The following is a 55,274-nucleotide window of genomic DNA, read 5'->3' as shown; positions in this document are numbered from 1 at the left end:
GCTCAGCCGATCCTTGAGCGCCAGCTTCTTCTTCTTCATGCGTTGCACCTGCAGAGGATCGCAACCGGTGGCGATCATCGCATTGATGGCCGCGTCGAAATCGGCATGTTCCTGTTTCAAACGTGCAAACTCGAGACGAATCTCGGCCTGTTCCTGTTCCGACATATCCACCGTTCTGCTGGCTCCGGCGCCCATGCGCGCCTGATGGGCGGGGTCCGCCAGCCTTCGCCAGCGGCGCGCACGCATTATCACATTTCACGACGCGGTGGAATGCTACCACATGCCATTCGACAAGGCGAAGCAATGGTGGCACACTGTCATTTGGCCGTCACGCGGGCGTCCGCGGTGGACGTCGTGCGTCGGTCGCTGGCAGGAATATGAAAGGGAGAACCATTCATGTCTCTAGCGTCCCATCTTGAAGAGCTTCAACGGAAACACAGCGACATCGAACGTGAGATCGATGACGCGCTGCTGCATCCGTCGGTGGACGATCTCGAAATCGTGTGCCTCAAGCGACGCAAGCTGGCCATTAAGGACGAAATGGAAAAACTGAGGGGCAGACCCTCGACTCACTAAATCAGTCCCCAATAGGCGCAAATGCTCCCGGCGGCGCGCAGCCGCCGGCCAGGGACCTTTTAAGTATCTCGCCAGGCATTGCTTGGGGGATCGTGGTTTCACCCTGATCTTTCTCGTTAGCTGCCGCGTCGTGAGTGCCGGAATCCGTTTGTGCGCGTCGATTTGACGGGCCGCGCTTGAGCTTGCCATTGACAAGGCTGTGTTGCTCCTCCACCTCATGCCCGGACGCATTTCTCATGAGGCGACCGGCATGACCGGGTATTTTTCCTCCCCATTTCCGCGCCGGCAGTCGGTTGGCGTCGACGTCGGCGGCGTGATCGTCGGCGGTTCCGCGCCTGTCGTCGTGCAGTCGATGACCAATACCGACACGGCTGATATCGACCAGACGGTGGCCCAGGTTGCGGCACTTCATCGCGCCGGCTCGGAGATTGTGCGGATCACCGTCGACCGCGACGAAAGTGCCGCCGCGGTGCCGAAAATCCGCGAACGGCTGGAGCGGCTGGGCGTCAATGTGCCACTGGTCGGCGACTTCCACTACATCGGCCACAAGCTGCTGGCCGATCATCCGGCCTGTGCCGAGGCGCTGGCAAAATATCGCATCAACCCTGGCAATGTCGGCTTCAAGGACAAGAAAGACAAACAGTTCGCCGAGATCGTCGAAACGGCGATCCGCTACGACAAGCCGGTTCGCATTGGCGTCAACTGGGGGTCTCTCGACCAGGAACTGTTGACCCGACTGATGGACGAGAACCAGGAAAAGGGCTCGCCGCTGACGGCGAACCAGGTCATGCGCGAGGCGATCGTGCAGTCGGCAATCCTGTCGGCGGAACTTGCCGAGGAAATCGGGCTTGGCCGAGAGAAGATCATCCTGTCAGCCAAAGTCAGCGGCGTGCAGGATCTGATTGCCGTCTACACCATGCTTGCCACCCGTTCCGATCATGCGCTGCATCTCGGGCTTACCGAGGCCGGCATGGGGTCGAAGGGCATCGTCGCTTCATCAGCGGCCATGGGCATCCTGCTGCAGCAGGGCATCGGCGACACGATCCGCATTTCGCTGACGCCGGAACCCGGCGGCGATCGCACCCGTGAGGTGCAGGTGTCGCAGGAACTTCTGCAGACCATGGGGTTCCGCCAGTTCGTGCCGATCGTGGCGGCTTGCCCCGGCTGCGGTCGCACCACGTCGACCGTCTTCCAGGAGCTCGCGCAGTCGATCCAGGAGGACCTGCGCAAGAACATGCCGATCTGGCGCGAGAAGTATCCTGGCGTCGAGGAACTGAAGGTTGCCGTGATGGGCTGCATCGTCAATGGCCCTGGCGAATCCAAACATGCCGATATCGGCATTTCGCTGCCGGGCACCGGCGAGACGCCGAGCGCGCCGGTGTTCGTCGACGGACGCAAGGCAGCGACCTTGCGCGGACCCAATATCGCCGCCGATTTCGAGAAAATGGTCGCTGACTATATCGAACAACGGTTCGGCGGGCACGGCCAGGCGGCGGCAGAATAGCAGCGATGCGGCGTGCTGCCGGTCTTGCCTTGCTTGTTCTGCTCGCACTGCCGGCGGTGTCGCCGGCAAAGGCTGATCCTCCTCATACGCATTCGGCCCAGAAGCGCCTGATCGGACGCGTTTGCGACCTGATCGAAGTGCATGCGACCGAACAGGGGCTGCCGAAGGATTTCTTCGCACGGCTGATCTGGAAGGAAAGCCGTTTCGATCCAAACGCGGTCAGCCCCGTGGGCGCTGAAGGCATTGCCCAATTCATGCCGGGCACCGCAAAGATGCGCGGCCTTGTCAATTCTTTCGACATCGAGCAGGCGATACCCGCTTCCGCCAGATATCTGTCGGAGCTCAAATCCGGATTCGGCAATCTCGGGCTGGCCGCCGCGGCCTACAACGCCGGTGAAAACCGGGTGGCGCGCTGGCTGGCTTCCGGAGGGTTCCTGCCGCTGGAAACGGAAGAGTATGTGCTCGACGTCATGGGCGAGCCGGCCGACAAGTTCTCAGACAAGACCTATGCCGGGGTGGTGCTGCCCCTTGACGCCAGGCAGCGGAATTTCTCGATCGCCTGCCGGCGGTTGCCGGTGAGCAAGGCAACGACGGTGCCGATGGCCGCGGTGCATGTGAAACCATGGGGCGTGCAGGTGGCGGGCAATTTCCGACGTTCCGCCGCCGTGCGGCAATGGCAAAGGGTGCAGGCGCGGTTTCCGGCCGTGCTTGCCGATGTCGAACCCGTCGTCAGCCGCGTGCGGACCCCGATGGGGCGACGGGGCGTCTATGCCGTGCGCATCGGCGCCGACGATCGCAAGGCGGCGAACGCGATCTGCGACAAACTGCACAGCGTCGGCGGCGCCTGCATCGTGCTGAGGAACAGATAAGTTGAGCAAGGAACCTCCCGCTGAAGATCCGCTCGTAATCGTACCGGTACCGGCTCTTGTGGCGGTGTTGCTCGCCATGGAGGAGAAGAAGGGTTCACCACTGACACAGGCAGAGGTGTTGCGTATTCGCGATGACGCTCATTCCATTGTGATGCCTGCCTCAATTGTTCGTGAACTTGCGGCGGAACGAGGCTACACCGATATTGATCCCGAAAATGCTTGGGAAGAGTGGGGTCAGTTCCGCAGCGGGCTCCAATCATAACCGAACGCTGCCTCCCGAGGACGCTCCTTTTCCCCGATTGGTTTTGCCGATATTCACGTCTTTCCAGTTGGCTACCTGAACCAAGTGGCCGTGTCAGGCGGTCTTGGCCACCGTTTCGCTGAGCCATGTGCCGATCTTGGCGCCGAGCCGATCCGGCGAGACCGGCTTGGCCAGGTAGTCATCCATGCCGGCTTCGATGCACTTGTCGCGATCGCCCTTCAAGGCATGTGCGGTTACGCCGATAATCGGCGTGCGGGTGCCGTTGGCCGCTTCGATCTGGCGGATGGCGCGTGTTGCTTCGTAGCCGTTCAGTTCCGGCATCGAGACATCCATCAGGATCAGCTTGGGATTGAGCGTCTTGTACATCTCCACGGCGGTGCGCCCGTTGGCAGCGATGCGATAGTTCAAGCCCAGTCCGTTCAGGATCTGCCCGAAGACCATCTGGTTCACCTCATTGTCCTCGGCGATCAGGATATCGAGCGGACGGGCGGGATTGGCGATGGCTTCCGGCTTGGGCGCCGGAGCGGGCGTACCACGAATGACCGTGAAAGCCGGTTGCGCGGGTGCCGTGGCATGCACCGGCTCGCGCACGAAATGCGCTCTGCCGGCCTGATTGCGAGCCTTCTGGATGACGGAAATGACGTTTCCAAGCAGCACGGCCGAACGCGACGGCTTGGTGAGGTGCGCGGCGATGCCGAAGTCGAGGATGAGCTTGGCGAAGTCGATCTGGTCGACCGAGGTCAGCAGGATGACGGGAATGGAGGACAGCCGGCTGTCCGCCGCTATCGCCCTGGCAACGTCGGCGCCGTTCATGCCGGGCATCTGGTAGTCGAGGATGACGCAATCCACTGATGCGCCGAGCTGATGGGCACGATCGAGGAACGCAAGGCCGACCGCGCCGCTTTCCGCTGCCGCACAATCAAAACTCCAGCTGCGCAACTGCTCCAGCAGGATCTCGCGGTTGACCGGATTGTCATCGATGACGAGCACACGCGCGCCAGTGACGTCGACAGGCACGATGTCTTCATTGCCGGTCGCTTCGTGAGCCGGAAGTGGTACTGCGAACCAAAACACCGAGCCGCGGCCGATTTCACTTTCGACGCCGATCTGGCCGCCCATCAGATCGACCAGCCGGGCGGCGATGGCCAAGCCCAGCCCGGTACCTTCGTGGCGCCGGGTCGAAGAGGAATCCACCTGGGCGAATTTCTCGAACACGTTCTGCAGCTTGTCGGCCGGGATGCCGATTCCGGTATCCTCGACGCGGACCTTCATCTGAACGTGACCGTCCACGACTTCACCCGAAACGTCGACCAGCACATGGCCCTTCTCGGTGAACTTCACCGCATTGCCGAGCAGGTTGGTGATGATCTGACGGAAGCGACCGACGTCGCCGACGACATGATGCGGCAGGCGTGGATCGACCCGCACGATGAGTTCCAGGTTCTTCTCGGCGACCCGCGCCGAAACCAGCGTGGCGACATCTTCGACCGCCTCGGCGAGGCGGAAGGGTGCCGGGTCCAGCGTCAGCTGGCCGGCATTGATCTTGGAGAAGTCGAGAATGTCATTGATGATGGTGAGCAACGCGTTGCCGGACTTCACGATGACATCGGTGAAGGTTTTCTGGCGCGGATTGAGTTCGGTCTTGGCGAGCAGTTCGGCCATGCCGAGCACGCCATTCATCGGCGTGCGGATCTCATGGCTCATATTGGCCAGGAATTCCGATTTGGCGCGGTCGGCGGCCTCGGCCTTGAACAGCGATTCCGCCGTTTCCGTGAAAGCGCGGCGGATCGCCTTTTCCATCGGGCGGAAGATCCAGACGGCAACGGCGAGCAGCGCGGCGCAGAGCGACAGGCTCACCCACAGCAAAAGCCGATCGCTGCGTGCTTCCGCCATGCGGCGTTCGACGTCCATCGCGGTTCTGGCACGCGCCAGCATGGGTTGGGCGAACAGGTCGTTCTGGTTACGGATCTCGCGGTAGTTCCAATCTGTTGCGCGCGTCGCTGCGATCATCAGGTCGAAGTTGCGCAGGATATCGCGGGCCGACCACAGCAGGTAACCGTTGACGGAGGCCGCGTTCAATTCGTCTTGCGTCGGTTTGGAAAGTTTCGGCGCGATGGCGGCAAGCTCGGCATTGAGCGATTCCATGCCTGCCTTGAGGCGCTGCGCATGGTCCTTGGCGGATTTGGCCAGCTCGAGACGTGTGCCCGGGCTCCAGGTGCTGACGGCTGTTTCGGCAAAACCGGTGGCGTTGTTGAGATCTCGAGCGAAGGTGACGATGTGGCCACTCAGCGCATCGATTTCGGCGCGATAGGAACCGGCGCGGTTCAGCGCGAAGATGGTGCCGGTAACGGCAACCGCCAGTATCAGCAGGCCGGAAAGATAACGAATCCGGATCGACCGGATGAAGGACGAATATTCAGGCATGCGTAACCCCAACCCATACGCATTTTAACGGCCGGGATTACGCTCTATTACCATTAAGATTTCGTTCCGGGGCTAGAGCGTTTCCGTTTTTCACGGAAACGCGGAAACGCTCTAAATTTGTCTTCGCCGCATTTTTGTAACGCCAAGTGATTCCACTTGGCTACAAAATGCTCCAAGCGCTTTCAGTTGTTGCGGTTCGCGATGAACGCTGCGGCTGCCTTCAGCATCGAAGCCTGTGCGCCAAAAGGCTCAAGCAACGCGTGGGCCTGTTCGACAAGTCCCTTCAGCTGTTTGCGTGCCCAGGCCTCGCCGTGCAGGGCAACCAGCGTCCCCTTTCCTGCAGCGGCATCCTTGCCGGTCGCCTTGCCCATCGTTCCGGCATCGGCGGTCAGGTCGAGCAGATCGTCGGCAAGCTGAAAGGCGAGGCCGATAGCCGAACCGAATTCCGCCAATCGTTCGCGGTCGGCCGTGGAGGCCCCGGTCAGGATCGCACCTGCCTCGCAGGCGAAGCGGATGAGGGCGCCTGTTTTCATGGCCTGCAGGCGGATGATACCAGCTTCGTCCGGCGTGGATTTCTCCGCCTCGATATCGAGCATCTGGCCTCCGACCATGCCACCGGTTCCGGCGGCGCGCGCCAGCGCCAGCACAAGAGCGGCGCGGCGATCGGCAGGCAGGCCAAGCGCTTCGTCAGCCAGGGTGTCGAAGGCAAGCGTCAACAGCGCATCGCCGGCCAGGATCGCGGTGGCGTCGTCGAAAGCCTTGTGGACGGTCGGTTGACCACGGCGCAGGTCGTCATCGTCCATGGCTGGCAGATCATCGTGGATAAGCGAATAGCAGTGGACGCATTCGAGTGCGGTGGCCGTCGTCAGCGCCGGCGCCTCGTCATGGCCGGGCGCCAGGAGCGCCGCACTTTCCAGCACGAGAAAGGGGCGCAGGCGTTTGCCGCCATTCAGCACACCATGGCGCATCGCGGCGATCAGGCGCTGGGGGCGAACGATCTCTCCCGACAGCGGCTTGCCGTCGAGCAGCGCGCGCAGGCGTGCCTCGACCTGTTCGGCGCGCACGAGCAGTGCTGCCTCGAATGGAATATCGGTGTCCATAACCATGGCGGCGAGCGGTAGCCGACAGTCAGACGTTGCGCAAGAAGCCAAGCGCCTTTATGCGGGAGAGAGCTGTGACAGGATTGGGCGGGTGGCAGAGCCGATCATCGATCACGAGACCGAAGGGTTGGACATGGCGTCGCGACCGAGGGGCAGACGCGGTGATTACCAGCGCTGGCTTCGGCGAGCGTTGCGTATTGCCGTCGTGCTGGCCATCATTCCGGCCGTGCTGACTTTCCTCTACATGCCTTCCTTTGTGCATCCGGTCTCAACGCTGATGCTGAAGGACCTCGTGACATTCTCCGGCTACGACCGGCGCTGGGTGTCGATCGACGATGTGGCGCCTGTGCTCGCCAATTCCGTGATCATGTCGGAGGACGGCCAATTCTGTTTCCACAGGGGTGTCGACCTCGGCGAACTCAAGGGCGTTGTCGATGATGCCATGGCGGGCGAGATGACGCGGGGCGCTTCCACCATCACCATGCAGACCGTGAAGAACCTGTTCTTGTGGTCGCGGCCGCTGGGCACAGTGCGCAAGGTGATCGAACTGCCGCTTGCGGTCTATTTCGATGCATTGATGTCGAAACGGCGCATCATGGAAATCTACCTCAACATCGCGGAATGGGGTCCCGGCATCTATGGTATCGAGGCGGCCGCACGTTATCATTTCGGCGTTTCCGCCAAAAATCTGTCGCGTCGGCAGGCTGCCTTGCTGGCGGTCGCCCTACCCAATCCGATCACGCGCGATCCCGGCAAGCCCGGGCCAGGCCTGAGACGACTCGCCTCACTGATCGAACGCCGGGCGTCTCGCTCGGGCGCATATGTCGGGTGTCTCGATTAAGGTGATTTCGAAGAATCATCGCACTGGTCCTGGACCAGGGTCTCGCCTGGCGGATGGTTGGCTTTCGGCAGGTCGCTGCGGTGGTTCTTCGAAATCACCTGAGCCGGTTCAAAAAAAGTCGCGGCAACACTGGCCAAAAGGCGATCAGCCGTGTATAGGCACGCCACTTTCTTCTAGAACTCGGCTGTACGCGGCCCTTTCACGAGGGCGTTGCGGGCCATTGACCGATCGAATGGAGCATATCCATGGCTGTGCCGAAACGAAAAACCTCTCCGTCCAAGCGCGGCATGCGCCGTTCTGCTGACGCTCTGAAGACCCCGACTTACGTCGAGGACAAGAATTCCGGCGAAATGCGCCGCCCGCACCACGTTGACCTGAAGACCGGCATGTATCGCGGCCGCCAGGTCCTGGAGCCGAAGGAAAGCTAAGCAGCTCTCCTTCTACGGGACGAATAAAAAGACCGGCCGCTGGCCGGTCTTTTTGTGTTTGCGCAGCAGCCTACGTGTTCAACCGGCGTCCGCGGTCAGGCCGGCAGTTTCGATACCGGCGATGGCGGCAGTCTCGTCATTGTCGGAGGTGTCGCCCGAGATACCGACGGCACCGATTACGGTGCCAGCGCCGTCGCGGATCAGAACGCCGCCAACCACCGGCAGGATTTTACCGCCCGACAGATCGGAAACGCCAGCCGTCAAATGCGGCCGTTCCCTGGCAATCGCCTCGACGCGACGGCCACCCATGCCGACCGCGAGTGCCGCATAGGCTTTGCCCGAAGACATCTGCGGGCGCAGGAAAGAAGCGCCATCCTGGCGCTGGAAGGCGACGAGATGGCCGCCTGCGTCGAGAACGGACACGCCGAGCGGTTTCAAGCCCAGGGCCACTGCCTTGGCGAAGGCGCCGGCAATGATCTGGTTGGCCTTGTCGATCGGAAAACTGGTCATGATAAAGGCTCCTGCGGTCAACGGAATGCTCGGCACGACGATCGCCGATCCCCGCGATCTTCCGGTCCGAGGATTTTACGGGCAAGCCGCCATCCGCTTGAAACTGCTTCGCGTGGTTTCGCCGTCGCAGTTGACCAGTCGAACTCAGGAAGCCTTGCGCGCCTGCGCGTCAACGACGGCCTGGTAAGCCGCCCGCAGTCTGGCGCGCACCGTGGTTTCGGCGGGTTTGGGTGCGCCGGTGCCGAGATGTTCGAACCGTAGCTCGTCCATGAAATCCTGCCACAGCGACGGACCGCCTTCCTCGAGAAGCTTGGCGCGGATGGACAATTCTTCCGTGACAGGCAGCCAGACGCGGCCCCAGGCACCAAGCTGCGTCATGATCGGCACCAGGGTGATCGACATTTCAGTCAGGCTGTAGATCGCCTTCTGTTTGTGACTCGGATCGTCGGCCTTGGTCAGCATGCCGAGTTCGACCAGCCGCTTCAGCCGATCGGCCAGGATGTTGGAGGCGATGCCTTCCATCGAATGGTTCAGCAATTCACGAAAATGTCGCCTGCCGCCGAAGATCATGTCGCGCAGGATGATCAGGCTCCAGCGATCGCCGAAAACCTCCAGCGAAAGATTGATCGGGCAGCCGGAACGGCGATCGAGTGTCATGAACGCATCCCTCAGAAAAACCAGTTGCATTATAGGATCGGTTTTATTATGGTTCAACCAATTGCAAAATGCAATCAGTTGGAGGGTGCCATGCAGTCAGAGATTGTTCGTCCGGACGGAGCCCGGCTCGCAACGCAAACATTTGGTGAGGCACGCAATCCGTCCGTGCTGCTGATCATGGGGGCCATGGCCTCGATGCTGTGGTGGCCCGACGATTTCTGCCGGGCTCTCGCGGAAAGGGGGCTGCATGTGGTCCGTTACGACAATCGCGACACCGGGCTCTCCACCAAATACGAACCGGGAAAACCTGGTTACACTTCCGCCGATCTGGTGGACGACGCCGTCGCTGTGCTCGATGGCCATGCCATCGCCCGGGCGCACGTCGTCGGCATGTCGATGGGTGGCATGCTCGCGCAGATGCTGGCGTTGCGGTATCCGGCGCGCGTTGCGTCCCTTTCCGTGATCAGTACCTCGCCCATAGGCGTCGATACATCGACGCTTCCGGGGATGACACCTGCCTATCAGGAACACGCGGCAAAGGGGGGCGATGTCGACTGGTCGAACAGGGCTCAGGTGATCGAGTTCATGATCGAGGACAGCCGCATGCTGGCAAGCACGGCTCATGCATTCGACGCCACACGGCTGCGTGACTTCGTCAGTCACGACTATGATCGGGCAGGGGGCCTGGCGAGCGCCTCCAATCATTTCATGGTGATGGATGGTGTCGCGAGCGAAAGCATCCGCGATCTCTCGGTGCCGCTTCTGACCATACACGGTACGACGGACCCGATCTTTCCAGTCGAGCACGGCCGGGCTCTTGCCGCAGCCGCGCCGGGTGGCCGGTTGGTCGAGGTGACCGGTGGCGGGCATGAGTTGCATCGCAACGACTGGCCGATCATGATCGATGCCATCGCAGCGCACGTACGAGCAGCGTAGAAGTCTGAAGCAAAAGGCTTGTGAGAACTGCGGTTGGGCGATTGCCGGCCGCAAACTTCTTGGATTGCCTTATATTAGCTAGTCTTCACTCTTCCCAGAACTGGTCGAGCCATAGGTTCAATCTGAAGAACCCGCCATTGGAAACGGCGTAGACCCGCTTCGTGCCCTCAGGCCTCGCGCTGACCAGGCCGGCCTCGAGCAAAACCTTGAGATGCTGGGAAACCGCGGGCCTGGAAACAGGTAGGCCCGAGGCCAATTCGTTGACTGTTTTGGGACCTCGTCTCAATTCTTCCAGAAGATAACGCCGGTTCGGATCAGCAATGGCGACGAAAGCATCGGAAAGCATCATGCCCCATTTGTGAGGCAAGTTGCAGTAAATCTCAACAGGAAACGTTTAGGTTGTTTCAGGTTTCGTGCGAGGGTCCAATCGCACCGCTTCCGGCGTCACCGCACGTTCCGCCGGCTGGGTCTTGAAGGCCTCGCGCGCCTCGACCGGAACCGGAGCCCGGCGACTGATGCGCAGTGCCGTATAGCCGGCAAGCGCCACGTGCGCGAAGGCCGTTGCCAGGAAAAGCCCTTCCGGTCGGATCCAGTCCATCAGGGCTGCCGCGAGCAGCGGCCCGATCATCGTGCCGAAACCGTAGAGCAGCAGCAGACCACCGGAAACCTTGACGAATTCCTCGGGAGAAGCGTGGTCGTTGGCGTGGGCGACGGCGATCGAATAGAGTGTGTAGGCGAAGGCGCCATAGGCCGCGGCGAAGGTGATCACCAGCGTGCCGTCGCGGAATTCGAACAGGAACATGACGAGCGCGCAAAGCGTTGCACCGACGGCAGCCGCGGCCAGTACATAGCGACGGTCGGTGCGGTCCGAAATACGTCCGGCGGGAATCTGCATGGCAGCGCCCGCCACCACGACAAGGCTCATCATCAGTGCGATCTGGGCTGTCGAAATGCCGATCCGTGCGCCGTAGACCGCGCCGAGCGTACCCCAGGCACCGTTGGCGACGCCGATCAGCACGCAGGCCACCGCCGATACGGGCGAGTTGGAATAGAGGCCTTTCAGATCGAGCTTCACATCCTGCAGCGGCTTGGGGTGCGACGCGCTGGAGACAGCGGTCGGTATCAGTGAAAGGCAGAAGAAGATGCCGGTGATCATGAACAGCGAGGCGGATTTCACGTCGCCGCCGGCAACGATCATCTGTCCGCCCATGATCGAGGCGTAGGTGACCATCATGTAGAGGCCAAAGACGGTGCCACGGTTTTCGTTCGTGGCCTTTTCGTTCAGCCAGCTTTCGATGACCATGAAGGCGCCGGCCATGGTGAAACCGGTGAAGGCTCGCAGTGCGATCCAGGTGTATTCGTCGATCAGAAGACCGGTGAGCAACGCGATGATCGCGCCCACAGAGGCAAAGGTGCTGAAGGCGCGCACATGGCCGGCGCGGCGCACAAGGCGCGGGGCGAAGAAGCAGCCGGCAACGAATCCGCCCGCCCAGGCCGTGCCCATCAAGCCAAGCGATGTGGTCGAAAAACCTTCCACCTGGCCGCGCAGCGGCAGCAACAGGCCGTGCAGTCCGGAAGCCGCGAGCAGGAACGCCGTGCCGCGTAGCAGGGAGAGGATCGGTCGGTAGGCTGCGAACATCAGGTCGGTCCAGTGCGCGAATCAGGCAGAGCCAGTGGAGACGATGTTTTCAGGCATTTCGGCGGCATGTTGCCGCCGTTGCGACGATCAGCGGCGAAACAACGCCTCGGCGGCGGACTTCGTGACGCCTTTCTGCTGAAGCTCAGCTTCCAGTCGTGTGATCTCGGCGCGTAGAAGGTCAATGCGCTCCGTGAGTTCGCCGACAGAAAGCAGGGCCAGATCCTGCCCGACCTCATGTTTGGGGGCCTTCTTTACGGGCTCGTCGTCGAAGATCGCCATCGTCGCTCCTTCGTTCTTTTTGCGGTTTGCCTGACCCGCCTATCCGCATACATAGGAAAAGCATACATGGGGCAGGGGGTAAAATCATCCCGCCGCACGAGCCGAGCAGATTGGTAGGGAACATGGTGAACGGACAGAAAATCCCGGCGAAGATGACAGCGGTGGCGATATCGACTCCCGGCGGCCCGATGGTGCTCAAGCCGGAAAAGCGCGATGTGCCGATGCCCGAAGCCGGCGAGATCCTGATCCGGGTTCACGCTGCCGGCGTGAACCGGCCAGACGTGATGCAGCGCAAGGGCGCTTATCCGCCGCCGCCGGGTGCCTCGGATCTGCCAGGACTGGAAGTGGCCGGCGAGGTTGCCGCACTGGGCGAAGGCGCCGTGCGCTGGCGTATCGGCGACCAGGTCTGCGCGCTGACGCCCGGCGGAGGCTACGCCGAATATGTCAGGGTACACGCGTCCAATGCGCTGCCCTTGCCTGCGGGCTTCACCTATACTGAAGCTGCCGCTGTGCCGGAAACCTACTTCACGGTCTGGCACAATGTGTTCGAACGCGGTGCTCTGAAGGCTGGCGAGACATTGCTCATTCATGGCGGCTCGTCCGGTATCGGCACTACCGCCATCCAGCTCGCCTCCGCGCTGGGCGCCTATGTGATCGCGACTGCCGGCAGTGCCGATAAATGCGATGCCTGCCTCAAACTCGGCGCTGATCGCGCGGTGAACTACCGCGAGGAGGATTACGTCAAGGCAGTCAAGGACGCGACGGGTGGCAAAGGCGCCGATGTCATCCTCGACATGGTCGGTGGCGACTACATCGGACGCAACTACGACGCCGCGGCCGTCGAAGGCCGCATCGTGCAGATCGCGACGCAGGCCGGCGCGGTCGCATCGGCCGACTTTTCCAAGCTGATGGTCAAGCGGCTTGTTCACACCGGCTCGACGCTCAGGCCACGCACCATCGAATTCAAAGGTACCGTCGCAGCAGCGCTGGAAACGCAAGTCTGGCCGTTGCTGGCTTCCCGGCGCGTGGCGCCGGTGATGGACATGATCTTTCCGCTCAAGGAAGCCTGGCGTGCGCATGAGCGCATGGAAGAAGGCGACAACATCGGCAAGATCGTGCTCGACGTCGGATAACAGCGACAAGGCCGGCCAGGCCCGATCTGGCAACGCCGGCAAGAATGCCTATGCGGCCCGCGGTACAACCCGGTAAGCACAGCGGCGGGCGCCGGCCAGGATATGGTCCAGTCGCTCGATATCGGCATCCGGACCGATGATATCCTGGAAGACCGCGAGTTCCGAACGGCAGAAATTCTGGCAGGCGGCGGCGGCGGCGCAGATCGGGCAATGGTTCTCGATCAGCATGAATGCGCCGTCTTCCTCGCGCCATTCGGCCATGTAGCCTTCACGCGAGCGGATTTCGGCGAGTTTCGACACGCGCTCCTTCAGACTGGCGATGCCATCCATCTCGCGTCGATAGCTCGCCAGCGTCTCGCTTTCGCGGGCCTCGATCAGTTTTTCGAGGCCGGCAGGTCCGAACGTGCTTTGTACCGCGCGCAGCAGTTGCACCGTCAATTCAGCATGTGCATCGGGGAAACGGGCATTGCCGGCCTCGGTCAGCTGCCACAATTGGACTGGCCGGCCGACGCCGCGCGTTTCGGCGTGCGCTTCGACAAGACCTTCGGCTGCCAGCTTGGCAAGCTGCTGGCGCGCGTTTTCTCCAGTCGTGCCCAGGGCCGCACCAAAATCCGAGGCCGTCTGCGGTCCCCGTGTCTTGAGCAGTGTCAGCAGGCGGTCGGCTGCCGAGCGTGGGGTACGCGATTTATCCAAGTTCTCGCTTGACATATTCGGGATGTGCTCAATATTTACCCAAGTCTTATCTTTGAAAATAGTCAACGATGGCGGCCTGCGCAAGCTTGCGTCGTCCGAGGATCCTCCCATGTCCCAAGAACACGAAACCGGCTGGGGTGCTTTGCTCTCCGGCTCGAATGCCGTCGCCTCGCTGGCACTCGCTGGCGGCGTGGCGCTTCATGCCATCAATGTCTATGTCGCCACCACCATCCTGCCCTCAGTGGTCAAGGATATCGGCGGTATCGACTATTATGCCTGGAACACGACGATCTTCGTCGCGACTTCCATCCTGGGCTCCGCCCTTTCGGCCAAATTGCTCGGCGTGGCGGGACCGCGTGGCGCCTATCTGGTGGCCGCCCTTGTCTTTGCCGCCGGCACGCTGTTGTGCGGTTTCGCGCCCTCCATGCCGGCGTTGCTCGCCGGTCGTGCGGTGCAAGGGTTCGGTGGCGGATTTCTGTTCGCGCTTTCCTACGCCATGATCCGCATCGTCTTCCCTGAAGCGCTATGGCCGCGTGCGATGGGGCTGATATCGGGCATGTGGGGCGTAGCCACCCTGGTTGGCCCGGCCATCGGTGGTGTCTTTGCCGAATATGGCGTCTGGCGGGCGGCATTCTGGTCGCTGGCGCCGATCGCCATCCTGTTTGCCATACTGGCGGTCGTCGTTCTGCCGGCGCAAAGCCCTGACAGGAATGAACGCACGACAGTGCCGATCCTGCAACTGGCACTGCTGCTGGGTGCGGTGCTCGCGGTGTCGGCCGGCAGCGTGTCGCCCGATCCCGCCTACAATCTCTATGGGCTTGGCGCGGCCATCGTGCTGATCGCGCTGTTGATCGCTGTCGAGAGCCGTGCCCGCAACCGGCTGCTGCCCCGCGGGTCGTTCCGGCCCTCGACGGCGCTTGGCGCGCTTTTCGCCACCATGGCTCTGCTCGGCGTCACGGTGACCGGTTCGGAAATCTTCATCCCGTTGTTCCTTCAGGTGCTCTATGAACAGACGCCGCTGATCGCCGGCTATCTCGCCGCCATCATGTCGGCCGGCTGGACGCTGGGCTCGATCTGGAGTTCAGGCGCCGAGGGCAAGGGCATCGACCGGGCCATCTTCGCTGCGCCCCTGTTCAGCTTCATTGGTATGGCGGCACTCGCCGGACTCTTTCCGCTGGGCAGTGGGCATGACTGGCTGTTGCTGGCCCCGATCTGCGTGGCCTTCGCGGCCATCGGCCTGGGTGTCGGTATCGCCTGGCCGCATATCCTGACGCGCATCTTCAAGGCGGCGCCCGAGGATGAACAGGACATCACATCGGCTTCCATCTCGACCGTCACGCTGTTTGCAACCGCATTCGGAGCGGCACTGGCCGGCATGGTCGCCAACCTCGGTGGCCTGCTCGACCCAGGCGGGATCGCAGGTACGGCCAGTGCATCGCGCTGGTTGTTCGGCCTGTTCGCGCTGGCGCCGCTGACCTGTTTCATCACGGTCCGGCAGGTGGCGCGGACTTGCCCCGTGAAAAGCGATCCCGCAGCGGCCGTGGCGGAACCAGGAGCGGCCTGAGTTGGTCACGACTGAGCTGGTTAACGCCCGGGCCGGCAACGGTTCGGGCGTTTTCCTTTTGGTAATGTTGCAATGCAGCAAAGCATTGCTGCCATGCAAAAGCGTCTGTTCAACAAATGAGCAGGAATGCCTATTTGAGCGTCATACAGATGATTGTGAAACTTAGGAGGGACAGATGAACCTGATCCGCAGCTACAAGAATTGGCGCCGTTACACCCAGACCGTTCGCGAACTGAGCCGTCTCAACAACCGCGAACTGGACGATCTCGGCATCAGCCGCTCTGACATCGAAAAGGTCGCTCGCGCGGCTATCTAAGCAGAGCCGACGCCTGGCGCGGTTTATCTGCGCCGCCGGTTCCGAGCCCGCTGGACCCTGTCCGGCGGGTTTTGTTTTGGGACGAGCCTTCTGGCTCCCACTCCAACAAAAATGGCCACGGCATCGCTGCCGTGGCCATTTTCTTGCTCGGGCGGGAGGTCACCCGGGGCAGGGAGTTCAAGCGGCGCACCGTTTTGTGGAAACGGCGACCGCTCTATCTCTTGGTTTGCCGCCATTCCGGACGGCAAACCGGCAAGCATCTTCCTGGAACTGCTCAGTTCGTCTTGACGCTGTTGCCGAGGTTCAGGAACAGGGTCTCACCGGAGGAGTCGTCGACGCCGTCATTGTCGGTGACGACATAGGCGTTGCCCTGCTTGTCGATGGTGAAGCCTTCGACCTTGTCGACGACATAGCCGTTGGTGGCCGACTTCAGATCGGGCAGCAGGTCACGCACCAGTGTCTTTTCGACCACCGGCAGTTCACCACCGAGTTTCGCCGGCTTGAAGCCGTCGAGCGCCACGCTGTAGATGCGTTTCACCCTGGCTTCCGAACCGATCAGGTTGTCACGCTCGATGACATAGAACTTGCCGTCATGGGCTGTGATCTCCGACAGGCCCATCCAGCCCTTTTCGGCCTTCTCCAACGGATAGCGCACGGCGGACCATTCCTTGGTCTTCGGCTTGTAGGCGAGCAGCTTTACCTGGCCCTTGGGATCGTCCTTCCACTCGCGCTGGACGGCTGCGACCAGGGTGAGGTCGTCGCCCTCGCCTATGGTTGTGATGCCTTCGAGACCGAAGCGCGTCTCGTTGGGCAACAGTTCCGCCGGGAAGGGGATCTCCTGCTTGATCTCGCCCTTTTCGTCGACGCGGTAGATGGCGTGCGGCACCAGCTTTTCGCTATTGCCCTCCGAAGCCAGCCAGAAACCACCCTTGCCGTCCGGCGTGATGCCTTCGAGATCGAGCTTCTGGGCCGGGTTGCCGTTGCGGGTGACGACGATCTTGCCGGTGATCTTCGCCGGCGCCTGGGTGGCGTCGATCATGTAGATCGCGGGCTGATTGCCGTAGGCCGAATCCGAAATCGCGTAGAGCTTGCCTGCGGCTTCCGGATCCGCGGCAAGACCGGACAGCGCCCCCCAGCCGAGCGGCGCGCCCTTGTCGGTGAGGCCGGCCGTGATCATCGGATAGGCAGGCTTGCCTTCGGCGCGTTCGAAAACCATGACATGCGAGCGGGCGAGGCCGTCTTCGCCGAGGTCGGTTTCATTGGCCGTCACGAAGAGGTTGCGCGCCGGGATGGCGAGCAGGCCTTCAGGGCCGATGCCGGAAGGCAGGGCCTGCAGGAACTTCGGCTCGGCGCCGGTGTCCTGATAGACGCCGACGAGAGAGGCGCGCTCGGCGCCGACGAACAGCAGCTTGCTGTCGCCATAGGTGCCGACTTCGACGCCTTCCGGCTCGATGCCCTTCTTGTTGCGATGCTCCGGATAGTGGCCGAGATTGGCGGCTTCGTATTCGAAGCTCGTGCCGGATTCGTAGAGCACCTCACCCTTCTTCGAGAAGATGGTGAAGCCGCGCGAACCGCCCTTCCAGTCGCCTTCATTGGCGGTGACAAGGCGATCGTTGTCGAGCCACTTGACCGCGTCGGGCTCACGCTTCTGGTTCTCCAGCTTGCCGGAGAAGTTGAACGCGCCATCTTTCTTGGTGTCGATGTTTTCCAGCGTGACCGCGCCTGCCGAGAAATGCGACACGACCTTGGCGGTCTTCGCATCGATGATGGCGATGTGGTTGTTTTCCTGCAGCGTCAGCGCGATCTCGCCAGCCTCGTTGAAGGCGACGAATTCCGGCTCGGCATCTTCGGGCGCGATTTCGGACAGGCCGGTGACGTCCACGGTCTTGATGCCAGCGCAATCTGGCACGCCGGCGGCGATCGGCACTATCTTGAGGTTGCCGGACGGCAGCTGCGGCAGGGCGCCCTCGTTGATTTCCTCGTCGCGTTCATTTTCGATGGCGACAGCCAGGAATTTGCCATCCTTGCTCAGCGCCACGGAATCGGGCTGGCCGCCGAGATCGCAGCTCGCCTCGATCTTCTTGGAGACGATGTCGATGACGGTCAGGTTGCCCGAGGGTTCGGTCTTGGTCTTCGACGTGTTCACGCCGGCCAGCACCTTGCCGCCGGCGACGGTGACGGAAGTGGGCTCGCCGTCGATCTTGACAAGGCCACCGGCCTTCGGTGCCTTCGGATCGGTGATGTCGACAAAGCCGACCGCGCCATAAGGGCTGTCGGAATAGACCAGCGTGTTGCCGTCTTCGCTGGTCGTGATGATTTCAGCCGAGGTCTTCGCTTTCTTGTCGGCATCGGCGGGCAGGTTCTCGGCAACGGCAAAAGTGGCAATGCGGTTGAAAACCTGGTCGGCATGTGCGGGCAGGGCGGCTGAAGCGGCAAGCGTCGCGGTCAGTGCCAGAAGGATGGAAGAGCGGGGCATCGTTGATCTCTCGCAGAGCATGGGAACCATCCTCCCATGAGCGAGCCACATTTCAGCGGCATGACGGAAACATGAAGCTTCGAAGACAATCTGGATCGACGGCAGATTGTCATCGGTCGACGTTTTCCACCCGATCCGTAAAAACGTTGCGATCAGGTCCGTTAACCGCTATATACGGCGCGATTTCCCTTACTGGTGGCCTCAAACCACCGCCCGCGCGGGAACGCGGGCGAACGAGAAGGATTTTCTAAATGGCCAACACGCTTCTGATGCCCAAGGCGACCGCTGTCTGGCTGGTCGACAATACAGCGCTTTCCTTCGACCAGATCGCGCAGTTCTGCTCGTTGCACCCTCTCGAGGTGAAGGCGATCGCCGACGGCGAATCCGCACAGGGCATCAAGGGCATGGACCCGATCATGACCGGTCAGCTGTCGCGTGAAGAGATTGCTCGCGGCGAGAAGGATTCCATGCACCGCCTCAAGCTGTCGGACCCGAAGGTTCGCGTGCCGGAATCCAAGCGCAAGGGCCCACGCTATACGCCGCTGTCCAAGCGCCAGGATCGTCCGAATGCCATTCTCTGGCTGGTGCGCAACCATCCGGAACTGAAGGATGCGCAGATCTCGCGTCTCGTCGGCACGACCAAGTCGACCATCGAGCAGATCCGTGAGCGCAAGCACTGGAACTCGGCCAATCTGGCGCCGATGGACCCGGTTACCCTGGGGCTTTGCTCGCAGATCGACCTCGACCTGGAAGTGCAGCGCGCCTCGCGCGGCCGCGAACAGGTTCAACCGGTCGGCGATACCTTGCTGCCGGCTGCACTCACCGAGCGCCTCGTGCCCGAAATGGACAAGCCGAAGGCAGAGGACGAGGAACTCGACGCCAATGCCGTGTTCGCCAAGCTCTCGGCACTGAAGGGCAAGACCGAAGAGGAAGAAGAGGAATAGCCGCGCCTCCCTGGCAGCGCGCTGTCAGGGACTGTTTTTCGCGGCGTAGCCGTCCATGAACGCCGACACCGCGGCGTCCACACTTTGTTCGATCTCGGATTCGCTCGGCGCCGGCTGGATGTTCCAGATCGTGCGCCTGAGCAACCACCCGGCGCACATTTCGAGAAACTGCTCGATGGCGACCGCCGGATCGGCGCGACGCAGCACGCCGGCATCCATTGCGTTGTCGAAAATCCCGGCGGCCATGCGATATCCCGGCGTGATGGCGTCATCAAATGCCTTGCCGATGTCTGGAAAACGCAACGCCTCGGCGGCTGCGAGCCGCTGCAGGGATATATAGTCCGGCGAGGTGATCCGCTTTACCGTTGCGATGCCGAACCATGCCAGCCAGGCTCGGAATTCCGAAGGCTCGGCACTGGTGTCGTAGACACCACCACCTGCCTCGACCACGCCGTCAACGACAGCCAGCAACAACTGCTCCTTCGATTGGAAGTGATTGTAGAGCGTCGTCTTGGAGCCTCCGACCGCCGCGGCGATCTGTGACATCGACGTGCCGGCGTAGCCGGCCTGAAAAAACAACTGCCGGGCTATCGCCACGATCTCTGCCCGCTTGCGCGCTACACTTGCGGAAAGAACACTTTCCCTTGCCATCGGATGCCCCACAGATCAGCTCTTGACTGGACCGTACAGTACGGTTTAAAACCGTACGGTACGGTCCATTTTAATAGCGTCGGATGTGTGGATTGTCGAGGCCAGAGACACTGGTTTTCGGCTTCGCTTCGCTGCGTCCGCGCCAGGACCGTATCTGGCCCTGCAAGGAGAAGATCAATGCGAGTTGAACCCTACCTCTACTTCAACGGCCGTTGCGAAGAAGCGGTCGAATTCTATCGTCAGTCGGTCGGTGCGACGCTGAATGTCCTGACGCGGTTCAAGGACGTTCCCGGTTCGCAAGCACCGGCTGGTGCCGAGAACAAGATCCTGCACGCCGATCTGAAGATCGGCGAGACCACGATACTTGCTTCGGACGGAGAGTGCGACGGCAAGCCCAACTTCCAGGGCTTCTCGCTCGCCATCACGGCAGGAAAGGATGCAGATGCCGACCAGTTGTTCGAAGCATTTTGCGATGGTGGCCGGATCCAGGTGCCGCTGACGGCGACACCCTTTGCGTCACGCTTCGGCATGGTCGCCGATCGCTTCGGCGTGTTGTGGACGATCGTCGCCTACGGACAAACCGCCGGTGTCCAAAGCTAGCAGTCTTTCTGCAGACGATACATCGGACCAGAAACCACTTCGGCTTCTGGTCCGATGCTCTGGATGCAGGAGCAAGGCAAGAGGGCTACGCGCCTCTTGCGGTAGGGCCCATGCCATAGGCTTCGCTGCGCTCGACCGCGCGGTAGAAATCGGCGAGCTGCTTGCCGCGTTCCGGCTTGAAGATACGGCCGGCAATATCGAGCGACGCGATGCGGTCGATGCGGAAGGCGCGGAAATCATCCCGCATTTCACACCAGGCAACCAGCGTCCAGACCTTGCCCCAGAACCACAGTCCGAGCGGGCGCACGTCGCGTGCGGTGCTGCGTCCAGCTTCATCATTATAGTCTATGGTCAGAACCTGGCGCTTCTCGATCGACCGTTCGATCAGATCGATCGCTTCACGCGCGGCGTCGCTCACCACCCACATCGGCGTGTGGATTTCAGTGCGGGCAATACGATCCTTCTCGGTATCCGGCAGGACAGCGCCGATCTTGACCAATGCTTCGTCGGCTGCACGCGCCATGGTGGCTCCACCGAAGGCACGCACCATACGGGCACCGGCAACCAGCGCAACGATCTCGTCACGGGTGAACATCAGCGGCGGAAGGTCGAACCCCTCCCGCATCATGTAACCAACGCCCGCCTCGCCATCGATCGGTACGCCGGTCGACTGCAAATCGGCGATGTCGCGATAGATGGTGCGCTCGGATACTTCGAGCCACGTGCCGAGCTTCTGTGCGGTGACGAGACGGCCGCCGCGCAGATGCTGGACAATCTGGAAAAGCCTGTCGGCACGTCGCATCGTCTTGATCCTCTAAGGTTCCAACCCTTCGCGCCCGCGCTGCCTGGCGACAAACGCGGCGCCGAAGGACAATCGCTTCGTCGTAGGCGTCCTCGAACTGAGCACCCGCCAGAAGGGTGTGATGTCGGCGAGCGCGGCGCCGCGCTCGAGGTCTTCCGCGGCTGCCTCCGCTATCGTGCGCAGATGGTAGCCGATGGTGACAGGACAGGTGACTTCGGCGCCATGCTCGATGGCCAGCGCCGTCCGCAGCGCCCGCACATCCATCTCGACACCTTGCGGAATCGAGCGGATGAAATCGTCCACCTGCCTTGGCGTCGGCACGAGCATCGGCTGGCCCTCGACCACGTCACTCATCGTGCGTGGCGTCGGTCTGATGCCGTTGATGCCGGGCGTGTTCAGCCTCTCCGTCCAGCTCTTGACCATCGTCCCATCCGTTCGAACGAAAACACTCGTTCCATTCTGTCAGTATGGCATTGTGCTCCTGACAGCATATTGTCAGGAGCTTGCACCGTACTCCCGCGCGAACAGTGCGCGCATCTCGGTCAGCTCGGATTGTTTGCCAGGATACAGCGCGCCAATGAATTCCTTGGCAAAGGTTCCCGGCGCTGACCCCGGCGCCGATATGATCGTCCGATCGGCCACCGCATGCGGCACGTCATTGTAACGCTCCGCACCGGCATAAGTGGGCAGGTGCGCAAGGATCCAGTCGCGACCATTGCTGGTGTGGGCATGACCCTTGAACAGGCCAGCGCGCGCCAGCGCCAGCGTGCCGGCGCAGATGCCACCGACAATGCCGCCGCGTGCCGCAACGGCGTTGACCAGGCCCGACACGTCCGGTGCACCATCGCCGGTCCAGACATCGGAGCCGATGACGGCAACCGCATCGAGGTCGGTATTCTCCGCGCTGTCGATAGACCGTTGCGGCGTCAGCTGAAAACCACTCGTCGAGGTAACCGGGTCGCCGCCTGGACTCAGGGAGATAGCTTGAGCGCCGAACCATTCGACTGCAGAAGCCGCCAAAAGTCCGTATTCCCAATCGGCGAAGCGATTGATGAAGACGAAACCGATCTTCTTGCTGTCCGCCATGATCCTGTCCCCTCCCGATCCGGTCACGTACGCCCCATGGCGTTCCGCGACCTTCAGACGGCTGGCGCATGCTTTCCTGGAATGCGTTCCAATTGGATCATGCGCAGCGGCCGTGGTTCCTTACTTGGGTGTGACAATCTGTCAATCCAAGGGTTTGCTAAAAAAAGTCGCTCGGAGCAATTCCAGGAAAGTGCGTAGCGGCATTCAGTCCGGAATTGAGCCAAGGCAAAGTGTCGGAGCGTTTCCGTGAAAACGGAAACGCTCTAGTCCTCGCGGCGGCGCAGGCCGCTGTACATATCCGGCCAGCCGATGTCCGAGCGGATGTCGGCCGACAGGCTGTTCAACAGCCGTTCGGTGCGGATCTCGTTGCGGATCGTACGGATCTTGCCGACATAACGATGCAGCGAATCGATGATGGCGAAACGGTTCATGACAGCCTCCTTCATTTGATGGAGACATCATCGCATACCCCTCCTGACAGCAGTCTGTCAGGAGTGCAGAAGGCGGTTTACGCGCCTATTCCGCGAGCCTTCAGAGCCTGCGCGATCTCCTCCAGAATGGCAGGATCATCGATGGTCGCCGGCATTTTCCACTCTTCGCTGTCGGCGATTTTCTGCATGGTGCCGCGCAGGATCTTGCCGGAACGCGTCTTGGGCAATCGCTTGATGGTGACCACCGTCTTGAAGGCAGCGACGGGACCAATACGGTCGCGTACCAGCGCCACGGCTTCCTTTTCGACCGCACCGTCCTCGCGCATTGCCCCGGCATTGAGAACGACCAGCCCAAGCGGCACCTGTCCCTTCATCGCATCGGCGATGCCGATGACCGCGCATTCGGCGACGTCGGGATGTTCCGCCAGCACCTCCTCCATGGCACCCGTCGACAGGCGGTGGCCGGCGACGTTGATGATGTCGTCGGTGCGGGCCATCACGAAGAAATAGCCGTCCTCGTCGACCATGCCGGCATCGGCTGTCTTGTAATGGCCGGGGAACTCGTCGAGATAGGACTGGCGGAAGCGCTTGTCCGCCTTCCACAGCGTCGGCAGGCAACCCGGCGGCAGCGGCAGTTTCAGCACGACATTGCCGAGTGTGCCCGTCGCCAGCTCATGGCCGGCATCATCGAGCACGCGGATGTCGTAACCGGGCATTGGTACGCCAGGCGAGCCGTACTTCACCGGCAGCATGCCCAGGCCGACCGGATTCTGCGTGATCGGTGCGCCGGTCTCGGTCTGCCACCAATGGTCGATCACCGGCACTTTCAGGTTGCGTTCCGCCCATTTGATGGTCTCGGGATCGGCGCGCTCTCCCGCCAGGAACAGGGTACGGAATTTCGAAAGGTCGTGATCCGGTATGAGCAGCCCCTGCGGATCCTGTCCCTTGATGGCGCGGAAGGCGGTCGGGGCAGTGAAAAGCGCTGCAACACCATGATCGGCGATGACGCGCCAGAAGGTGCCGGCATCGGGCGTACCGACCGGCTTGCCTTCGAACATCACCGTCGTGCAGCCGGCAAGCAGCGGTGCGTAGACGATGTAGGAATGACCCACCACCCAGCCGACATCGGAGGCTGCCCAGAAGACCTCGCCTGGCCTGACGCCGAACTCGTTCTCCATAGTCCATCGCAGCATGACCATATGGCCGCCATTGTCGCGCACCACGCCCTTGGGCTGGCCGGTGGTGCCGGATGTGTAGAGCACGTACAGCGGGTCGGTCGCTGCGACGCGAACACAGTCGACCCAGGCACCGGCGGCGCGTTCGCGCGCCACCTGATCGGCAAGATCAAAGTCGCGACCGGGATTAAGTTCGCAGCGCAGTTCCTCGCGCTGAAGCACAAGGCAGGCATCCGGCTTGTGGCGAGCCAGTTCGATGGCACCGTCGAGCAACGGCTTATAGGGGACGACACGTCCGGGCTCGATGCCGCAGGAGGCGGACACGATGACTTTCGGTGTCGCGTCGTCGATGCGGGTTGCGAGTTCGCGCGCGGCAAAGCCGCCGAAGACCACGGAATGGACAGCGCCGAGACGGGCGCAGGCGAGCATGGCGATCGCCGCCTCGGGCACCATCGGCATGTAGATGATGACGCGGTCGCCCTTGCGCACGCCCCGGTTCCAGAGCGCCGAAGCGGTGGCCACCACCTCGCGCATCAGTTCGGCATAGGTGTAGCGGGTGACCTTGCCGCTGTAGGCACTGTCATGGATCAGCGCCAGCTGGTCGGCGCGGCCACCGGTGACGTGACGATCAACGGCGTTGTAGCAGGTATTGCAGACGGCGCCGGTAAACCAGCGGCCATAAACGTCCTCGCGCGGATCGAAGACACGGTCCCAGCGGCGATACCAGTCGATCGCCTCCGCCGCCCTGGCCCAGAAGGCATCCGGGTCGCGTTTCCAGTCGGCATAGACCCCATGGTAGCGGCTGGCCATCCCGTCCCCTCCCTGCCTTTCTTCCCAGAGCGTTTCCGTTTTCACGAAAACGCTCCAACTCTTTGTTGTGTGCAATTCCGCACCGAAAACCGCTATGCACTTTTCCTGGAATTGCTGTGGAAGGAAATCTAGCGTCTGCGTGCCCTCAGCGTCTATCTGACTAAGGGCGGTGACGAGGTTCGCACAGCCTTTGACAGCCGGCTCCTGCCCTGCTCAAAAAGCGACCATGTCGAAGCTGCTCGCGCTCATCATTCTCGCCATGATGGCTATCCAGGTCATCAAGCCGCTTGGCCTGCCAGGGCTGAGGCGCCGGCGCGATTGCTGGAAACTTGCGGTCGCCGCTCTCGCCGCCATTTCACTGACGGCCCTGCTCGGACACCAGTGGTAGCTACAGGTGCCGTCAGGCGCCTTCGTCGTCCCCAACCACAAAGCGCAGCAGATGTTCGGCCCAGGCACGGTAGCCGGCCGCAGAGGCATGGAAGCCGTCGCTGGCGAAACCTGCCTCGGGGTTGGTGATCGGCAAGCGCGATGCGGGCACCGCGCCGCGCTCATAACACAGCCGCGTGCCCATGCGGTTCATTTCCTGGGCGCGGATTTCCAGGATCTTGCCAAGCAGCGACGGCATCGCCGGCGCGCGCGTGAATTCCAGCACCGGCGACCAGACCACCCGTGCTTCCGGCCACTTGGCGCGCAAGGCATAGAGCAGCCCGCCGAATTCCTTCTTGAAGCGCGCGACCGAGTGGAAATTCTTGGTGTCGTTGGTGCCGATGCAAAGCACGATGTGGGTCCAGGCATCTGCCGAAAGGTTGGGCAGGACGTGATCGCGGATCTGGCCCGACGTCGCCGAGTTGAATCCGGCGGCGCGCCAGCGCACGGCTTGCCCGGTCTGCTCGGAGATCAACGTGGCCAGTTGCGCCGCCAGACCATCCTCGGAACGGCCGATGCCGACCGAGGCGGCGGAGGAATCACCCAGGACCAGAAGGGAGAGGGGCGGCTTCCTGCCGGTTATCTCATGCATGACCGGACCTGAGGCCGGCAACATGCGCGTGGTCCTGCGGCGCACGCCAATGCCCTGCCAGACATAGACGGGCAGTGCGAACCAGGTAAGCAGGGCGGCGATACGGGACATGTCAAGCTCGATGCGATTACCAACCAAGCCTTAGCGCAGGACAGGCGACAGATGAATAGGCAGCCTGCGCTTAGCCTCTTGCCGCTGCGTCAGCCCGAATACTCTCCGCTCTGGTGACAACAACTGCCTTCTGCTGTCGTGGTGTCCTCGTATTCGTCGTGCAGGCGCACCCAGTCGATCATGCCGTGATAGGGGCCGTTTTCATTGCGGCCCTTTGGGGTCATGTCGAGATAGTCGTAGGTCGTGATCAGCGGCTCGCCGCCGCGTGCCCGTGACACGAAGGTGAGGAAGATATTGCCGGCGTCGTCCTTGAAGAAGACGCTGATGCCCGGCAGGTCGCGGATGGTGATCGGGCGTGTCTCGAAATTGTAGATGGTCTCGCCGGCCGCGATCTGCTTGTCGGTGTAGGACACCTGCATGTCGAAGTTGAAGTCGCTTGCGTAGGACGACACCATGTCGAATTTCCAGCCCATGCGTTTCCGGAACGGCAGCAGTTCGGCAAGCGGGGCCCGTGCCACGACCACCAGGGACACGTCATGGTGGCGCAGGTGCTGGTTGGCGCCGTCGATGTGGTCGCACAGGAACGAACAGCCTTCGCAATAGTGGTTGCCGCCCGGTCCCAGCATGAAATGATAGACGATGAGCTGGCTGTTGTTGCCGAACATGTCGGCGAGGTCTCTCGGCCCGGACCCGGTCTCGAAGACGTAGTCCTTCCGTATCTTCAGCCACGGCAATTCGCGCCGTTCCACGGCGATCCTGTCGCGCAGGCGTGTCAGTTCCTTCTCGCGTTTCAGATGTTCCTTGTGGGCACGAAACCACTCGTCATGCGGGACGATCTTGCGCTTGGACATGGATCTACTCCTTTCCCCATCGCCCAAGGACGTATGGAGAGCGTCCATTTCGACATCTGTAGTCAAATATTTCGGCTGGCGGGATTTGCTCTGCTCAGAATAAAAAAACCCGGGCGCGTGGCCCGGGTTTCGAAAAACAATTGCCGTTGTCTCAGGCAGCTGCCTTCTTGGCACGCGATGCCTCGAAGATGCTGTCGATCGCCGAACCCAGAGCCGTGTTGAATTCGCTGTCGCTCTGGCCAGCCGACAGACCTTCGGTCAAGGCGCGCGAGAAGCTGGCGATGATGCCATCGTTCTGTTTCAGCTTGGCATTGGCGTCATCGCGCGAATAGCCGCCGGACAAGGCGACGACACGCATGACGCGCGGATCGTCGACCAGCGGCTTGTAGAGGTTCGGCTTGGTCGGCAGCGTCAGCTTCAGCATGACCTGCTTGCCGGCCGGCACCTGGTCGAGATGCTTGCGAATTTCCGCAAGCAGGATGTCCTCGGCTTCAGCCTTGTCCGGGATCGAGATCGTGACTTCGGGCTCGATGATCGGGACGAGGCCATGCGCCAGCACCTGCTTGCCGATTTCGAACTGCTGGTCGACGACGGCCGCAATGCCCTTGGGGTTCGCCGCGTCGATCACCGACCGTTCCTTGGTGCCGAAAATCCCCTTGGCGACGGCACGCTTCAGCAGAGCGTCGAGGGTCGGCATCGGCTTCATCAGCTTGACGCCATCCTGAGCCTCGGCCAGACCCTGGTCGATCTTCAGGAAGGGCACGACATGGCGCTTTTCCCAGAGATACTGTGCGGTCGGTGTACCATCGATGTCGCGATCCATCGTCTGTTCGAACAGGATCGCGCCCATGACCTTGTCACCGGTGAAGGCGGGCGACTTGATGATGCGCGCGCGCATCTGATGAACGAGGTCGAACATTTCGGCGTCGTTCGACCAGGCGCTTTCGTCGACGCCGTACAGCTTGAGCGCTTTTGGCGTGGAACCGCCCGACTGATCGAGCGCTGCAATGAAGCCGTCCTTGTGTGCGGCCTGCGCAGCCATGTCCTTGTTCATCTCACCACTCATCTATTGCCTCCTGATTGTCTGCCCGGGCGAATATCAGAAGAGTTTTTGCGATGGAATGCCAGCAAAAACCTTGAATCGATTGAAAGATATCACTTGCGATGTGGAAGTGTTTCAGCCCGCAAGAGGTAAGACGAGCAAAAACGATAAAGCGGAATGCAATCACGAGGATCGCAATTCCGCTTATCTCCTTGTTTTGCCACGAGGCCTGGATCTGAAAGGTCTGTCGACTGGTTCGCCGGCTTTCAGTCCGGGATCCGATGCTAGGCCTTAAGCACCTCGACACCCGGCAACGGCTTGCCCTCCATCCATTCCAGGAAGGCCCCCCCAGCGGTCGAGACATAGGTGAAGTCATCGGCCACGCCGGCATGGTTGAGCGCGGCGACCGTATCACCGCCGCCAGCCACCGACACAAGCTTGCCGGCCCTGGTGCGGGCAGCCGCATGCCGGGCTGCGGAAACGGTCGCCTTGTCGAAGGGCTCGATCTCGAAGGCACCGAGCGGGCCGTTCCACACCAGCGTGGCGGCGCGATCGATCCACTGATTGACGGCCTCGACGGTCTTTTCGCCGACATCCAGGATCATGGCATCTGCCGGCACGTTGTCGATGGCGACGGTCTCGTTGGCAGCACCCGCCTTGAACTCGCGCGCAACAACACCGTCCACCGGCAGGATGATGGCGCAGCCGGCGGTTGCCGCCTCGATCATGATCTGCTTGGCCGTGCTGGCGAGATCGTGCTCGCACAGCGACTTGCCGACATCGGTGCCGCGGGCTGCGAGGAAGGTGTTGGCCATGCCGCCGCCGATGACGAGGGCATCGACCTTCTTCACCAGATTCATGAGCAGGTCGATCTTGGTCGAGACCTTGGCGCCGCCGACAATGGCGATGACCGGCTTCACCGGTGCGCCGAGGCCTTTTTCCAGGGCCTCCAGCTCCGCCTGCATGGTGCGGCCGGCAAAAGCCGGCAGTGCACGGGCGAGACCTTCGGTCGAACAGTGAGCGCGATGCGCGGCGGAGAAAGCGTCATTGACGTAGATGTCGCCGAGCGCGGCGAACTGTTCGGTCAATGCCGGGTCGTTCTTTTCCTCGCCCTTGTAGAAGCGGGTGTTTTCCAGGAGCAGCACGTCGCCGTCCTTGAGCTCGGCCACCGCCTGTTCGGCCTTCTCGCCAACGCAGTCGTCGGCGAAAGCAACCGGGCGCCCAAGCACCCCGGAGGTGGCGTTGGCGATCGGGCGCAGCGACAGTTCCGGCGAGGGGCCATCCTTCGGGCGGCCGAAATGGGCGAGCAGGATGACCTTTGCGCCCTTGTCCGACAGTTCCCGGATCGTCGGCACAACGCGTTCGATGCGGGTAAGGTCGCTGACCTTGCCGTCGGCGACCGGTACGTTGAGATCGACGCGCACCAGGACGCGCTTGCCGCTCACGTCGCTGAGGTCGTCCAGTGTCTTGAAGCCAGCCATGCGGGTCCCTTCAGAAGCAATTCGCGGAAAAGTGTGTAACGGTTTTCCGTCCGGAATTGCGAAAAAACGAAGTGTCAGAGCATTTCCACATTTCCGTGAAAACGGAAACGCTCCAGCGAAAAGATGCCGGACCTTACCGGCCAAAATCGGCGATGCAAGACCGCATGACTGCATGGCGGAAAATATCTCGCCATAAGCTGACGTCAGGCCGGCTGCTTGGCGTCGTCGTCTTTGCGAACAGCTTCGCCGGAGCCTGCTGCTGAACCTTCGTTTTCAGCAGCAGGCTCCGATCTGGCGGGTTTGCGCAGGTTGCGGATGAAGCCGGCTATGCGATCGAAAAGCTCGCCGCCGCTGAGGAAGACGGGAACCTTGGCCACCGGCGCTGTCGGTTCGAAGGAAAGGCCAAGGCTGGTGATACGGCCCTTGTCGTCAACGTCGCGCACGATCAATTCGATCGATCCCAGCGAGACGCGATCGGCATATTCGGCGTGCCCGTCGAGCCGTTCCGTCACAAGGGCACCGATGGTGAGCTTGCGCTCTTCCTCGGTCAGGCCGGGGCCATAGGCCAGCTCGAGTTCCTCGGCTGGTCGCGCGGGGTCGACGGCGAAAGCACCGAAGAAATCCGCGTCCTCGGGGTCGACCACCGCGCGGCTGGCGAACAGCTTGTCGATCAGGCGCGGATAGCGGTCGGGTACGAAGATGTAGACGTTGTCGCCTGCCTGCAGGCGGCCCATGTCCTGGAATCGCATGGAACGGCCATCGCGTACCACCAGCGAAGGCCGTGCCCAGCGCGGGATGCGCTCGCCGCGCGCCACCGGGCTGCCTGCGACGACACGATAGGCGAGCAGTTCGTGATGGGCAGAGCCGGGCAATTCGAGTTCGACCTTGTCGAGCGGGCCGATGCGGGCGGGAACGATGAGGCCGAGGCGACGGGCCAGTGGTCCAACTGTCCAACCCTGCACCACCAGCGACACCAGCACGATGATGAAGGCGGCGTTGAAGATCACGCGGCCATGTTCCAGGCCGCCCAGCAGCGGGGTGATGGCGAGCAGGATGGAGACGGCGCCGCGCAAACCGACCCACGAGATAAAGGCCACCTCGGGGCGCGGCAGGCGGAACGGTAAAAGACACAGCCACACGGCCAGGGGACGTGCGATGAAGATCAGGAACAGGCCCAGCAGAATGGCCGGCAGCAGGATTGCCGGGAACTGCGACGGCGTGGCGAACAGGCCGAGCACCAGGAACATGATGATCTGTGCCAGCCAGGACATGCCGTCCTGGAAGCGTTTCAGGATGGTGACGGCACGGATGTCGGAATTGCCGGCGACAAGGCCGGCCAGATAGACGGCGAGGAAACCGGAGCCACCGATGGCGCCGGCCGCCGCAAAGACCATCAGGGAAAGGGTCAGAACGAAGATCGGCAAAAGGCCGTGGTCGAGATTGAGCCGATCGACCAGACGCACGATGGCCATGCCGCCGACAATGCCGGCCGCTGCTCCCAGTCCCATGTTGAGGACAAAGCCGAGAGCAAGGTCGGCGAGCAGTACAGGTGCTTCGGGATTGGCGCCTGCCGCGATGACCTCGACCAGCGTGATGGTGAGGAAGATGGCGATCGGATCATTGGTGCCGGACTCCACTTCCAGCGTCGAGCGCACGCGCTCGCGAAGATTGATCTCGCCTGCGCGCAGCAGGAAGAAGACCGCGGCTGCATCCGTCGAGGCGACCGAAGCGCCAAGCAGGAAGGATTCCAGCCAGTTCAGGTCGAGCAGATAGAAGGCAGCGACACCGAAGACAGCGGTGGTCAAAACGACACCGATGGTGGCAAGCGAAAGCGCTGGCCCCGCAGCCTGGCGCAGGATTTTCAAAGGCGTGCCGAAGCCGGAATCGAACAGGATGACGGCGAGGGCCAGGGAACCGACAAAATAGGCGACCCTGGCATTGTCGAAGGCGATGCCCAGCCCATCGACGCCCGTGGCGAGGCCGATACCCAGGAAGAGCAACAACAGCGGGGCACCGAAACGGAAGGCGATAAGGCTCGAGAACGCGGCGGCCACCACCAGTCCGGTGCCGATCAGCGTCGCGAGATAGATCGCATGCTCCATCCGGTCTTTGTCCCTCACCCTTCACTGATTTCCGCTTTACGGGAGAGTGGGGCGAAGACATGGCCGGTGCAAGGCGTGACGATGATTTTTTGACCTAGCACGCTGACTTTCATGCTTTTTTGGCTCCGGGACGCTCCAACGAAAAACGCCCGGCAGAGCCGGGCGTTTGGAAAAGCAAACGAAGCTTGCGATCAGGCGATCGTCTTGGCCATGGCCACTGCGGTGTCGGCCATGCGGTTGGAGAAGCCCCACTCGTTGTCGTACCAGGACATGACACGCACCAGATTGTCCTCGATGACCTTGGTCTGGTCGAGCGCGAAGGTCGAGGAATGCGCGTCGTGGTTGAGGTCGATCGAAACGAGCGGATCCTTGGTGTAGGCGAGGATGCCCTTGAGCGAACCGTCGGCGGCGGCAACCAGCGCGGCATTGACCTCTTCGACGGTGACCGGCTTCTTGGCCACGAACTTGAAGTCGATGACCGAGACGTTCGGGGTCGGCACGCGGATCGAAACGCCGTCCAGCTTGCCCTTGAGCTCCGGCAGCACCAGGCCGACAGCCTTGGCGGCACCGGTCGAGGTCGGGATCATCGACATCGCCGCGGCGCGCGCGCGGTAAAGGTCCTTGTGCATGGTGTCGAGCGTCGGCTGGTCGCCGGTATAGGCGTGGATCGTCGTCATGAAGCCCTTTTCGATGCCGAAGGCGTCGTTGAGCACCTTGGCCACCGGCGCCAGGCAGTTGGTGGTGCAGGAGGCGTTGGAGATGACGATGTGATCCTTGGTGATCTTGTCGTGGTTGACGCCGTAGACGACGGTGAGGTCGGCGCCGTCGGCCGGAGCCGAGACGATCACGCGCTTGGCGCCGGCGGTCAGATGCGCCGAAGCCTTGTCCTTCGACGTGAAGATGCCGGTGCACTCCAGCGCGATGTCGACATTGAGTTCCTTCCAGGGAAGCTGGGCAGGATCCTTGACCGCGGTGACCTTGATCTTCTCATTGCCGATGATGATCTGGTCGCCATCGACCTTCACCTCGTGCGGGAAACGGCCGTGAACGCTGTCGTAGCGCAGCAGGTGGGCATTGGTCTCGACCGGGCCGAGGTCGTTGACGGCAACGACGACGATGTCCTTGCGGCCGGACTCGTAGATGGCGCGCAAAATGTTGCGGCCGATACGGCCAAACCCATTGATGGCAACTCTGACGGTCATGTGTTTCTCCCGGGGAGCGTAAAAAGGCGGATGAAAGGTCCGCCGCCTCAATAAAGGCGGGCGGCTAAAATATCCAGTCGCCCGGCCTGTAGGCTAATCGTTTCAGTCGTCTGGTGCGACGAAACGGCCCGGCGGATCGCTCCGCCGGGAAGACATTGCTAAGCGTGCAGGCGGGCTTCCGCCGCCTTGGCCGCATCCTCGGCGGTGATGCCGAAATGCTTGTAGAGCTGTTCGATCGTGCCGGAAGCGCCGAAGCCGGTCATGCCGACGAAGATGCCGTCGGTGCCGATGATCGGGTCCCAGCCCTGGCGAATGCCGGCTTCGATGGCGACCTTCACCTTGGCCTTGCCGATGATCTTCGCGCGATACGCCTCGTCCTGCTGGAAGAACAGCTCGAAGCAGGGAATGGAGACGACGCGGGTCGGGTGGCCATGACCCTGCAGCAGGGTGCGGGCGCCGAGCGCGATCTCGATTTCGGAGCCGGTGGCGAAGATGGTGACGGCGGCTTCACCGCCTTCAGCCGCTGCCAGCTCGTAGGCGCCCTTGGCGCAGAGATTCTCTGCCACATATTCGGTGCGCACGGCAGGCAGGTTCTGGCGGGTCAGTGCCAGCGTCGACGGTGTCTTCTCCGATTCCAGCGCCAGCTGCCAGCACTCGGCGGCCTCTGTGGCATCAGCCGGACGGAAGACGAGGTGGTTCGGAATGGCGCGCAGGGCGGCCAGATGTTCGACCGGCTGGTGGGTCGGGCCGTCTTCGCCGAGGCCGATCGAATCGTGCGTCATCACGAAGATCGAGCGGATGCCCATCAGCGAGGCAAGGCGCATCGCCGGACGGGCATAGTCGGTGAAGCACATGAAGGTGCCGCCGTAGGGGATGATGCCGCCATGCAGCGTCAGGCCGTTCATGGCCGCGGCCATGCCGAGTTCGCGGATGCCGTAATGCACGTAGCGCTGGCCGTAGTCGTTCGGCGTGATCGCCTTGGTCTGGCTGGTCTTGGTGTTGTTGGAGCCGGTCAGGTCGGCTGAGCCGCCGATGGTCTCGGGCACCGCGCCGTTGATGACTTCCAACGCCATTTCGGATGACTTGCGGGTGGCAACCTTCGGTTTGTCGACAGCCAGCTTCTTCTTGTAGTCGGCGATGACGGCGTCGAAATCCTGCGGCAGCTTGCCGGCGTTGCGGCGCTCGAACTCGGCGCGCTGCTTGGCATCGGTCTTGGCAAGGCGGCCTTCCCATTCCGTGCGCTTGCTGGCGCCGGCTTCGCCGGCGGTGCGCCAGGCCGAAAGGATGTCGGACGGAATTTCGAAAGGCGGCGATTCCCAATTGAAGAACTTTCGCGCGCCGGCGATCTCTTCGGCGCCGAGCGGCGAGCCGTGCACCTTGTTGGTGCCTGCCTTGGTCGGTGCGCCGAAACCGATGGTGGTCTTGGCGGCGATCAACGTCGGCTTGTCGGAATGGCGGGCGGCTTCGATGGCGTAGGCGATCGCTTCCGGATCGTGGCCGTCGACATGCATCGCATTCCAGCCCGAGGCCTGGAAACGCGCGACCTGGTCGGTGGAGTCGGACAGCGTGACCGGACCGTCGATGGAGATGTTGTTGTTGTCCCAGAACACGATCAGCTTGTTCAGCTTGAGATGCCCGGCGAGCGAGATCGCTTCCTGGGAAATGCCTTCCATCAGGCAGCCGTCGCCGGCCAGCACATAGGTGTAGTGGTCGACGAGGTCGTTGCCGAAGGCGGCATTCAGGATGCGTTCGCCGAGTGCGAAGCCGACCGAATTGGCGATGCCCTGGCCGAGCGGGCCGGTGGTGGTCTCAATGCCCGAGGCGTGGCCGTATTCGGGATGGCCGGCGGTGCGGGAACCCAGCTGGCGGAAATTCTTGATCTCCTCGATGGTCATATCCTCGTAGCCCGTCAGATAGAGCAGCGAGTAGAGCAGCATCGAGCCATGGCCGGCCGAAAGGATGAAACGATCGCGATCCGGCCAGTGCGGGTTCTTGGCGTCGAACTTCAGGAACCGTGTGAACAGGACGGTCGCAATGTCGGCAGCGCCCATCGGCAGGCCGGGATGGCCGGAATTGGCCTTCTCGACGGCGTCCATGGACAGAAAGCGGATCGCATTGGCCATCCGGTCATGTTGTTCACGCGAAACCATGGTTCCTCCAGCCGTTCGGTTCGGAAAAAGATGCCGGGACACATAGCAGGCCAGCCGCTTGAGTCAATAAAACCTAAATCGATTTAATAGGCTTCTCGTCAAGGAAAATGTCGCCGTGGCCTCATCAATTCGGCGTTAGCGGGGGACAGGAGAGGCGGCTTTATTGACGCGGCCTTCACACGCCGCCTAATGTTTCACGAATAACGCGTTCTGAACGCGAGCGATTCGGTGATGGGCACGGGCTGAGGACGAAGGCCATGACCGGGGAAACGACCCTTAGAGAAGTGATAGCGAGGCTGGGCAAGGCCATTGAAGGGCTGGAGGATGCCGTCGCCGCGAAGCTGGAAAGCGAACGCGACTATTCCGAAGCCGAGGCCGAGGTCCAGCGCATGAACGCCGACCGTTCGCGTCTGGCACAGGAACTCGACAATTCCGAAGCGCGGGCCGAACGGCTCGAGGACGCCAACAAGGAAGTGTCGCGCCGGCTGGTGACCGCCATGGAAACCATCCGCGCAGTGCTCGACAGATAGCGCAGGAGATCCGGCATGGCGCAGGTCACTGTCACCATCGACAACAAGCAATACCGCATGGCCTGCGACGAGGGCCAGGAAGAACACCTGATCGATCTTGCCGAGCGCTTCGATCGTTATGTCGCGCATCTGAAGGATTCCTTCGGCGAGATCGGCGACCAGCGGCTCACCGTCATGGCCGGCATCATGGTCATGGATGAATTGTCCGAGGTGCAGAAACGCATCAAGGGCATGGAGAGTGAGGTCCTGACCCTGCGCAAGACCCGCGACGAGGCGTTGACCAAGGCAGACAAGAACGACCAGGCTCTCACCGGCGCGCTTGGCTCGCTGGCACAGCGCATGGAAGATCTCGCGGCATCGCTTGCGCCGCGCAAGGCCACCGAAAGCCCTTCCTAGCATTTTGTAGCCAAGTGGAATCACTTGGCGTTACAAAAATGCGACGAAAACAAAAACTTGGAGCGTTTCCGCGTTTCCGTGAAAAATGGAAACGCTCTAGCAGACAGTTGACGCGGTGAAAGCATTTCCGCTTTTCGTGGAAAGCGGAAATTTTCCAGCTTGTTGTTTGACGCAATTCCGGACGCAAAACGGCCAGGCGCCTGTGCCGGAATTGCCCTGGTCCTGCGCCAGAGAAACTATTTTCCAGTTTGCCCGGCGGGGTGCGGCAAAATTCACCTCCCTAACTGCCTCTTTTTGGAGGAAGATGCGATGATTGCCGGTGCGCAGCCGGCAGACGCCATTCAACGCGTTTCAAAGAGGTGGGTACGCCATGAGCCTTCGTATCAACAGCATCGCGCCGGATTTCGAAGCCGAAACCACGCAGGGTTCGATCCATTTTCATGACTGGATCGGCGACGGCTGGGCGGTGCTTTTCAGCCACCCGAAGAACTTCACACCGGTCTGCACGACCGAGCTCGGCACCATGGCTGGCCTTGAAAGCGAGTTCAAGAAACGCAACGTCAAGATCATCGGCATTTCCGTCGATCCTGTCGAAAGCCATGGCAAGTGGCAGGACGACATCAAGACCGCGACCGGCCATGTCGTCGCCTATCCGCTGATCGGCGACAAGGATCTCAAGGTGGCCAAACTCTATGAGATGCTGCCGGAAGAGGCGGGTGACAGTTCCGATGGTCGCACACCCGCCGACAACGCCACGGTGCGCTCCGTCTACGTGATCGGGCCCGACAAGAAGATCAAGCTGATCCTGACCTACCCGATGACCACCGGGCGCAATTTCGACGAGATCCTGCGCGTGATCGATTCCATCCAGCTCACCGCCAAACATCAGGTGGCAACGCCGGCCAACTGGAAGCAGGGCGACGATGTCATCATCACCGCCGCCGTCTCCAACGAAGATGCGATCAAGCGCTTCGGCGCCTTCGACACGATCCTGCCTTATCTCAGGAAGACCAAGCAGCCGGGGGCTTGAAGCCACTCCGTAGCGGTTGCCCGCGCATTTTCGCGCCTGAACGATTTGTGAGAAGCCTGTGCTTGACGGCTTGGCCTTCGCAGACAATCGTACTCTTCATCGATCCCGGATTGGAAAACCATTCCAGATGAACGATGTGGGAGGCGCAGTTGGATGCATCCTTGGCCAGGCCACAGGTAACCGGCTTCTACGACAAGCCCACCGGTTCCATTCAGTATGTGGTGGCGGATGGCGCGACACGGCGTTGCGCCATCATCGACCCGGTTCTCGACTTCGACGAGAAGTCGGGTGCTGTCTCTACGGGCAATGCGGATGCGCTGCTCGCCTTCATCGAGGAAAGCCGGCTCGAGCTGGAATGGATCCTCGACACCCACCCGCATGCCGATCATTTTTCCGCCGCCCACTATCTGAAAGAGAAGACCGGAGCGCCCACCGCGATCGGCGACAGGATCGTCGACGTCCAGGCCCTGTGGAAGGCCATCTACAACTGGCCGGAGTTTCGCGCCGACGGCTCGCAGTGGGATCGGCTGTTCGCCGACGGTGAAATCTTCCATATCGGCTCACTGCCGGTGACGGTGCTGTTCTCGCCCGGCCATACGCTGGCGTCGATCACCTATGTTGCCGGAGATGCCGCCTTCATCCATGACACCATGTTCATGCCGGACAGCGGCACGGCCCGTGCCGATTTTCCCGGTGGCAGCGCCGTGCGGCTGTGGAGTTCGATTCAGCGCATCCTGGCGTTGCCGGACACGACACGCCTGTTCGTCGGTCACGACTATCAGCCGGGTGGGCGGGACGCGGCATGGGAAACGACGGTCGCCGGGCAGAAGCGCAGCAACACCCATGTCCGCAGCCCGACGAGCGAGGCCGATTTCGTGGCCCTGCGCGAGGCGCGCGACAAAACCCTGCCGATGCCGCGGCTGATCCTGCATGCGCTGCAGGTCAACATCAATGGCGGCCGGCTGCCCGAGCCGGAAGCGAACGGCAGGCGGTATCTGAAGTTTCCGCTGGATGGGCTGTAGCTGCCCAAGTCGCGGGCAACATTGGGCAAACAAAAACGGCGCCGGTCTCCCGGCGCCGTTTTTCATGTGACTGTCAGAACCGTCAGGCGGCCGGCTGCGCGTCGATGGTGCGCAACGCCTGGGCCTGGCGCTTGGCCGCTGCCTTAACCGCATCCTGCACCTTTTCGAAAGCGCGCACTTCGATCTGGCGCACGCGTTCGCGGGAGATGTCGAACTCCGCCGACAGTTCTTCCAGCGTGAGCGGCTCCTCGGCGAGGCGGCGTGCCTCGAAGATGCGGCGTTCGCGATCGTTGAGGACCGACATGGCGCCGGCCAGCATCTGGCGGCGGTTGTCCAGTTCGTCCTGCTCGATCAGCATGTCTTCCTGGCTGTCGTGGTCGTCGACCAGCCAGTCCTGCCATTCGCCGCTCTCGCCCTCGGTCGCGCGGATCGGCGCGTTGAGCGAGGCGTCGCCCGACAGGCGGCGGTTCATCGACACCACTTCTTCCTCGGAAACATTGAGGCGGGTGGCGATCTCGGTGATCTGGTCCGGCTTCAGGTCGCCGTCGTCCAGCGCCTGGATCTTGCCCTTCACCTTGCGCAGGTTGAAGAACAGGCGCTTCTGGTTGGCGGTCGTGCCCATCTTGACCAGGCTCCACGAGCGCAGGATGTACTCCTGGATCGAGGCCTTGATCCACCACATGGCATAGGTGGCCAGCCGGAAACCACGCTCCGGCTCGAACTTCTTGACGGCCTGCATCAGGCCGACATTGCCTTCCGAGATGACTTCGCCGATCGGCAGGCCGTAGCCGCGATAGCCCATGGCGATCTTGGCCACGAGCCTGAGATGGCTGGTGACCAGCTTGTGGGCGGCGCCGGTGTCTTCATGCTCCTGGTACCGCTTGGCGAGCATGTACTCTTCCTGCGGCTGAAGCATCGGAAAGCGACGGATTTCTTCCAGGTAGCGGCTGAGGCCGCCTTCACCGGAAACGATACTGGGTAGTGACTGGGCCATGAACTGCGCCCTCCTCTCTTTTAGGACTGCCCCCGAAACGCGGCGGGCATGTGACGCGCCTGCCTGATGGCACGATCGCGTTTAGACAATTTATACCGGAACAAACCCGGAAAATCCACGTATTTGTTCAAGGTGAAACAGTGTGTCACTGGGAAGTGAACAGTGTGAAGTGAACAATACGAGTCAGGTTTTTTGGTGGCAGGTTCAGAGATTTCGAAAGCCGCCGACCAGATCCTCCATGTCCCCGGGCATCGGCGCCTCGAACCTCATCGTCAAATGGGTATCGGGATGGCTGAATTCAAGGAGGCGTGCATGCAGGGCCTGGCGGGGAAACGCCGCGACTTCGCTCTTCAGCGGCTCCGGCAGGCGGTTGGCCTTGGTGCGGAAGGCCAGGCCATAGTCAGGATCGCCGACCAGCGGGTGGCCGATATGCGCCATATGCACGCGGATCTGGTGCGTGCGGCCGGTTTCAAGCCGGCATTCGACAAGGCTCGCGGAGGCGAACTTGTCCTGCCCTTCGCCGAAGCGTTCCTCGACCGTGTAGTGGGTGACGGCATGGCGGGCGTCCTCGCGATGTTCCGGCACGACAGCGCGTCGAACCCGGTCGGCGGCGCGGCCGAGCGGTGCGTCGATGGTTCCGGTCGGGCGCGGCGGGATACCCCAGACCAGCGCGACATAGGCACGCTGCAGGTCACCGGTGCGGCCATGGTCGGCGAACGCTTCGGAGAGGGCGCGATGGGCATGGTCGGTCTTGGCCACGACCATGACGCCGCTGGTGTCCTTGTCGAGCCGGTGCACGATGCCCGGCCGCCTGACCCCGCCGATGCCGGAGAGGCTCGCGCCGCAATGGTGGATGAGGGCGTTGACCAGCGTGCCGGTCCAGTTGCCGGCGCCAGGATGGACGACCAGGCCTGCCGGCTTGTTGATGACGATCAGCGCGTCGTCCTCGTAGAGAACGTCGAGCGGGATATTCTCGCCCTGCGGCTCCGCCGGTTCCGGTTCCGGCATCGCCACGGAAATCACGTCGCCCGCGGCGAGCTTGCGTTTGACCTCGTCGACCCGCTGGCCAGCTATGCGGACTGCCCCTTGCTTGATCAGCGCCTGGATGCGGCTGCGAGACAGCTCCGGCGCCAGCTGCGCGGCGAGCCATTGGTCGAGGCGCTGGCCGGCTGCATCTTCGCCGGCTTTCAGCGCGATCGGCGCCGCCCCTATCATTTCCTCGGTGTCTTCGTTATCAGGTGCGGCCATCGAAACAGTTCCGGAATAGATCGCCCATGGCCCGGCCCCTTGCCGATGACGAGGAAGACAAGCCGCTCGATCCGAATGTGGACAAGCTGCGTAGGAAGCTGATCCGCTTCATGGTCGTCAATCTTGGCCTGTTGTTCTTCGCCCTTATGGTCGTGGTGGCGGCGCTTGTCTACAAATCCTACACCGCCAAGCCGGCGGCGCCGATCGCCGGTGATATCCAGACACCAGCGGGTGAGCCGCAAACGGGTGACATCGTGCTGCCGGTCGGCGCTAAGGTGGTGTCGCAGTCGCTGTCGGGTGATCGCCTGTCGATCGAGGCGGAACTGGCTGACGGCAGCCGCGCGATCTTCGTCTATGATATAGCAGAACGGCGCATGATCGGCCGCTACACGCTGCGTCTGCAGTAGCCATCATGAGCGACTTCGCCACTGAGCGCAGTGTCGCCACGGTCGCGCTGGTCGTCGCCGACTATGACGAGGCGATCCGCTGGTATGTCGACCGCGCCGGGTTCACGCTGAGGTCCGATCTCGACCTCGGCGGCGGCAAGCGCTGGGTGACGGTCGAACCGCAAAATGGCGGCGGGGCGCGGCTGTTGCTCGCGAAGGCCGACGGGGCAGGGCAGGCGGCGAGCATCGGCAACCAGACCGGCGGCCGTGTCGCCTTCTTCCTGGAGACCGATGATTTCGCACGTGACCATGCCGCCATGCAGGCGCGCGGCGTGGAATTCCGTGAAGCACCGCGCCATGAGCCCTACGGCACGGTTGCCGTGTTCGCCGATCTCCATGGCAATCTCTGGGATCTGATCGAGCCGAAGCGATAGGGTGCTGCCGAAGCGGTTGTCCGGGCTGCACTGCACCGAAACAATGCTGGCCGGACCGGGAAGGCACCAAAAACTTGCCGTTTCAGCCTGTTGCTTTTTCGGACGGGCCAGCCTATATCGCCGGTTCTCGGCTGCGCCCATCGTCTAGCGGTCAGGACGGCGCCCTCTCACGGCGCAAACAGGGGTTCGATTCCCCTTGGGCGTACCAACCTCTCCGATGCTTCGTTGTCGTAGACGTTTCACTGCTTTCGCCTTTGCAATGTTGTGAAAGTGGGGAAACAAATTTAGATCGCTGTTGTCGATCTGCTCTGCTGCCCTGTCTTACGGAGGCGCATTTGCACAATCTGGATTTCAGTTCCTGGCATAGCGTCCTCGTCACATTCATTGGGCTGGCGCTGTTCACGCTCATCAGCATGGGCATTCGCTTGCTGATGATGATGACGATCCAGCAGCGCCGCGAGCGCATGAACCGGCAGATCAACGAGCGCCTGCGCGTCCTGATCGCTGCCTACAAGACGCTGGGCGGATCCTTTACGGGCAATCTTTCCGTCGACCCAACCCACCTGCGTGATTTGAAGCGACGTGCCCAGTCCGCTGGAGACGCTGAAAGCGAACTGGCGGATAGCGGTGTAACGGGATCCGAGCGGACAAGACGGATTCGTGATGCTGTCGAAGCAGCCCTGTCGGACATCCTTCTGCTTGGAACCGAAGCACAGGTTCGGTTGGCCGAGCGCGCAATACGAGAACTTATCGCGGGGCGTCCGGCCCACATCCACGAGCTCGTCGTCTCGCTGCGCGATTTCATTCGCGAGGCGCTGAGCCTCGACCCTATCCCGTCCGATCTCGAGATACCCATGCAAGGCCCGACCCGGCCTTCATCGGGGACCAGCAGGGGCAAGGGTGACCGGGAGAGTGGTGCCGGTCGCGGCGGAGGCGGCGGAATGGGCATGGGCGGGATGGGTGCTGGCATGGGCGGCACGTTCGAGCCCGACGATCCCCATCGCCAAAGCTGACCGGTGAAGCGGCCTGGCGGAGCTCTCCCTGAAGGACTCCCATGTCGGCATCAGTCCACGAGGTGGCCGCCTGGCGGTGCCTCATCTTTCCAACCGGCCAGCTCCGGCAGGTCGTCAAGCCAGCTTTTCTCCGTCATCGAGGCATCGCCAGCCGACGGCACAGACTCGGAGGCGTTTTGAATAAGCCAGTCCATCCACTTCCGATAGGCACCCGCGTCCAGTTGGGGCGGCAGTACCTTGGCCTTGGCCAGCATGCGTTTGCGGAAACTGACTTGCCTGCGCAGTTTGGTCGTCGTGAACTTGATTGACTTGCCCTGGTACTCAACCGTCCAGCGCCCATCTCCGTGGCTGGTGAGCCTGTCGATGGCGAAACCGGGATCGACCGGCCTCTCGCGCCAGGGAAGCTCGATGGCATTCTTCCTCAGGTCGAGTGCCCATCGCCGGTAGGTGGCCCCCGCACGCTGCGGTGGCAGCACACCGGCCTGTTCGAGGATCTTCCTGCGGAAGGTCGTCTGCTTCTTGATCTGACCCGTCGTCAGTTCGATGCGATGCCCGCGGAATTCGACGTGCCACCGGATCCTCCCGTTGCCGAAATACTTTACCAGCCTGTCGATGGCGAACTCGTCATCGGTAAGCGTCGCGCATCCCTGCTCGATGCTTTCGAGAATGTACTGGCTGTCGGTGGGCATTACGCGGCAGGACCTCTCGGACGCTTAGAGAGCAAAAAAGTTGAGGACCGATTTCACCGCCATATCAGTTGTTGGCTCCCGGCAGCATTAGAACTTTCTGCCTCGCACAGTCGATTGCGATCTCCGTCGACCTTGCCATTGCAGTTCATTCGTTGTGGGCGGAGGTAACCATCTCTGCACGGTGCTGCCTGTCGACAGGCTACCGCCTGGTCACCGCTCGAGCGAAACTATCACGTTCAATGCCACACTATCGGCGTCTGGTTGAGGGCCGTTTGCCGACTGGCAGGTTTATTGCGTGAAAGGCCGGACAGCAGACAGCGCTCGAGCGAATGGACACCTGCGGCGGATCGCTACCCTGACGGAAGTTCAATATCCCGCCTATCGAGCCACCGTCTGCCCAACGACTGCCAAAGCCGGGCAAAGGAGGTGTCGCTCGTGACAACGTGATCAGCCGCAAATCACTTTCAGCCGCGCGCCGACGGCGGCGACCGCTGCCATAGTGCTGCGTAGCAACTGAAGCGCATGGGTGGCATTGACCGTGGGGGGGATGGCGCTCGCCTGGTTGAGCAGGCGAGCGCGATCGAGGCATGCGCCAAGTACTAGAACAATTTCGCGTTCGGTGTCTTGTTGACGGAGCAGCCGCTCAAGTTCCGCCCAGATGCCGGGGCCGTCCAGCCCCGCCCACCCTCCCTGCGCATGCCGGATGCGCGCGTTAACGATGCCTTCGCCGCTCGGTCCCTCCCATGGTCCCGCCCATAGATCAACCTGACGTGGCCGCCCAGGCGCGAACAGGCTTAGCATGCCGACCTGCTTAGACGCCTGTCCGCAGACTTCGTGGAGCTTTGACGCCGACACCCAAGCACCCTGAGCTGCAGCCTTGGCATGTACCATCTGGATTAGCGACCGCCCGGCGCGACTACCGACGATGATAAAGTCGCAAAACTCATTCGTGCCGTCATCGCACACTACAAGCTCGGGATTTTCAGCGACCGCACCGGGATTGGCGTCGATCCATTCAAACACCGAGTTCGCTGCCCAGCCTCCCGGCAAGGCGCTATTCTGTGCGCCCTTCTCGCTGTTGCATGTGCGCAGCGCGGGTTCGTGAACGAGCACATTTCCAAGCCCGATCGCGGCGAAGTCGAACCCCGGGCCCAGCGGCAGGCGCGGATCATAGAAGCTGCTGTCGGCATAGACGGTGTTTGGCGATTCAGTGATCACGCTGAACGCTTGACGGGCGTTGAGCACGTCGATGATGCTGCCACTACGCGTCGCATCAATGCGGCGGTAAAGCTGTGCTAACCTTTCGGACTCGAGCTCATAAGTGCCGTTCGACGCAACATAGCGAACCGTTCCGGGACACGCGAGACCGTTGGCGTCAATCTGGACCGTGCGACGTGCCTCAAGATTGCCAGGGTCTTCAACTGCGTTGGCATGACATTCGAGGCAGAGATCGGCTATTTCGACTGGCTCGGAAGCCGGAATACCCTGCCCCTCAGCAGTTTCATACTGGGTCGCGATCCCTTCCAAATCGAGGAGCAGGCTGCGCGGCCGCGGGTCGGGGGGCGGCGTGTCAAGTGGCGCGGCAAACCGATCGAGATAGGCGGGACCAACTTGTTGACCGGCCATCCGTGCCAACAGCCCGTGGGTCCAGTCCAACCAGTCCGCAAGCGAGAGCCGCGGGCCGGCGTCGGCGACGCCGCCACGGCTGAAGCCGATCGCGCGCCGAACGAAGCCGCCGGTGACAAGAGGCGCGCCTGCCCTAACGCGTGCAGCGGTGACAGTCGATGCGATATACTGGAATTCATCAAGAAGCGGTGGTGTTGCCTCCAACGCAGCGGCAGTGGTCAAGCGGCGTCGCACTGCAGACGGGCCAAGCGCGGCATTGCGCGCGCCGACCTCGACGATATTGCTGTCGACATCCTGAGTCAGCAGACCAGCCATTTTTGATCGCGGGATCGCCCCGTACATCTGCTCGCGTGCATCCTGATCCGGGCTAGGGCGCGAGGTATCGAGAAAGACGATGGTGTCGCCTATCCTCCGAGCAATCAGTACCTGAAGCGTACGCTCGAGAAAATAATGGTCCTGCAGCAGTGGCGAGGAATCCACACTAGTGAACAGGATAGTTAGTGCGTCATCGCTTTCCTCGAGCACAGTAAATGGATAGCTCGCATCCGCGAATCGCACCTCGCTGGCGGCGCGCAGCAGCGACATGCTGAACCCTGCCTTGGAACGCCATAGCTGGCAGCGCTGGGGCAGGCACAGCGAATCCAGTAGCTCCGCCTCGCTTCCCGGCCCGTGGACGAAGCGCTCGCGGAACTGGCGGTCGATATAGAGAATTTCTGGCAAGGTGCGGTCAAGTTGACCGGCGATCTCGTCGAGGCCGCGCAGGATTCCTGCCTTGGTCAGCGTGGCATCGTAGCGCAGATAGCGATGCCAGCTGGACGCGAGGAAGCCATTGCTATGGTCTATAAGCAAGGCAGTCGTACCGGCCACTAGCCCCGGATTGCGAACCACGCGCCCGATTTGTTGAACGAGCGCACGTGCCGAGCCGCGGACGTCAAAGATCGCAACAGCATGAAAGCTCGGGCCATCGACGCCTTCGAGCAATTTATGCTGATGCACCCACACTGCAGGAGCATCTGCAGCCTCGGGGTCTGGGGGCTGCCGCCGTTCCCAAGCCTGGCTAGTCGCGGGAGCGAAGCGCTCGTGTAGGCACACGATGCCGGCGGCACCCAGCGCATGGGCGCGCACGACATTGCCTATCTGGCGGACCGTGGCTTCACCGTCGCAACGAATGATCAGTTTGCGCTGGGTGGAAGGCGCTGCACCATATTGCTCAACGAAGATATCGTAGACGCTTTGAACAAAACTTTCCTGCGTGGCGAGCGCAGCAGGGTCAGCTTCGACGACGACGACCGGGCGCAGTATGTTGGCCGCGACTAGCGCCTGATAGCGAGTAACGTGCAGCGCTTCGGAATCAATCTCAAACAGCTTGAGATCGTTCCGATAGGGGGTTGCGGTCACCAGCACCGTCGGCGCCTTCAAGCCGCGAATCGCGTGGCTCCACGATCGCGCCGGTTCGTAGTGCCCCTCATCGACAAACACCGCATCGCACCAGTCGGCCAGACGGTCATAAGCTGCGCGCTTCTCGGCCGAGCGGGTTAAGTCATCGATTAGCTGTATAGTCGATACTAGGATGCCGCGCTCAGGAAGATCTGCAAGATCGCCTGCCGTCGAAACCCGCTTCACCGCCTTGGGTAAAGCGGTCGTATCGAAGCCGTGCCGCGGGAAAAAGCCGCGGGCCCCACCGAGTTCCTTAGCGAGCTGATCGCGGATCGCAGTGCGCGGCGCTAGCACTAGGACCCGCTCAGCGCGGGGATGCCAGTGCGCCGAGACTCCGATGATCGCGGTTTTGCCGCCTCCGGTCGGCACATTGACCAACGCCGCACGAGATATGGCCGCGGCAGTCCTCCGTCGCCCCAAATAGGCGTCGATCGTAGCTACTGCTGCCGCCTGATGCGGCCATAAGGTCAACCCCTGCGGATAGTCCATCCTGCCCCCGTTCGCCAGCGAACGATCTACCGGATCGCGCAGCGCACTTGATGTTTACAGGCTTGCCTTTGGAGCCGTTAGGAAAGGCTTTAGCCTCAGCGTCGGCGAATAGTCTCTATTTCTTTATTTCGGACGAATATTTCGAAGCTATCTTCTTTATTGGCGCCGATAGCTGACGGTCCGAGATGGTTGCTAAAGGATAGCTGCCCAAGCTACCCAGTTGTTTATCATCGGGCAGACAAGGTGGCGAATTGGGGTTTGGGATATGGTCTTGCCACGATGGCAACCATCGAACCCTGGCTAACATTTCGCCTGCGACTTATCTGGTCGGCTCTTTGCCTAGGATCGCTGTGCCAATCGGTTCCTCCCATTCGCCTCGTATCCACATCGAATGGAGTTCGTACCTAGCGGTCTCCGCATCCTGCTCTGGGTCCCCATAAACCGCTGTTTCGACATAAGGAATCCCGACATCGAAACCATCTTTGGAGCCCTTGCCATACTTGTGATCGTAGCATGCTAGGAGGACGCCAATGGACAACAGCTTGGACGAGAGCGGGGACACAAAAAGCTTGCACCCTCCCATGGGCTTGAGTGCCTTCTTGTACTGCTCCATCGCCGTGTAAATTTGGCGATACGCCTCGAACGGGTTGTACTCGCTGGCGAGCAGAATATTGGCGGGCTCGACCTGGAAATCATCGAAGAGAGTATCTCGATGTTCACCGATGATCTCATCGCCCCTACGCGGCTTTCGGGTGGGGAAGGGAATCACCGGACAGATTTCTTCAGGGTTCACGTGTTCCTGTATAAGGTGAAGGCGCTCACGTTGGCCCTCGCCCAGCACCGGAAACCACACCCGGGGCCAAGTCTGCGTAGTTTGCTCTTCAAGATGCCCGGAGAATCCCAAGACGAAGGTCACGCTATCTCTGAGACTGCCTTTCGATGCTTCCAGGTCAGCAGAAACACTTTCGGAAGTCGTGACATGCAGGTTCACACTCGGGCCGCCGTCATCGGCCAGCTTATCAAGCCTGAACAAAAGAACGCTGACCGCGGTGAGCGCCACCATCCGTGGCATAGCGCTAATGTCGACGATGATGTCGTCAAAATCCAGATCTTCTGCCGCCTTCTCCAGCGAAGCCTTGGTGTTGCGTGGTGTGACCGCGGCGCCTGCCGGACCACCAATCTCGATCGGCACCGAGAGTATCTTTTCTGCGGGAATGAGTTTCAGCAAGTTCTTATGGTTCGCCTCGGTGAGTTCCGCGCGTTTCGGGCTGTCGCCCAACCCATTGTCGAAAACCAACTGCCAGACGTATATGTCTGCTTCCAGCGAATGCAGCCGTCGAGCCGTCTCAAGGGTCCTTATGTCAAAACCGCGCCCAATCACGAGCAGAAGCTTGCGCTGCATAGTCGCTAGGCGTTGCCGCCAGAATGCTGTGAAATCTTCGTCGAGCGTGAGGGAGTAAGGGTCCCATCGCATTTCCGGGCTTGGATTAGACAAAGGTTGCCTCCTCGGCCACAGCGATTGCCTTCGCTCCGTTTTCCTGCCAGTGAAGCAAGCTTTTCAAGCTTTGGTGTCTCCAACCGCCATAGCCGAGCGGCAGACCGAAATGTACGCAGAGCAGACGGTTGAGGTAGAAGACGACGTAGTCGCGACCGTTGTTCACGTGGTCAAGACGAGGCATCAGCAGGTTATGCGATACCAAAGACGTCACTACGTCCCGTAGCCGGATCAGATGGGAAATTTCGGCGTCATCGCTGTCAATTATCAATTTTCGGTCCGCCATCGTGATCGCAACTCCGGTCACGCCTGGCGCGTATGGTGCGCTGCTTCTGAAAGTCTGCTGCCGGCAGTATTCGCCAATCGCTTCCAGCAGACGGCGTGCCTCAACGCCGCGTGGCAGCCGACGCTGCAAACCCTCCCATCGATCCTTCGCGACGCCGCGGATTAATGCGTCCTGTCTTGCCGCGCTCAACGGCACCGGTTGTTCCCTGGGGAAGCGGATCTTAGCCGAGATCTCTTCGAAGAGGGCCCCCACCACTTCAAGGTACTGATCGACGTTCGAGGATGACACGGCGCTCAACGCCTCTCGCCCGAAGTAGATCGGAGCGCCGACATCGGTTCGTAGAAAATGCTCTGCTGCGCGATCCGAACCGCTACGCGAGCGCGCGCCGAACTCTTCCAGCGGCAACGCATCGAAGTCGAAGCTTGTCTGGACGCGTCTTGTATCCCGGATAATCAATATCTTGAGCAATTGCCATCGGAAAGCACGCTCAAGAAGATTGCCATCCGGCGCGCGCGCAGCGGCAAGCCAGTCGGAATACCGCGGACCGGAGCCGGCCATCTTGAGAATTTCCAATTCCAGCTCCGTAACACGAGTCACCAGAGCCGCCTCCAGACTGGGGATATCGTCGCTCTCGCCGATCAGTGGGAACAATTCTCTTTGCTCAAAGCCGTCGGCCTTGGCCGCGCGCAGATTGGCGATCGTCTCTACAAACTTAGTGTAGGTTCTCGCTCGCTGTCCCGACCAGCGCTCTTCCAGTTGAACGACATTGTTGTAATCGCGGTTGCGGAGCGCCCCTTCGGAGAGCAAATCTTTGTGCGTCAATGCTTCCAGCCGCTCGGCAATCCAAACGCCACATTGCTCTCGCGCATTTGTGACGAATTCGATCAGGCTTGCGCGTTGCGGAGACGACAGTGTCTGAAGTTCGTCTAGGAGGAGAACACGCTTGACGTCTATTTCGCCCTGAGCGTCCTTGATGCGTACATGCGCGAACCACTTGAGCCCGTCCAGACGTGCATGTCCGCCTTTAATGGAAGCTGGTGAACCGAGGTCGTCCATACGATCGTAGAAATCGCGTTCAATGCGCGAAGCCCACGTGAATAGCTCCTTACCTGATGCTCGGCCCGGAATGGTCGCGTCGGATTCTGGCTCCCATTCGAACTCGAACTGTCCGAGATCGTCGGGGAACTGCTTCTCGGCTCGCTCCAAAACCGATCTAAGCGTCGCGACGACGATCCGCGAATTCAACAGCTCGCGAAACAGGACGTTGCCACGGTCAAAAGCGCTCAGCTCCTTATACTCGCTGGTGAAGCTGACCATTGCACCAAGCAGTTGTGGTCCGTCGCTTCCGATGGCGCCAGCTTCTTTGAGCGCGTCGCGGGTCGCCTTCACCTGCGGATGCTGATCGGCAAGGTTTTCGGTGAGCTTCAGTGGACGAGGCGTCAGGATACGCAGAAAGGTGGTCTTTCCGCCTCCAGGCGCACTCCGCAGGAAGACGACACCGCTCCAGGGGTCTTCAAAGGATTTCATAACCTCCAGCGCACCGACGCCGAACAGACGCACAAACTCGTCGTCGCTTGTCGAGCGCTGGGAAGCGCGCATACGGAATGGGTTTCTCACCTATTGAAGCTTTCTGTGGCGGCTGACGCGTGGGAATAGACCTCGGACCGACTGATCGTCCTCCGCCCAGAGCAGGTAGATAGAATTGTTGGGCGTATTGTGTGCGAGGACAAGGGGCAGTCTGCACTTGGCGAACCCATAGCGCTTGCTCGTGCCGCCTACTTTCGAATGTTCATCGTCGGCATCATCGTCAAAATATCGGTCATCGCTCACTAGGCTGAGTATCGCCCTGTCGCCCGTATCATCAAGCGGTGTGGCATCGCCCAGCTTATGCACCACCTCGAAGGTGATGGTGCCTTTGCCGAACTTCAATTCAGGTAACCGCTCTTCGATGTGTGCAATCGCCTGATCACCGGCGACGTAAAGAATGATGATAATCTTGACTCCTTCCTCGGCTATCGTGTCGCCGAGATTTCTTGATTTCATAAGGCCGTCAACGATCTTAGGGATTTTCCCTGTCCATCCGACTTTTTCGCCCCCTCGAATAAAACTCGTACCGCTGCCGGTGAAGTCGTCGAGAAGCACGATGTATCTGAACCGCTTCTCGTGTTCTTCGGGCGCACGGCCTAGAATCTTCTCAAGATGCTCTCCGAGGTCCTTGACCATGCCCTCGCTTTTCGCGTCCGACACGTCGTAGGCGTGAAAGACCTGCTCGTTAGACATCTCCTGCGGATTTGCGCGGCGGAACCAATCTGTGCGAGCTCCGTCGCTCAATCCGAGGACAAGCGTTTGGCGCAGGCGGGTTCGGTATTCGACCGTGTCGACGATGGCCTTCACTTTGTGCGCGTCGACACCAAGCTCGGCCGCAGTATCAGCGATGAGGATCGGGCGAATGATGGTTGGGAAAGTGAGCTCGACCAAATGGTTCATTTCATCTGTCGAAATAAACAGTAGACGCTTGCGCACAAAATCGTAGGCCGCGCGACGCTCATCACCCTCGTCGAACTGTCCAAGCCAGAGCGCGAGGCTCTCGATAAAGCGCTTGCCGGGCGAGAACTGCTGATACTCATCGTATTTGTAGCTAGCGAAGCTTTCGAGGTAAGCGCGTTCGGCGGCTTTTTCCTCGTCAGACCATTCCATGATCTTGGCCAAGAGACTTTCTGCCAGATCCTTCCTCATCCAGATTCCCCGCAGTACATGTAGATGACGACCAAGATATACCCCGGCCAGCAGTGCATTCGTCTAGTGGAATCAGAAAAAAACTCTATCAATTCACGCAATTCACTTGCGCGAAATTTCTCCAACCGCGGTGATGATTTTTGCAAGCCGTTCGGCGCCCGCCGGCGTGTTGTCCCAGGCGCGCCGGATAGAGCGCTCCAGCTTCAACCAATTCGGATCGATTGGGCGCCGTGCCTCAGCCGCAGAGGTCTCTTTGCCAAGGTCGACTTGCAAACCGAGAGCCGTGCAAATTCTCACGACGCCGGAGCCAAAGGTGATGAACTGACCGCGGCAGATTCTGGACACCTGACTGGCGTCGACGTCCGCCAATTCAGCCAGTTCCGCATAGGAGAGGTCTGCCTGAAGTCGCTGATCATTGATCCGTCGGACCAAATCCGCTCTTTCAATTTGCATCGGTTTCATGTAAATTTACATGCACTATAAGATGCAAATTTTCAATGGGAGTCTTTCGTGACCGATGCAGGCCTGGAAGTCCGGTTCTATCGTGCCAGTGAGAAGCCTTACGGTGCGTTCAGCAATCTTTACAGGCGCGAAATCGAATTCGAAGGAGAGCGGTTCGCGACGAGCGAACATGCCTACCAGGCAGGCAAGGCACGCAAACCCGAGGTGAAAGCATGGCTGATGGCTGCGCCGTCGCCGGCGCTCCTGGCGATGGCGGCACACGGACTCTACTATTGGGATGTCAGCCCAGGATGGTCACGCACGAAGTTCGACAGAATGAGAGGCGTCTTGTACGCCAAGTTCACGCAACACGAAGATCTTCGGGAGATGCTGCTGTCGACCGGATCCGCCCGACTGATCGAAACGGCGACCGTCGACAACGAGGTGAACCGGCTCTGGGGCGAGGTGAACGGTCAAGGCCGCAACATGCTTGGCGAGTTGCTCATGGAACTCAGAACCAAACTTCAGAACGAAGACATCTCAGAGGCGGCTTAGCCTCGTAGGACGGAGCGCGCATACTCGGCGCCACGTTCTCTGAAGATGCCGCGAGCACCAATATACGCACAATTTTCTGCCGCCAAGCGCTGTCCAGCCTCGACACCGGCAACGAAATCATCAATCGACAGTCTGCCGGTTGCCTTTTCACCGCGGTTCAGAATCCAATCAATCAGTCCGACGCTTACCATGTCGCCGGAGCCGCATGTGTCGCGCACTGCTGGCGCGGGGTAGGACCTGCACCATGCTTTGTCTCTGCCACGTCTCACCTCAAGACCAGACTCTCCGTGCGTGATTATCAGAAACAGAGCATCGTGGAGGGCGATTTTCCCAGCCAACGATGCCAAGCGATCAGACGAGAATTTGAGGATAGACGCCGAAGCCACTGCACGGCTGAATAGCCTCTCATCGCCGATCGCGGACGGTTCGAAATAGACAATGGATCCGGCATCGGCCGCAGCCTCCATTGCATCTACGATCGCCGACGAGAGCCGGTCGGTATAAAAGACATTGCAATTCTTGATTGCCGGAAGCGCCCGGCTGACGTCCTGCTGCTCGATCGGCTGATACCGTGGAAGATCGACAGCCGTCTCCGGGCATCTGAACTCGAAGGTATGAATGCCAGACGAATGCAAGTGTTGTGCAAGGATTGGAGACTGCATATGCTTCGTCTGGCGGATGTACCGGGTTTCAGCGCCGGCGCGACGAAACGCGACCACCAGACGAACACCGATCTCGTCCTCGCCAAGGCTCAATACCGGCGCAACGTTTCGCTGAAGCATAGCGAGCGAGATCAGAACGTTGCCACAGGAGCCGCCAAGCTCCTCCGAGGACACGACGAGGGAATCCGCATAGACGCGATCGAGAACAGTGAATCCTGTGCCGACTACGTCGACTGCGTACATCGCGCTCTCCCGGGCACAAGCTGGCCCACTGTGATTTTTCCGGCCAAGCATTTCAAGTGCGCTATTCGAGGTTGAGGGTCGAAAGATCAATCATCATTTCGTTCCCTTTAATTTGAACGGCTCTCAAGATGCGTAGCAGGGCGTCAGGCCCGCGCGCCGCTGATCCGAACAGACTCCAGGCGCCATCCGAAGCGCCGCAGACAGTTCCTACACTCACACAATGGCGCCCCGATAGCAGCTCGTGATCGTTTCCCAGGGGAGAACCGCTGTCTCCGATGCCAAGGACTGACCTTTCCGGGTCTCCAGCCCGCCGCGCGAGCTCTTCCACCACCCTAAGCTTCGAAGTCGAGGCTGGGACGATGTCAAAGCTATGATTGGATCTTAGGCACTTTACGCTGCCATCAAGCAGGTGAGGACAGGTGGCCAAACTATCCACGAAATCCTCGATATTCACAACGTCGGTATGGTCGATCGCTATCTGCACCGGACGCGGTTCAATCTGGGCTCCTTCGCGGAGGAGGCCGGAGTCTGATAGCCAGCGTGCAACTGCCACGATGCGCGGGTTTGGTCGCGGAGGATCCTTCTTCACGTCGATGTCGAGCGTTCTGATATAAGCGCCGTTATAATAGCCCATGACGACGTCAGCATGGACACGCGTGGGAAGAGCTTCACGCAATTTGTCGCCGGCGGAACCACCACGCCCGGTCGCAAACCCAACCTGAACGCCGCAGTCGAGTAGCCTCACCAGTTCGTTCATGATCTCCGGGGACGGAGACCCAAGACGAGCTTCTCGCGGAGTGTTGGGAACCACAGTTCCGTCATAGTCGAGCGCGAGCCCGACGAAGCTGGCGCCGGCAAGGCTCGAAAGCCTCTCCCGTCCAACAACACAAAGAGATGTTGATCGCTCTTTAATAGGATCAAAATGCATTCGCGCCGCTGCTTTGTGTCGAACCGACGAAGTCAGATCTCGCGACAGCGTGTCAAGCGCGGGGTTGTCATATATCGCTTCCGCGAACGGACCTCGTCCCGGACGTCCCGGATCAATCGCCGTGGTTTCCCCAAGAAACTGCACAAAGGAAAGGCCCCACAGTATTCCGACTGCATTTGCAAGTCGGCCACCGTGGTCGAACTCCACGCTTTGCCTCCGAACATTGGACGGAAGTGCCGCAGCGATGGGCTGCCAGACCTCTCCCGTCTCTGAGGTTGTCAGAGCCAGAACATACATGCCGTCCGGATACTTCGCAGCCCAGACATGTCGGCCGTGGGCGAAATTCCTAAAATCGGTCCGCTGAACCGGGGCAATCCCGGTTTCCCACAGTGACGTTTCGATCAGCGCCGCGACGGAGATGAGTTGTGGATCATGCAGGACGAACAATGCGTCACCCGATCGGAAATCGAAGTTCGCCCCGTGTTTTTCAGTAAGCACTTTCGAGACGCGTGCCTGGAACTCTTCGATCAGAGTTTTTCGCTGAGGTTGCTCCGCCTTCAGGTCCGACGCTATCAGCAAAGCCGTGACCATCGAAACCAACGAATGGGTTGCAAGAAAGCCGTCTTTCGGATCAGCCACTGGCAGTACGAAAACTTCAACTCCAGGACTTTGCGCAGCGGCGAGGGCGGTTTCTCCGATTCCGTTGACGGTCAGCAATTGGATCGAACTGGAATTTGACGCTCGCGCGACGCGGAAGGTTGCTGCAATGTCCGGATTGTTCGCTCCAGCACTGAATAACCAGATGTCGTAGCCAGACCAGTCTTCCATCGATAGGACGAACTGCATGGGCGTCATCACGATCGTCGGGCCCAATTGCAACGTGGCCCGACAACGCGCGAAGAATTCCGCCACAACAACGGATCCGCCAGATCCCACAGCTATGGCGAGCCGCCCTTTTCCTTTAGAAAGGGCAGCAGCGATGTCGCTGCAACCTCGCATGCTCACTAGATCGATCGTTTCTGGCAGTCGGCGCATTTTTTCCAAGAAGACAGTCATGTTTCTCGCCTAATTTTGAACGGCCTGAAACACTCCGACGCCGAAACCGGATTTGCTACGACGATATACCAACAGGCAAATGCCGTTGGCCACATCAGAGATCATCACCATTGCTAGGGTGCCGAAAGGTAACGTTCGCGGTCGTGGGGTCGCAAGCGGTTTCTCCGATTTCCCAAGTCAAGTACGCAATCGCCGCCGACAAATCCAGTGATCGAAAGGGTGATGTGTTCCCTTTATGTTCCAGATAGTCGCAGTGCTCAAGCAGGGATTCGCCGACAACGTGACGCTGCTGACAAATGTTGGCCTTCGTTCCCGCCCTGGCAGGGCATGGCCTCGCAGTGGTTCACGCACACTCAACATCCGGCGCTATGACGTCGATTAATGCTCGAATACCGTTTGATATCCCAGCAATGACTACAGATTGGAGGTGGTACGCAGTTTCGTGATCGCACCTGCTCTTTCTGTCCGTACCAAAAGATCAGGTCTACCTCCGGCGTTCGGCACCATAGTGGTTCGCATACCGTTCGGCGTCTGCGGTGAAGACGTCAGGATGTCATTCCCCTTCGCCTTGATCACTCAAGCAGCGCCGCTACTCATCGAGCACCGAAGAAGCGCTAATGTGGCATTTTGCCGTTGTTTCGCAAGCGAAAGCAAAGCTGGCTTGAATTCCCGCTCAAGGAACGTCCGCTAACGGGCAACGGAAAACTCTGCCTGAATGTCCGCAATGAAGGCGCAAAGCTGCCATCCCCCGAGCATTGACCATCGCTGCAAGCTCGGGCAACCTGATTCCTCGGTGGAAGGGCATGCTCGGGTAATCGTTCAGCGGTTGCCGGCAGGCTTCGAAAGGCTTCTTCCGATGTCCAGAAACCTCAAAACCGCAATCATCGGCATCATCGTTGCCCTGATCGCCGGTCT

The 55,274-nt window shown here is 61.0% G+C and carries 55 protein-coding genes and 1 tRNA gene (2 of these 56 only partly in view); 23 read left to right on the top strand and 33 right to left on the bottom strand.

The window, feature by feature from the left end; all coding sequences use genetic code 11:
- Positions 1-165, bottom strand: partial view of a YdcH family protein gene (locus ACFWYE_RS18400; protein WP_024922779.1) — the 5' portion only. The gene continues 39 nt to the left of window position 1, outside the view; 165 of the gene's 204 nt are visible here — the first part of the coding sequence; it begins with the start codon at positions 163-165; its stop codon lies beyond the left edge, outside the window.
- Positions 166-396: 231 nt separating this feature from the next.
- Here ACFWYE_RS18400 and ACFWYE_RS18395 point away from each other — a divergent pair, with 231 nt between their 5' ends.
- The 4 genes from ACFWYE_RS18395 (at position 397) to ACFWYE_RS18380 (ending at position 3,211) form a co-directional block, all read left to right on the top strand.
- Positions 397-576, top strand: a complete 180-nt coding sequence (locus ACFWYE_RS18395) for a YdcH family protein (protein ID WP_129412865.1) — start codon at positions 397-399, stop codon at positions 574-576.
- A gap of 250 nt (positions 577-826) precedes the next feature.
- Complete coding sequence (ispG, locus tag ACFWYE_RS18390) at positions 827-2,080, top strand: flavodoxin-dependent (E)-4-hydroxy-3-methylbut-2-enyl-diphosphate synthase (protein WP_379113324.1); 1,254 nt, start codon at positions 827-829, stop codon at positions 2,078-2,080.
- Positions 2,081-2,085: 5 nt separating this feature from the next.
- A complete protein-coding gene (locus ACFWYE_RS18385; RefSeq protein WP_379113322.1) occupies positions 2,086-2,949 on the top strand; it encodes a lytic transglycosylase domain-containing protein in 864 nt (287 codons plus the stop codon).
- A gap of 1 nt (position 2,950) precedes the next feature.
- Entirely contained in the window at positions 2,951-3,211 is a 261-nt protein-coding gene (locus ACFWYE_RS18380; protein WP_379066087.1) for a hypothetical protein, read from the top strand.
- Positions 3,212-3,304: 93 nt separating this feature from the next.
- On the opposite strand, the gene ACFWYE_RS18375 is transcribed toward ACFWYE_RS18380, so the two are convergent.
- Both ACFWYE_RS18375 and ACFWYE_RS18370 read right to left on the bottom strand, forming a co-directional pair.
- Positions 3,305-5,635, bottom strand: a complete 2,331-nt coding sequence (locus ACFWYE_RS18375; RefSeq protein WP_379066090.1) for a response regulator — start codon at positions 5,633-5,635, stop codon at positions 3,305-3,307.
- Positions 5,636-5,817: 182 nt separating this feature from the next.
- Entirely contained in the window at positions 5,818-6,735 is a 918-nt protein-coding gene (locus ACFWYE_RS18370) for a polyprenyl synthetase family protein (protein ID WP_379113598.1), read from the bottom strand.
- An 82-nt stretch (positions 6,736-6,817) separates the two neighbouring features.
- Here ACFWYE_RS18370 and ACFWYE_RS18365 point away from each other — a divergent pair, with 82 nt between their 5' ends.
- Together ACFWYE_RS18365 and rpmF are read left to right on the top strand one after the other, a co-directional pair.
- Positions 6,818-7,576, top strand: a complete 759-nt coding sequence (locus tag ACFWYE_RS18365; RefSeq protein WP_379113596.1) for a biosynthetic peptidoglycan transglycosylase — start codon at positions 6,818-6,820, stop codon at positions 7,574-7,576.
- Positions 7,577-7,821: 245 nt separating this feature from the next.
- A complete protein-coding gene (gene rpmF / locus ACFWYE_RS18360; protein ID WP_129412871.1) occupies positions 7,822-8,004 on the top strand; it encodes a 50S ribosomal protein L32 in 183 nt (60 codons plus the stop codon).
- Positions 8,005-8,082: 78 nt separating this feature from the next.
- Here the strand turns inward: rpmF and ACFWYE_RS18355 are convergent, their stop codons facing one another.
- Both ACFWYE_RS18355 and ACFWYE_RS18350 read right to left on the bottom strand, forming a co-directional pair.
- Complete coding sequence (locus ACFWYE_RS18355; protein WP_379113320.1) at positions 8,083-8,514, bottom strand: heme-binding protein; 432 nt, start codon at positions 8,512-8,514, stop codon at positions 8,083-8,085.
- A gap of 144 nt (positions 8,515-8,658) precedes the next feature.
- Entirely contained in the window at positions 8,659-9,171 is a 513-nt protein-coding gene (locus tag ACFWYE_RS18350; RefSeq protein WP_379113319.1) for a winged helix-turn-helix transcriptional regulator, read from the bottom strand.
- Between the two features lie 90 nt (positions 9,172-9,261).
- On the opposite strand from ACFWYE_RS18350, the gene ACFWYE_RS18345 reads away from it, so the two are divergent.
- Complete coding sequence (locus ACFWYE_RS18345) at positions 9,262-10,107, top strand: alpha/beta fold hydrolase (RefSeq protein ID WP_379113317.1); 846 nt, start codon at positions 9,262-9,264, stop codon at positions 10,105-10,107.
- A gap of 85 nt (positions 10,108-10,192) precedes the next feature.
- Here ACFWYE_RS18345 and ACFWYE_RS18340 read toward each other — a convergent pair whose 3' ends face one another.
- From ACFWYE_RS18340 to ACFWYE_RS18330, 3 genes are all read right to left on the bottom strand, one after another.
- Positions 10,193-10,456: an ArsR/SmtB family transcription factor gene (locus ACFWYE_RS18340; RefSeq protein WP_379066102.1), complete on the bottom strand. Its 264-nt coding sequence runs from the start codon at positions 10,454-10,456 to the stop codon at positions 10,193-10,195.
- A gap of 45 nt (positions 10,457-10,501) precedes the next feature.
- Positions 10,502-11,746 (bottom strand): MFS transporter, encoded by a 1,245-nt coding sequence (locus tag ACFWYE_RS18335; protein WP_379066105.1) that lies wholly within the window; start codon positions 11,744-11,746, stop codon positions 10,502-10,504.
- An 87-nt stretch (positions 11,747-11,833) separates the two neighbouring features.
- Complete coding sequence (locus ACFWYE_RS18330) at positions 11,834-12,025, bottom strand: DUF1192 domain-containing protein (protein WP_379113315.1); 192 nt, start codon at positions 12,023-12,025, stop codon at positions 11,834-11,836.
- 122 nt (positions 12,026-12,147) lie between these two features.
- Between ACFWYE_RS18330 and ACFWYE_RS18325 the strand changes: the two genes are divergently transcribed.
- Complete coding sequence (locus ACFWYE_RS18325; protein ID WP_379066108.1) at positions 12,148-13,158, top strand: NAD(P)H-quinone oxidoreductase; 1,011 nt, start codon at positions 12,148-12,150, stop codon at positions 13,156-13,158.
- A 48-nt stretch (positions 13,159-13,206) separates the two neighbouring features.
- Here ACFWYE_RS18325 and ACFWYE_RS18320 read toward each other — a convergent pair whose 3' ends face one another.
- Positions 13,207-13,866, bottom strand: coding sequence for a helix-turn-helix transcriptional regulator (locus ACFWYE_RS18320; RefSeq protein ID WP_379073274.1), 660 nt, complete (start codon positions 13,864-13,866; stop codon positions 13,207-13,209).
- A 94-nt stretch (positions 13,867-13,960) separates the two neighbouring features.
- Here ACFWYE_RS18320 and ACFWYE_RS18315 point away from each other — a divergent pair, with 94 nt between their 5' ends.
- Together ACFWYE_RS18315 and ACFWYE_RS18310 are read left to right on the top strand one after the other, a co-directional pair.
- Positions 13,961-15,415 carry an MFS transporter gene (locus tag ACFWYE_RS18315; RefSeq protein WP_379066110.1) on the top strand — a complete coding sequence of 485 codons (1,455 nt, stop codon included), beginning with the start codon at positions 13,961-13,963 and terminating at the stop codon, positions 15,413-15,415.
- A gap of 175 nt (positions 15,416-15,590) precedes the next feature.
- Positions 15,591-15,731 carry a DUF1127 domain-containing protein gene (locus tag ACFWYE_RS18310; RefSeq protein ID WP_129412880.1) on the top strand — a complete coding sequence of 47 codons (141 nt, stop codon included), beginning with the start codon at positions 15,591-15,593 and terminating at the stop codon, positions 15,729-15,731.
- 274 nt (positions 15,732-16,005) lie between these two features.
- On the opposite strand, the gene ACFWYE_RS18305 is transcribed toward ACFWYE_RS18310, so the two are convergent.
- Entirely contained in the window at positions 16,006-18,207 is a 2,202-nt protein-coding gene (locus ACFWYE_RS18305; protein ID WP_379113313.1) for an esterase-like activity of phytase family protein, read from the bottom strand.
- Between the two features lie 251 nt (positions 18,208-18,458).
- Here ACFWYE_RS18305 and ACFWYE_RS18300 point away from each other — a divergent pair, with 251 nt between their 5' ends.
- Positions 18,459-19,151: a DUF1013 domain-containing protein gene (locus ACFWYE_RS18300; RefSeq protein WP_379066116.1), complete on the top strand. Its 693-nt coding sequence runs from the start codon at positions 18,459-18,461 to the stop codon at positions 19,149-19,151.
- 24 nt (positions 19,152-19,175) lie between these two features.
- On the opposite strand, the gene ACFWYE_RS18295 is transcribed toward ACFWYE_RS18300, so the two are convergent.
- On the bottom strand, positions 19,176-19,802 hold the full coding sequence (locus tag ACFWYE_RS18295) for a TetR/AcrR family transcriptional regulator (RefSeq protein ID WP_379066120.1): 627 nt from the start codon (positions 19,800-19,802) through the stop codon (positions 19,176-19,178).
- Between the two features lie 177 nt (positions 19,803-19,979).
- On the opposite strand from ACFWYE_RS18295, the gene ACFWYE_RS18290 reads away from it, so the two are divergent.
- Positions 19,980-20,402, top strand: coding sequence for a VOC family protein (locus ACFWYE_RS18290; protein ID WP_379113311.1), 423 nt, complete (start codon positions 19,980-19,982; stop codon positions 20,400-20,402).
- 85 nt (positions 20,403-20,487) lie between these two features.
- Here the strand turns inward: ACFWYE_RS18290 and ACFWYE_RS18285 are convergent, their stop codons facing one another.
- The 5 genes from ACFWYE_RS18285 to ACFWYE_RS18265 all read right to left on the bottom strand — a co-directional run bounded on the left by ACFWYE_RS18285 (position 20,488) and on the right by ACFWYE_RS18265 (position 24,706).
- Positions 20,488-21,204, bottom strand: coding sequence for a YafY family protein (locus ACFWYE_RS18285; protein WP_129412885.1), 717 nt, complete (start codon positions 21,202-21,204; stop codon positions 20,488-20,490).
- A gap of 12 nt (positions 21,205-21,216) precedes the next feature.
- Positions 21,217-21,627 (bottom strand): hypothetical protein, encoded by a 411-nt coding sequence (locus ACFWYE_RS18280; RefSeq protein WP_379066126.1) that lies wholly within the window; start codon positions 21,625-21,627, stop codon positions 21,217-21,219.
- Positions 21,628-21,699: 72 nt separating this feature from the next.
- Entirely contained in the window at positions 21,700-22,290 is a 591-nt protein-coding gene (locus ACFWYE_RS18275; protein ID WP_379113309.1) for a DJ-1/PfpI family protein, read from the bottom strand.
- A 263-nt stretch (positions 22,291-22,553) separates the two neighbouring features.
- Complete coding sequence (locus ACFWYE_RS18270) at positions 22,554-22,721, bottom strand: hypothetical protein (protein ID WP_165358141.1); 168 nt, start codon at positions 22,719-22,721, stop codon at positions 22,554-22,556.
- Positions 22,722-22,798: 77 nt separating this feature from the next.
- Positions 22,799-24,706 (bottom strand): propionyl-CoA synthetase, encoded by a 1,908-nt coding sequence (locus tag ACFWYE_RS18265; protein ID WP_379113308.1) that lies wholly within the window; start codon positions 24,704-24,706, stop codon positions 22,799-22,801.
- Positions 24,707-24,932: 226 nt separating this feature from the next.
- On the opposite strand from ACFWYE_RS18265, the gene ACFWYE_RS18260 reads away from it, so the two are divergent.
- The gene (locus ACFWYE_RS18260; RefSeq protein ID WP_165358142.1) at positions 24,933-25,094 is read left to right on the top strand and encodes a hypothetical protein; all 162 of its coding nucleotides are present in this window, start codon (positions 24,933-24,935) and stop codon (positions 25,092-25,094) included.
- Between the two features lie 12 nt (positions 25,095-25,106).
- Here the strand turns inward: ACFWYE_RS18260 and ACFWYE_RS18255 are convergent, their stop codons facing one another.
- The 7 genes from ACFWYE_RS18255 to tkt all read right to left on the bottom strand — a co-directional run bounded on the left by ACFWYE_RS18255 (position 25,107) and on the right by tkt (position 34,663).
- A complete protein-coding gene (locus tag ACFWYE_RS18255) occupies positions 25,107-25,835 on the bottom strand; it encodes an SGNH/GDSL hydrolase family protein (protein WP_379113306.1) in 729 nt (242 codons plus the stop codon).
- 89 nt (positions 25,836-25,924) lie between these two features.
- Complete coding sequence (locus ACFWYE_RS18250; RefSeq protein WP_379113304.1) at positions 25,925-26,686, bottom strand: DUF899 domain-containing protein; 762 nt, start codon at positions 26,684-26,686, stop codon at positions 25,925-25,927.
- A 151-nt stretch (positions 26,687-26,837) separates the two neighbouring features.
- Positions 26,838-27,752, bottom strand: a complete 915-nt coding sequence (locus tag ACFWYE_RS18245) for a fructose bisphosphate aldolase (protein ID WP_379066143.1) — start codon at positions 27,750-27,752, stop codon at positions 26,838-26,840.
- Between the two features lie 260 nt (positions 27,753-28,012).
- Positions 28,013-29,209 (bottom strand): phosphoglycerate kinase, encoded by a 1,197-nt coding sequence (locus ACFWYE_RS18240; protein ID WP_379113302.1) that lies wholly within the window; start codon positions 29,207-29,209, stop codon positions 28,013-28,015.
- A gap of 203 nt (positions 29,210-29,412) precedes the next feature.
- Positions 29,413-31,311, bottom strand: a complete 1,899-nt coding sequence (locus ACFWYE_RS18235; protein WP_379066149.1) for a potassium/proton antiporter — start codon at positions 31,309-31,311, stop codon at positions 29,413-29,415.
- A 191-nt stretch (positions 31,312-31,502) separates the two neighbouring features.
- Complete coding sequence (gene gap / locus ACFWYE_RS18230; RefSeq protein WP_379113300.1) at positions 31,503-32,513, bottom strand: type I glyceraldehyde-3-phosphate dehydrogenase; 1,011 nt, start codon at positions 32,511-32,513, stop codon at positions 31,503-31,505.
- A 158-nt stretch (positions 32,514-32,671) separates the two neighbouring features.
- Positions 32,672-34,663, bottom strand: coding sequence for a transketolase (tkt, locus tag ACFWYE_RS18225; RefSeq protein WP_379113298.1), 1,992 nt, complete (start codon positions 34,661-34,663; stop codon positions 32,672-32,674).
- Between the two features lie 257 nt (positions 34,664-34,920).
- Between tkt and ACFWYE_RS18220 the strand changes: the two genes are divergently transcribed.
- The 4 genes from ACFWYE_RS18220 (at position 34,921) to ACFWYE_RS18205 (ending at position 37,641) form a co-directional block, all read left to right on the top strand.
- Positions 34,921-35,193, top strand: a complete 273-nt coding sequence (locus ACFWYE_RS18220; RefSeq protein ID WP_326894503.1) for a DUF4164 domain-containing protein — start codon at positions 34,921-34,923, stop codon at positions 35,191-35,193.
- Positions 35,194-35,208: 15 nt separating this feature from the next.
- On the top strand, positions 35,209-35,589 hold the full coding sequence (locus ACFWYE_RS18215) for a cell division protein ZapA (protein WP_379066158.1): 381 nt from the start codon (positions 35,209-35,211) through the stop codon (positions 35,587-35,589).
- A gap of 370 nt (positions 35,590-35,959) precedes the next feature.
- On the top strand, positions 35,960-36,619 hold the full coding sequence (locus ACFWYE_RS18210; RefSeq protein ID WP_379113296.1) for a peroxiredoxin: 660 nt from the start codon (positions 35,960-35,962) through the stop codon (positions 36,617-36,619).
- Positions 36,620-36,768: 149 nt separating this feature from the next.
- Positions 36,769-37,641 carry an MBL fold metallo-hydrolase gene (locus ACFWYE_RS18205; RefSeq protein ID WP_379113294.1) on the top strand — a complete coding sequence of 291 codons (873 nt, stop codon included), beginning with the start codon at positions 36,769-36,771 and terminating at the stop codon, positions 37,639-37,641.
- Between the two features lie 82 nt (positions 37,642-37,723).
- On the opposite strand, the gene rpoH is transcribed toward ACFWYE_RS18205, so the two are convergent.
- Together rpoH and ACFWYE_RS18195 are read right to left on the bottom strand one after the other, a co-directional pair.
- Positions 37,724-38,635 (bottom strand): RNA polymerase sigma factor RpoH, encoded by a 912-nt coding sequence (rpoH, locus tag ACFWYE_RS18200; RefSeq protein ID WP_129412898.1) that lies wholly within the window; start codon positions 38,633-38,635, stop codon positions 37,724-37,726.
- A 204-nt stretch (positions 38,636-38,839) separates the two neighbouring features.
- Entirely contained in the window at positions 38,840-39,883 is a 1,044-nt protein-coding gene (locus ACFWYE_RS18195) for an RluA family pseudouridine synthase (RefSeq protein WP_379113292.1), read from the bottom strand.
- Between the two features lie 26 nt (positions 39,884-39,909).
- On the opposite strand from ACFWYE_RS18195, the gene ACFWYE_RS18190 reads away from it, so the two are divergent.
- From ACFWYE_RS18190 to ACFWYE_RS18175, 4 genes are all read left to right on the top strand, one after another.
- Positions 39,910-40,290 carry a fimbrial protein gene (locus tag ACFWYE_RS18190; protein ID WP_379113290.1) on the top strand — a complete coding sequence of 127 codons (381 nt, stop codon included), beginning with the start codon at positions 39,910-39,912 and terminating at the stop codon, positions 40,288-40,290.
- Between the two features lie 5 nt (positions 40,291-40,295).
- Complete coding sequence (locus ACFWYE_RS18185; RefSeq protein WP_379113288.1) at positions 40,296-40,703, top strand: VOC family protein; 408 nt, start codon at positions 40,296-40,298, stop codon at positions 40,701-40,703.
- A gap of 133 nt (positions 40,704-40,836) precedes the next feature.
- Positions 40,837-40,911: transfer RNA gene (locus tag ACFWYE_RS18180), tRNA-Glu, on the top strand.
- A 127-nt stretch (positions 40,912-41,038) separates the two neighbouring features.
- A complete protein-coding gene (locus tag ACFWYE_RS18175) occupies positions 41,039-41,716 on the top strand; it encodes a hypothetical protein (RefSeq protein WP_379113287.1) in 678 nt (225 codons plus the stop codon).
- A gap of 50 nt (positions 41,717-41,766) precedes the next feature.
- Here ACFWYE_RS18175 and ACFWYE_RS18170 read toward each other — a convergent pair whose 3' ends face one another.
- The 6 genes from ACFWYE_RS18170 to ACFWYE_RS18145 form a co-directional block, all read right to left on the bottom strand.
- Positions 41,767-42,405 carry a hypothetical protein gene (locus tag ACFWYE_RS18170; RefSeq protein WP_379113286.1) on the bottom strand — a complete coding sequence of 213 codons (639 nt, stop codon included), beginning with the start codon at positions 42,403-42,405 and terminating at the stop codon, positions 41,767-41,769.
- 447 nt (positions 42,406-42,852) lie between these two features.
- Positions 42,853-45,957: a DEAD/DEAH box helicase gene (locus ACFWYE_RS18165; protein WP_379113285.1), complete on the bottom strand. Its 3,105-nt coding sequence runs from the start codon at positions 45,955-45,957 to the stop codon at positions 42,853-42,855.
- A gap of 319 nt (positions 45,958-46,276) precedes the next feature.
- On the bottom strand, positions 46,277-47,452 hold the full coding sequence (locus tag ACFWYE_RS18160; protein WP_379113284.1) for a hypothetical protein: 1,176 nt from the start codon (positions 47,450-47,452) through the stop codon (positions 46,277-46,279).
- Complete coding sequence (locus tag ACFWYE_RS18155) at positions 47,445-49,337, bottom strand: hypothetical protein (RefSeq protein ID WP_379113283.1); 1,893 nt, start codon at positions 49,335-49,337, stop codon at positions 47,445-47,447. Before ACFWYE_RS18155 ends, ACFWYE_RS18160 begins: the two co-directional genes overlap by 8 nt.
- Positions 49,338-49,355: 18 nt before the next feature.
- The gene (locus tag ACFWYE_RS18150) at positions 49,356-50,474 is read right to left on the bottom strand and encodes a hypothetical protein (RefSeq protein WP_379113282.1); all 1,119 of its coding nucleotides are present in this window, start codon (positions 50,472-50,474) and stop codon (positions 49,356-49,358) included.
- A gap of 102 nt (positions 50,475-50,576) precedes the next feature.
- Entirely contained in the window at positions 50,577-50,936 is a 360-nt protein-coding gene (locus ACFWYE_RS18145; RefSeq protein ID WP_379113281.1) for a helix-turn-helix domain-containing protein, read from the bottom strand.
- 48 nt (positions 50,937-50,984) lie between these two features.
- Here ACFWYE_RS18145 and ACFWYE_RS18140 point away from each other — a divergent pair, with 48 nt between their 5' ends.
- The gene (locus tag ACFWYE_RS18140; protein WP_379113280.1) at positions 50,985-51,470 is read left to right on the top strand and encodes an NADAR family protein; all 486 of its coding nucleotides are present in this window, start codon (positions 50,985-50,987) and stop codon (positions 51,468-51,470) included.
- Here ACFWYE_RS18140 and ACFWYE_RS18135 read toward each other — a convergent pair.
- Both ACFWYE_RS18135 and ACFWYE_RS18130 read right to left on the bottom strand, forming a co-directional pair.
- Positions 51,467-52,375 (bottom strand): PfkB family carbohydrate kinase, encoded by a 909-nt coding sequence (locus ACFWYE_RS18135; RefSeq protein WP_379113278.1) that lies wholly within the window; start codon positions 52,373-52,375, stop codon positions 51,467-51,469. The two genes, ACFWYE_RS18140 and ACFWYE_RS18135, sit on opposite strands and share 4 nt — an antisense overlap.
- A 61-nt stretch (positions 52,376-52,436) precedes the next feature.
- Positions 52,437-54,359 carry a hypothetical protein gene (locus tag ACFWYE_RS18130; protein ID WP_379113276.1) on the bottom strand — a complete coding sequence of 641 codons (1,923 nt, stop codon included), beginning with the start codon at positions 54,357-54,359 and terminating at the stop codon, positions 52,437-52,439.
- A gap of 715 nt (positions 54,360-55,074) precedes the next feature.
- Between ACFWYE_RS18130 and ACFWYE_RS18125 the strand changes: the two genes are divergently transcribed.
- Positions 55,075-55,274, top strand: partial view of a hypothetical protein gene (locus ACFWYE_RS18125; protein ID WP_379113274.1) — the start only. 208 nt of this gene lie beyond the right edge of the window; only the first 200 of its 408 coding nucleotides appear in the window; the start codon lies at positions 55,075-55,077; its stop codon lies beyond the right edge, outside the window.

Source organism: Mesorhizobium sp. NPDC059025 (assembly GCF_042739655.1).
In the GTDB taxonomy this organism is placed as follows: domain Bacteria; phylum Pseudomonadota; class Alphaproteobacteria; order Rhizobiales; family Rhizobiaceae; genus Mesorhizobium.
This window is presented reverse-complemented; position numbering and strand designations above follow the sequence as displayed.

What these genes read in the sequence shown, in the direction of transcription:
- ACFWYE_RS18375 (WP_379066090.1), bottom strand. Translation starts at nt 5,635, where the DNA reads ATGCCTGAATATTCGTCCTTCATCCGGTCGATCCGGATTCGTTATCTT.
- ACFWYE_RS18280 (WP_379066126.1), bottom strand. Translation starts at nt 21,627, where the DNA reads ATGGTCAAGAGCTGGACGGAGAGGCTGAACACGCCCGGCATCAACGGC.
- ACFWYE_RS18395 (WP_129412865.1), top strand. Translation starts at nt 397, where the DNA reads ATGTCTCTAGCGTCCCATCTTGAAGAGCTTCAACGGAAACACAGCGAC.
- ACFWYE_RS18215 (WP_379066158.1), top strand. Translation starts at nt 35,209, where the DNA reads ATGGCGCAGGTCACTGTCACCATCGACAACAAGCAATACCGCATGGCC.
- ACFWYE_RS18270 (WP_165358141.1), bottom strand. Translation starts at nt 22,721, where the DNA reads ATGAACCGTTTCGCCATCATCGATTCGCTGCATCGTTATGTCGGCAAG.
- ACFWYE_RS18165 (WP_379113285.1), bottom strand. Translation starts at nt 45,957, where the DNA reads ATGGACTATCCGCAGGGGTTGACCTTATGGCCGCATCAGGCGGCAGCA.
- ACFWYE_RS18235 (WP_379066149.1), bottom strand. Translation starts at nt 31,311, where the DNA reads ATGGAGCATGCGATCTATCTCGCGACGCTGATCGGCACCGGACTGGTG.
- ACFWYE_RS18245 (WP_379066143.1), bottom strand. Translation starts at nt 27,752, where the DNA reads ATGAGTGGTGAGATGAACAAGGACATGGCTGCGCAGGCCGCACACAAG.
- ACFWYE_RS18130 (WP_379113276.1), bottom strand. Translation starts at nt 54,359, where the DNA reads ATGACTGTCTTCTTGGAAAAAATGCGCCGACTGCCAGAAACGATCGAT.
- ACFWYE_RS18135 (WP_379113278.1), bottom strand. Translation starts at nt 52,375, where the DNA reads ATGTACGCAGTCGACGTAGTCGGCACAGGATTCACTGTTCTCGATCGC.
- gap (WP_379113300.1), bottom strand. Translation starts at nt 32,513, where the DNA reads ATGACCGTCAGAGTTGCCATCAATGGGTTTGGCCGTATCGGCCGCAAC.
- ACFWYE_RS18255 (WP_379113306.1), bottom strand. Translation starts at nt 25,835, where the DNA reads ATGTCCCGTATCGCCGCCCTGCTTACCTGGTTCGCACTGCCCGTCTAT.
- ACFWYE_RS18265 (WP_379113308.1), bottom strand. Translation starts at nt 24,706, where the DNA reads ATGGCCAGCCGCTACCATGGGGTCTATGCCGACTGGAAACGCGACCCG.
- ACFWYE_RS18310 (WP_129412880.1), top strand. Translation starts at nt 15,591, where the DNA reads ATGAACCTGATCCGCAGCTACAAGAATTGGCGCCGTTACACCCAGACC.
- ACFWYE_RS18340 (WP_379066102.1), bottom strand. Translation starts at nt 10,456, where the DNA reads ATGATGCTTTCCGATGCTTTCGTCGCCATTGCTGATCCGAACCGGCGT.
- ACFWYE_RS18275 (WP_379113309.1), bottom strand. Translation starts at nt 22,290, where the DNA reads ATGGCGGACAGCAAGAAGATCGGTTTCGTCTTCATCAATCGCTTCGCC.
- ACFWYE_RS18210 (WP_379113296.1), top strand. Translation starts at nt 35,960, where the DNA reads ATGAGCCTTCGTATCAACAGCATCGCGCCGGATTTCGAAGCCGAAACC.
- ACFWYE_RS18290 (WP_379113311.1), top strand. Translation starts at nt 19,980, where the DNA reads ATGCGAGTTGAACCCTACCTCTACTTCAACGGCCGTTGCGAAGAAGCG.
- ACFWYE_RS18285 (WP_129412885.1), bottom strand. Translation starts at nt 21,204, where the DNA reads ATGCGACGTGCCGACAGGCTTTTCCAGATTGTCCAGCATCTGCGCGGC.
- ACFWYE_RS18345 (WP_379113317.1), top strand. Translation starts at nt 9,262, where the DNA reads ATGCAGTCAGAGATTGTTCGTCCGGACGGAGCCCGGCTCGCAACGCAA.
- ACFWYE_RS18305 (WP_379113313.1), bottom strand. Translation starts at nt 18,207, where the DNA reads ATGCCCCGCTCTTCCATCCTTCTGGCACTGACCGCGACGCTTGCCGCT.
- ACFWYE_RS18300 (WP_379066116.1), top strand. Translation starts at nt 18,459, where the DNA reads ATGGCCAACACGCTTCTGATGCCCAAGGCGACCGCTGTCTGGCTGGTC.
- ACFWYE_RS18330 (WP_379113315.1), bottom strand. Translation starts at nt 12,025, where the DNA reads ATGGCGATCTTCGACGACGAGCCCGTAAAGAAGGCCCCCAAACATGAG.
- ACFWYE_RS18190 (WP_379113290.1), top strand. Translation starts at nt 39,910, where the DNA reads ATGGCCCGGCCCCTTGCCGATGACGAGGAAGACAAGCCGCTCGATCCG.
- ACFWYE_RS18325 (WP_379066108.1), top strand. Translation starts at nt 12,148, where the DNA reads ATGGTGAACGGACAGAAAATCCCGGCGAAGATGACAGCGGTGGCGATA.
- ispG (WP_379113324.1), top strand. Translation starts at nt 827, where the DNA reads ATGACCGGGTATTTTTCCTCCCCATTTCCGCGCCGGCAGTCGGTTGGC.
- ACFWYE_RS18355 (WP_379113320.1), bottom strand. Translation starts at nt 8,514, where the DNA reads ATGACCAGTTTTCCGATCGACAAGGCCAACCAGATCATTGCCGGCGCC.
- ACFWYE_RS18315 (WP_379066110.1), top strand. Translation starts at nt 13,961, where the DNA reads ATGTCCCAAGAACACGAAACCGGCTGGGGTGCTTTGCTCTCCGGCTCG.
- ACFWYE_RS18155 (WP_379113283.1), bottom strand. Translation starts at nt 49,337, where the DNA reads ATGCGCGCTTCCCAGCGCTCGACAAGCGACGACGAGTTTGTGCGTCTG.
- ACFWYE_RS18145 (WP_379113281.1), bottom strand. Translation starts at nt 50,936, where the DNA reads ATGAAACCGATGCAAATTGAAAGAGCGGATTTGGTCCGACGGATCAAT.
- ACFWYE_RS18250 (WP_379113304.1), bottom strand. Translation starts at nt 26,686, where the DNA reads ATGTCCAAGCGCAAGATCGTCCCGCATGACGAGTGGTTTCGTGCCCAC.
- ACFWYE_RS18220 (WP_326894503.1), top strand. Translation starts at nt 34,921, where the DNA reads ATGACCGGGGAAACGACCCTTAGAGAAGTGATAGCGAGGCTGGGCAAG.
- ACFWYE_RS18185 (WP_379113288.1), top strand. Translation starts at nt 40,296, where the DNA reads ATGAGCGACTTCGCCACTGAGCGCAGTGTCGCCACGGTCGCGCTGGTC.
- ACFWYE_RS18240 (WP_379113302.1), bottom strand. Translation starts at nt 29,209, where the DNA reads ATGGCTGGCTTCAAGACACTGGACGACCTCAGCGACGTGAGCGGCAAG.
- ACFWYE_RS18260 (WP_165358142.1), top strand. Translation starts at nt 24,933, where the DNA reads ATGTCGAAGCTGCTCGCGCTCATCATTCTCGCCATGATGGCTATCCAG.
- ACFWYE_RS18350 (WP_379113319.1), bottom strand. Translation starts at nt 9,171, where the DNA reads ATGACACTCGATCGCCGTTCCGGCTGCCCGATCAATCTTTCGCTGGAG.
- ACFWYE_RS18370 (WP_379113598.1), bottom strand. Translation starts at nt 6,735, where the DNA reads ATGGACACCGATATTCCATTCGAGGCAGCACTGCTCGTGCGCGCCGAA.
- ACFWYE_RS18195 (WP_379113292.1), bottom strand. Translation starts at nt 39,883, where the DNA reads ATGGCCGCACCTGATAACGAAGACACCGAGGAAATGATAGGGGCGGCG.
- ACFWYE_RS18150 (WP_379113282.1), bottom strand. Translation starts at nt 50,474, where the DNA reads ATGAGGAAGGATCTGGCAGAAAGTCTCTTGGCCAAGATCATGGAATGG.
- rpmF (WP_129412871.1), top strand. Translation starts at nt 7,822, where the DNA reads ATGGCTGTGCCGAAACGAAAAACCTCTCCGTCCAAGCGCGGCATGCGC.
- ACFWYE_RS18320 (WP_379073274.1), bottom strand. Translation starts at nt 13,866, where the DNA reads ATGTCAAGCGAGAACTTGGATAAATCGCGTACCCCACGCTCGGCAGCC.
- ACFWYE_RS18170 (WP_379113286.1), bottom strand. Translation starts at nt 42,405, where the DNA reads ATGCCCACCGACAGCCAGTACATTCTCGAAAGCATCGAGCAGGGATGC.
- rpoH (WP_129412898.1), bottom strand. Translation starts at nt 38,635, where the DNA reads ATGGCCCAGTCACTACCCAGTATCGTTTCCGGTGAAGGCGGCCTCAGC.
- tkt (WP_379113298.1), bottom strand. Translation starts at nt 34,663, where the DNA reads ATGGTTTCGCGTGAACAACATGACCGGATGGCCAATGCGATCCGCTTT.
- ACFWYE_RS18335 (WP_379066105.1), bottom strand. Translation starts at nt 11,746, where the DNA reads ATGTTCGCAGCCTACCGACCGATCCTCTCCCTGCTACGCGGCACGGCG.
- ACFWYE_RS18295 (WP_379066120.1), bottom strand. Translation starts at nt 19,802, where the DNA reads ATGGCAAGGGAAAGTGTTCTTTCCGCAAGTGTAGCGCGCAAGCGGGCA.
- ACFWYE_RS18385 (WP_379113322.1), top strand. Translation starts at nt 2,086, where the DNA reads ATGCGGCGTGCTGCCGGTCTTGCCTTGCTTGTTCTGCTCGCACTGCCG.